Source organism: Halosegnis sp. (assembly GCF_042216475.1).
Taxonomy (GTDB): domain Archaea; phylum Halobacteriota; class Halobacteria; order Halobacteriales; family Haloarculaceae; genus Halosegnis.
In genome coordinates this window covers 52,600-104,457 of the sequence record NZ_JBDGTV010000008.1, presented here as the reverse complement: position 1 = coordinate 104,457, position 51,858 = coordinate 52,600, and the positions used below count along the sequence as shown (strand labels likewise).

The window sequence follows — 51,858 nt, the reverse complement described above, 5'->3', positions numbered from 1 at the left end:
GAGCCGCAGTGGATGAGTACGACCACCTGCTCTTCCGAGAGTCCGTAGGCGTCAGCCGTCGCAGGATCGAACACGTCGGTGACACGCTGAACCTCAAGGAAGTGGTTGCCAGAGCCGAGACTCCCGAGTTGGTTCATGCCACGGTCCTTCGCCTTCTTAGAGACGGCATCGGCATCCGCCTCTGGGCGGCGCCCCTCGTCCTCGCAGTGGGCGAGGTCGGCCTTGACGGCGTAGCCCGCCTCCAGCGCCCAGTCGACGCCCCGCTCCAGCACCGCCTCCACCGTGGCACGGTCGCCGTCGACGACCCCGCCGCCGCCGAGTCCCGTCGGAACTGCCTCGAACAGCGCGTTGACGAGCTCCTCCTCGCGGCCGCGCAGGTCGTCGTAGTCGAGGTTCGTCCGCACCATCCGGACGCCGCAGTTCGAGACGACGAACCCGTCCGCGAGGAAGGTGTGTGCGTCGTGTGTCACCCCGATGTCGTACACCCGCTTTTCGCCGGCCGGGGTGATGTCGACGATTTCGGTCCCGACGGTGAGGTCCTCGCGAACCGTCGTCTCTTCGCGAAACGAATCGTACGACGGAAAGTCGGCAGGCGGACGCGGTCGCCGCTCCCGACCGCTCCAGACGCTCCGTTCGATGAACCGGTCGTTGATATCGTACCGGTCGGTTATCTCCGAGACCGACATCCCGCCGTCGGCCAGCGCGACCGCCTCCGCCGCAATCTGCTCGCGCCGCTCGACCGCCTGCTCCTTCCGCTTGAGATACTCCGACGCGACTGCCGCCTCCCGCTGTTTCGCGTGGTTGTAGCGGTAGCCGACGGTGGTGAAGAAGCGAATCAAGTTCGCCGAGTCGTTCTTGATGCCGACCCGAACCCTGACCGTCCCCTCTCGAGACGCTGCCTCGAACCGTTCGACGGCGTTCGTCTCGACGCCGAGGTCCGCCAGCGCGTCGGCTATCTCGCGCATGAACTGCTCGCCCGCCCCGGCGACGCCCGACCGGCGGTTCTGTGAGACGGTCGGACAGTAGAGGTTCGTGTCGGTCTGTGCTGCCGGTGAGCTCATCTCCGCGCCGAAGAACGCCGACAGATACAGCGCGCGCTGCCAGTCGGCCAGCCGGTCGAAGTACGCCGGCGTGGTGAACGCCGACTCGACCTTGGGGCCGGCGGGCGCGCCGAGCTTCACGAGGAGCTTCTTGAACCCCTTCGCCCCCACCTTGATGCTGTACTCGGTCCGGGTGAACGCGGCGTCGTCGACCTCGTGGTCGCGCTCGCGCTCGTACACGTCCGACGGGGTGAAGCCGAGCGCACCGATGTCCGCCCGAATGCGCTCGAGGTCCTCCGGCTCCGCGTAGAACCACGTCTGTGGCCCGGCGAACGAGCCGTCACCGGTGTGGAAGCCGACGAGCTTCAACAGCCGCGCGAACGCGTCGTCGGTCGATTTCAGCGGGAGGAGGTCGTTCCGTCTCAGGAATGCGACGAGCTGTGGGCTCTCGTCGGCGAAATCCGACTCGTCGAGGACCACGAACTCCTCGGGCTGCTCGTCGGGAAGCCCGGCGAACCCGCTCGTGTACACGGTATCACCTCGACCGAGGTCGCCGAGCTCGACCATCCCCTCGGGGGTCGCGAACGGGTGGTCCTCGGTCGCGTGGACGGTGTTGCCACCGGCCGTCTCGACTTCGTACACCTGTCGCGGCTCCGATTCGGTGAACAGCCGTATCGGTGAGGCGACCCGCTCGTCGCCGGTCGCCACCGTCGCGCGCTCGTCCTCAAACCGGTCGGCGAGCTCGGCGATGGGCCGACGCCTGCCGAACCCGAGCTGTACCTCCGTCTCTCCAGAAAGGCAGTTGATGTCGTAGCCGACCGCACCCGGCGAGATACAGCCTGTCTCCGCGTCGATGCCGGCGACGCCCCCGACCGGGAACCCGTACCCCTGGTGGCCGTCGGGCATGCACAGCGCGTAGTCGGTGACGCCCGGCAGGTGTGTGGTGTTTCTGAGCTGCTCGAGCGTCCGGTCGTCCGCGATCTGCTCGAGCAGCTCGCGGCTCGCGAGGACGCGGCCGGGCACCCGCATGTCACCCTCCTGCGGGAGCTCCCAGACGTATTCCCGGAGCCGGTGGAGGGTGAACTCGCCCGCCTCGAACGTGTCGCTCGTCATGCGCGGAGGTGCGCCGCGGCCGCCGGAATAGCTTTCGCTAGCTCGGCGTCGCCTCGCCCCCGCCGGCCGCCACGGCGGCCTCGAGGACGTTGTCCAGCGAGTAGGGGCCGCTCCCGAGCGTGAACACCGCCGACGAGAGCCCGAACATCGAGACGTGCGCGAGCACGGGGTCGTCCGGGAGGCCGAACAGCGTCGTCGTCAACACGACGAACGCGACGGCGGCGGCCCCACGGGTGTACAGGCCTGCCAGCAGCAGGAGGCCGACGCCGATTTCGGTCAGCCCGGCGCCGACCACCCACATCCCGGGATCGACTGGGAGGAGCGTACTCAGATTGTATTTTTCGACGACAAGTAAGGCACGTGCTGGCGACAGCAGCTTTTGGGTAAGCCCGAGAAAGACGAACGATCCCCCGAGTCCAACTCGGAGCACAGTCGGGACGAACTGCTTGTAAGGGTCGAACCGACGATTGACCCGCGACGGCAGGTCGCCAAGTGGGTTGATGCGTCGGTAAACCGTGCCGGGCGTCTCGGCAACGCGGGCGAACATCTCGTCGGCGCTCGGGCGGCCGCCGCCAACGAGCACGATAGCGGTATAAACAAATGGATACTCGCCGGCCAGAAGCAGTGCCGGCTCAACGGGAGCAACGGTCAGCCACAATAGCAGCCCGAGGACGGCACTTGCGCGGGTAAGAAAGCCTGTCAGCAACGCGAAGCCGACGCCGATGAACGCCAGCCGGATGACCGGCGTAGCGACCAGCACATCAAGCGGTGCGGGGTACAGTGCCGTCAGCAGGCCGCTTACATCCCCGATAGAGACGACCGGAGTGAAGTAGTAGCCCGCAAAGCCGGCTCCGAGCGTCGGCAGACCGACCGACAGCCGAAGCATCCATGGCACCAAATCGCGGTAGCCGGCGAGCGTTTCTGCCAACACCGCCAGGTCGGGGACGTGTCTACGAGCGTACGCCCCAGCAACGAGCGCGCAACCGACTGCGAGGGTCCCGGCCAAGAGCAATGCTGCGTTGACCGGCTCTGAGACGACGCTGATGAAGTACTTGAGGGCTGGTATCGCCCGGTCTGGGACGCCGGTCACGTAATCGACGTGGGCTGGCACGGGGAGAGCGACCGGCAACATATATGGTGGTACGCGCGGAGCGGTAAAAATCGGGGTGCTCACACATCGAGGACAACGTAGGCCCGCCAGCCGCTGGCCGTCTCTGCCACGGACAGTTCTGAGTACGTGACTGCCTTCACATCGCGGGCATTGACACTCCCAAATGGGACTCCCCGTGCGCTTGCGTCGACACTCCAGTCGTGGTCCACCCCCTCATCGGGCGGTCGAACAGTCGTCTCGTGGTCACAAGGAAGCACTTCCCGGACGTCCCGCTGGTAGATCAGTTCAGCGAGATATTCGAAAAGAAGCGACTCAAGGGACTCGGCGGCTGCTGACAGTTGAAAACGCTCCCCGACAGGGGGTACCGACTCGCTCATGGCGGCTGTGAGTCCGTCGCCGGCGGCCGCGAACAGGCCGTCAAGCGTCGGTGCTGTTGCCTCAATGGCGACATCGGCGGTATGCTCGCGGAGACTAACCTCGCGCTCTCCCATCTCAGTCATCCTCGCCTGTTCGCTCGGCGGGGGTGGTGGTTGTATCGTCGCGGTCCTCGGTGTCGCGGCCCGAGGCCTCCGCAGGGGTAGTCTCGGTGGTGTCGCGGTCTTCAGGGCTGCGCCCCGACATTTCGGCGGGCACGGTATCCGTGGTGTCGCGGTCGTCGTCGCGCTGGCGATCAGCTATTTTCTCCGGCGTCGCCGAATGCTCCGGGTCGACGGCGGCGTCGTACTCTGCGATGCGGTCGTCTGCGACATCACTCCGGCGGACAGATGCCGACGGCTTCGACGGCGCCGTCTGCTGATCGACCCGCTCGATGCGGCCGAGCGTCTCCATCTCGTCGGGTGAGAGACCGCGGAGCTCGGGGTCGTCACCGCCGATGGCTACTCCTGAGGTAACGATAGATCGAATTCCCTGCTCAACGGTCAGGTCGACGTCAACGATGCGATCCCGTGAGACGTGGATAACAAACCCGCCCATCACAGGGTTGGGCGCCATCGGCATGAACAGCGTTACCATATCATCACGCTCTGTCGCCTCCCCGATAACTGACGGCGTCGACGCGGTCTTGAACGCCACCGTGTACGACCCCTCGCCGGGGTACTCAACGAGCTTCACCTCCTGGAAGCTATCCGTATCGGAGTCGAGCATTATCTCGGACATCTCGTCGAAAGAGGTGTAGACGGAGCCAATGCCAGGGATTGAGGCCATCAGTTCGTCGAACTGCTTGCCGGCCTTTGTACCTCGCTTGGAGAACTCGGCGACGAAGCCAAGCAGGAACACCAGCGCGAGAAAGACAGTGAGGGTGATGAGCTTCAACACAGGATCGGTGAATCGGTCGGGACCGACAGGGCCCTGCCTGATGACGACGATGATGGGCTGGAGGGCGTTGTTGACGAAGTTGAGCGCAAACGTGATGACGAGCACCGTCACGGCCAGCGGGATAATGACGGCGGTGCCGGTGATGAGCGATCGTCGGACGACCTCACGCAGACTGTCCGGTCGCTCAACCGGGTTGTCCTCGTCGTTGGCCCCCGTCGACATATCGGTACGAACTCATCGGCGGCCCGAAAGCGTTCCGGGCAACAGCGTTGGAGTTATACTCGGCCCGGGAGTACAGTTCGCCAGTGAGTGCCACGGTGGAACTCCGCGTCATCGACCGGGGGAACGATGCCCTCGTCGAGGACGCGTGGGCGCTGAAGGAACGTATCCGCCGCGAGGAGGGCGTGTTGCGCCAACGGCGCGGCTTCTTTACCGACGCATATACCCGCGCAACGACATACGCGCTCGTGGAGCGGGGACTTGAGGAGCAGCTCGTCGGCTTCGCGTCCGTGCGTCGAGACGGCTACATCCTGTTTCTGGCCGTCTCGCCGGATCACCGTGGCGAGGGATACGGCCGCCGGCTCGTCGCCGAGGTTGCAGACGACTACAGCGCTGTCACCTGTCATGCCCGCACTACCAACGAGGACGCTCTTGAGTTCTACCGCGGCATCGGCTTCGAGGTGGTCCGACGTGTCGACAACTATTACGAAGACCGTGGCGACGCCTACTATCTGAAGCTGGGTGAGGGGTCGTTCCGCGAACGACTGTCGCGGTTCATTCGCCGGTAACCCGCGGGCAACATCTGTCCGACCGGGAGTACTTATACCCCCAGAGCACGACCCGCGAATATGAGCCAGCAGGAACCGCCAGAGCACGATGAGCCGGAACCGCCGGAGAAGCCGGAACATCTCCGGTCCCGAGAGGTAACCGAGGGGCCGGAGCGTGCCCCTCACCGCTCGATGTTTCGCGCGATGGGGTTCGACGACGAAGATCTCTCCAGTCCGATGGTTGGCGTGGCCAATCCTGCGGCGGACATCACGCCATGTAACGTTCACCTCGACGACGTAGCCGCCGCCGCTATCGAGGGCGTCGACGGCGCCGGCGGGATGCCGATCGAGTTCGGTACGGTCACCATCTCCGATGCCATCTCGATGGGGACAGAAGGCATGAAGGCGTCGCTCATCTCGCGTGAGGTTATCGCTGACTCCGTGGAACTCGTCTCGTTCGGTGAACGGATGGACGCCCTAGTCACCGTCGCCGGCTGTGACAAGAACCTCCCGGGGATGATGATGGCCGCCATTCGCACGGACCTTCCCTCGGTGTTCCTCTATGGTGGCTCCATTATGCCCGGCGAGCATGAGGGCCGCGAGGTGACCATCCAGAATGTCTTCGAGGGGGTTGGCGCGGTTGCCTCCGGCGAGATGAACGAGGAGGAACTCATCGAACTCGAGCACGACGCCTGCCCGGGTGCCGGTTCGTGTGGCGGGATGTTTACGGCGAATACGATGGCCTCTATCTCGGAGGCGCTTGGGCTGGCGCCGCTCGGCTCCGCCTCGCCGCCGGCCGAGGACGACGCCCGCTACGAGACTGCAGAGCGCGCGGGCGAACTCGTGTTGGAGTGCGTCGATCTGGATCGTCGGCCATCCGATATCCTCACAAAGGAGAGCTTTGAGAACGCTATCGCTGTACAGGTGGCTCTGGGCGGGTCGACGAACGCCGTGCTTCATCTGCTGGCGCTCGCTGCCGAGGCAGACATTGACTTATCAATCGAAGAATTCGATGAGATCAGCCGGCGTACACCCAAAATAGCCAACCTCCAGCCCGGCGGCACTCGCGTGATGAATGACCTCCACGAGGTCGGCGGAGTGCCCGTGGTGGTCCGCCGACTCGTCGAGGGCGGCTATATGCACGGCGACGCTGCGACGGTGACGGGGCGTAGCGTCCGGGAGGAACTCAATGAGCTAGAGCGACAGGGGCAGCTCCCCCCAGAGTCGGCTATCGATGAGGAGTTTCTGCGGCCCGTTGACGACCCGTTCCACGAGGAGGGAGCCATCAAGATTCTCACCGGCAATCTTGCCCCGGACGGCGCCGTCCTGAAGGTGACCGGCGAGGACAAGTGGTACCACGAGGGACCGGTGCGCGTCTTCGAGGATGAGGAGGCGGCAATGGCATACGTTCAAGAGGGTCACGTTGAGTCGGGTGATGTCATTGCCATCCGCAACGAGGGGCCACAGGGCGGTCCAGGGATGCGCGAGATGCTCGGCGTTACTGCGGCCGTTGTCGGCGCGGGCCACGAGGATGACGTGGCGCTGCTTACGGACGGCCGTTTCTCAGGGGCAACCCGCGGGCCTATGATTGGTCACGTTGCACCCGAGGCGTTTGTCGGTGGGCCCATCGCCGCACTCGAGGACGGGGACACCGTCACTATCGACGTTGAGAACCGTCGGATGGCAGTGGACCTCACCGACGAGGAGCTGGCCGACCGGCTCGCCGACTGGGAGCAACCCGAGCCCAACTACGAGACGGGCGTGCTCGCGAAGTACGGCCAGGCGTTCGGTTCGGCAGCCAATGGCGCAGTGACGAACCCTGGAGCGAAGGAGTAGCCAGCGATCGCTGCTGTGAGAAGTGGGACCGCTGAGAGTCGAACTCAGGTCCTACGGACCCCATCCGCAGAGGATACCACTACCCCACGGTCCCTGTAGATAAACCGAGTGGACATTTCCTTTTAACCGTGTCGTTTCGCCGGGCCGCGCCGCGGGAATTATACCGATTCGCCGAGTGGGACGGGGCGATGCAATTGTTGCAGGCGGGACTCGGGGACCGAATCGTCCGGTACGTCAATGACTCGCTCATTCCTCAGGCTATCGATTTTGCTACCGACGCAGTGACATTCTTAATCGTCTTGGTGGTCGTCTACTACGTCGGTAAGGCAGTCGTGCGCCCGACAGTGCAGCGACTACTCGACGCTCGCGGGGTTGAGGAGACCCTTGCGAAGCCGGCCCAGAAGCTTACCCTCGTCGGTGTCGCGTTTGTCGCACTGGCCGTCGCTTTCGCTGTTGCCGGCTTCGGCAACCTGCTCACCTCTATTGCAACCATCGCGGCTGCGCTCACGCTCGCCATCGGCTTCGCCTCGCAGGCACTGCTTGGCAATCTCGTGTCTGGAGCGTTTCTCATCGCTGACCGGGAAATCAAAATCGGTGACTGGGTGGAGTGGAACGGCAACGTTGGGGTTATTGAAGATATCTCCTTCCGAGTCTCTCGTGTTCGCACCTTCGACAACGAACTCATTACCGTCCCGAACAGCGAACTTGCAAACACTGCCATCACCAATCCGGTTGCGAAGGACAAACTCCGAATTCAGTTTCTATTTGGTGTCGGCTACGATGACGACCTCGACCACGCGAAGGAGGTTATCATCGACGAGGCCGGCCGGCACGACGAGATTCTCGACGACCCGCCCGCGACTGTCCGGCTGACGGAACTGGCGGACTCCTATGTCGGGCTGAAATCGAGGGTATGGATTGACGAACCGGATCGCTCTGATTTCGTTCGCGTTCGCTCGGAGTACGTCCAGGCGGTGAAAGAGCGGTGTGACGCCGAGGAAATCGAGATGCCGTACCCGTACCAGCAACTGACGGGCACGGTCACCGTCGCGGACGCCGAGCCGACCGGATAGTCACTGCTCGCGCTGCGCGACGAGGGCGCCTTCGTCGCGCACCGCCATGCTACAGACCGGCTGGTTCTCGTACGCGAGTGCCCCTTCGCGGTGGGCGAGCACGTACCCGTCGCGGTCGCTCGTCACTGTCTCAATCACTTCGCCGTGAGGGCTCGTTACCGCCGCAACGGGCTGGCCTGACTCTACCCGGTCTCCTGGTTCGACACGATGACGGACAACGCCAGCCGCCTTCGCACGCGGTCCCTCGAACCGCCGGACCGGGTAGTCGACAGGCGCATCCACACCGGGGTCTGCTGCCGCAACCCCGTCTGGGACTGCCCGAAGAACGTCGGCGGCGGCCAGTCCGCGGCAGACGGCCGCCAGGCCCGCCGCGCGGTGGTCTGGCCGGATGTGGTCCGCCTCGCCCAACTCGAGCGTGAGTGCTGGTAGGCCCGCGCCGTTCAGCGCCGCGCCAGCCGTCGACCGATGAAGCGTCCTGTCAGTGTACTGGTCGGCAGGGTACTCTGTGACGACCGGCAGATTGACCGCGTCGGCGAGCGCGGCCGTCTCGCCCGCGAGCAAGCGAGCGTCGTCCTCGGTACGCGTCTTGCCGTACAGCACACGGTCGCGGATGGTGAATGGAACGGCGCCCGCACCGGCTGTGTGCAGATCCAGTAAAAGGTCCGCGCGCACCGTTTCGGTGAATGCCTCGTACACCTGTTCGGCGACCCGCTCTTGCGTGGACAGTGGTGCCGTCCGATCGCTGAACGGGTCGGGAAACTTCCGGTTCGGGTCCTCGTCGTCATAATAGGAGACACGCTCGCGGCGGCGCAGTCCCGCGGGGTTGAGTGTTGGGACTACGACGAGTCGTCCTGTCACTGTCTCGGGGTCGAGGCCTGCTAGCTCTTGCGCGACGGCCAGTCCCACAACCTCGTCACCGTGGACAGTTGCAGTCACCCATGCGGTCGGTCCCTCGCCACCATTAAAAAGAATGACTGGGAGCCGCTCCTCGCCGCCGGTTGGAAGGCCAGTTGCGCGGAGCCAGCCGGTCGCCCGGTCGCCGACGGCCGCTGTCGCGGAGCCGAGTTTTAGCGTGTCGCTCACGGACGGGAGTCGGCGCGCGGCCGCAAAATTCCCTTGCTACACGAGCACGCGCTCAAGATTAACGACGGATCCCCTGTCAGCCGCAGGATCGCCGACGAGTGTCCCCAGACACACCGCGGCGCCGTCTGGCGTATAGCAGGCGACGAGTGTGCCCAACTCATCTGTCTCAGCTGCAAGTACGCCTGGTGCGTAGACCGGCGCACCCTCGGCCACCTGATTGGCGGCGCTTTCGGCTATTTGCACCCGGGGAATGTCCGTCAGTGCACGCTCTGCCGGCTGTACCACCGCTCGGAGCGGTGCGTCGTCACCCCGCTCGCGCCACTCAACGACAGCGTCGTGGACATCGTGTATGCTCGCGAGCGTTGTGTCGTTGAATGTCCCCGTCGCGGTACGCCGGAGGTGACCCATATGCGCACCCGTGCCAGCCGCGAGACCGATGTCATGACACAGTTTTCGGACGTACGTGCCCGACTCACAGATAATCCGGAGCAGTGCCTGCCTGTCCTGCACCTCCAACAGCTCGAGACCGTGTATCCTACGGGTGCGGAGTTGGCGGACGACAGCGCTCTTCCGTGGCGGCTTCTGGTGTATATCCCCCTCGAACTCTGCGACGACCGAGTCGAGATCGGCCGGTGGCGGCCCATGGAGTTCGAGAACGGCGACGTACTCTTTGATTGCGTCGTCGAAGACCTGTGCGAGCCGGACGGCGTCCCCCAGCAGGGTCGGCAGACAGCCGGTCACCTTCGGGTCGAGGGTACCGGCGTGGGCCGCCCGATTGACGCCGGCGAGGTCGCGTAGCCAACCAGCGACTTGGTGAGCGGAGGGGCCGGGCGGCTTGTCGAGGTTGACTACCCCAAAGGAAAGCAACTGTTCCGGCGTCCGGTCGTCGGGATCGCCGCGCATCTCAGAACTCGTAGTCTACGGTGACTGGGGTCTTCCCTTCGTCGCCCGCGGGGTTATACGCCCGCACGACTGTCTCGATGGCGTCGACGACGCCGTCGGGGTCGAGCCGCGCCGTGTTCAGGACCAGGTCGTAGATGGAGAGGTCGTCGATATCGATGCCGTAGTAGGATCGGTACCGCTTGGCCTCGCTGTCGGCCCGGGCCTCTGTCTCTGTGCGCGCAAGGTCGGCATCTTTCCCCTCGCGGTCGGCGATGCGGTCGGCCCGGACGCCGAGTGGAGCGTCGAGCCAAACGCGGAAGTCGGCGTGCTCGCCAGCCATCCAGCCGGCTAGCCGCGACTCTAATACGATGTCTTCCTCGGTGCGGGCCACCTCGCGAAGCCGGCGGTCGAGGTCGCGGTCGATTTGGTCGTCCTCCTCGGCCAGCTTGTTTAGCTCAAGGGCAGTGAGATCGCGTTCAGCGGCGAGGTTGCGGAAGATGTCTCCCCCAGAGACGTGGTCATACCCGAGCCGCTCGGCCAACTCGGCGGCGGCGGTCGACTTGCCGCTCCCGGCGGGTCCCGAGATGGTAATCAGCATGTCTACACTCCGGTGGACGGATTCAAAGGGGTTTCCTTCCGGAGGCCGTTAGGTCGGCGTCGTCTGGAGGTTCAGCGACTTGCGGATGAGCTGGCTGAATCCCATTGAGCAGACAAAGTACCAGAGAATCCACGCCTGGAGTGGCCCGAGTACGCCCTGCCGCCAGGATACCTCGCCGATGAGTGGCATCGTCACCGTCTGGGAGCCGACACCCTGCGTGAGAATCATCCAGTACATCCACAGGAATACGGGGATGGTGAGGAGCATGATCCACACCATCGGGCGGAACTGCTCCTTGAACATGCCGAGATTATCGCCCATCGCCTCCATCTGCTCTTCCTGAATCTGGTCGAGCGCCTCGTCGTCGCCTTGCTCTTTGGCCTTCTGACGGCGCTCCTTCATCTCCTTCATCCGCTCCTGATACTGAGCCATCTTGTCGGTATCCATCAGGTTTGCCTGGAGCAGCGAGGTATACAGTCCAGTCAGCACGGCCAGCACTAGGATAACCGCGTAGAAGGGAAGCGCACCGTTGATGGGGCCAAGGAAGAGGTCGATGGTGCTGCCAATGGCATTGCGCACTGACGAGATGGAGTAGCCAGCGAACAGTCCGACCGCGCCGAGGGCCGCCAGCTTGTCGTATTTCGACCACGAGGAGTCGCCATCGATGTCGTCGTGACTATTCTCATCCTCGGCGAGCGCCTCGCGAACCCCCTCCGGGTCGGCGAGTTCGAACCCCTCGCCGGCGTCCGTAAGCACGCCTTTCTCGATAAGCCGGCCCCACTGGCCACTCGTCAGCTCGCCAGAGGCCTCACCCCAGGTGATAGGCCTGTCCTGCTCAAGGAGGAACTCCAGCGCCGACTCCATCGAGGCGTCCTCACGCACGAGTTCCTCTACCTTCCCTTCGGTTCGTACCATTTAGTCTTCGTAACCAGTCAGAGGGCTTCACTCTTGTGTCACTCGATTACGCCGTCCCAGCTGCCCGTTGCCACGAGCGTCGGCGTCTCGTTGTCGATTCGGTGGAACCGGAGGTCCGCCGCAACCTCCGTGCGCCCGTCCTCTCGCTGATCAACCTGCGTAAACTCCGCCACACACCGGATACGTTCCCCTGTGTACACTGGCTGGCGGAAGCTGTATTCCATCGTCCGCGCGAGGACAGTGAATCGGCCGCCGATTTCGGTGGCGAGTGTCGCCGTTAACAGCCCGTGGACGAGGAGTCGCCCCTCCTCGTCCGTCTCGAGGTGGTGGTCGCCGCGGTCGCCGCTCACCTCTGTGAACGTGCGTACATCCTCGGGGGTGAAGGTACGCTCTGCTGTCTCCACATGACCCGCCTCGAGGTCCATGCGCTCGGCTGGAGCGCCCGTCAAAAGAACGTGCCGGGTGTTACAGCTTAGCCTCAATGGCGGCCTCGACTTCTTCGAACACTTCGTCGGGGGGAGATTCACCGTCGACTTCGACATAGGCGTCTGTCCCTTGATAGTGGTCAATGACGGGCTCGGTATTCTCTGCGAACACACGGAGTCGCTCGCGCACAGTCTCCTCGGTGTCGTCCTCGCGCTGTTCGAGGCTTGCGCCACACTCATCACAGACACCTGCCTCCTCTGGCTGATCGAACTCGACGTGGTAGTTTGCGCCGCAGTCGGGGCAAACCCGCCGGCCGGTGAGCCGGTCGATGAGTTCGGCCTCGCTCACGGTTAGCCGCACCACGGCGTTGAGATCAGTGCGGGCGTCGAGAAACTCTGCCTGTTCGATGTTGCGCGGGTAGCCGTCAAGCACGAAGCCGTCTGCCTGTTCGAGAGCCGCGACGACAATTTCGTTGACGACTTCGTCGGGGACGAGTTCGCCGGCGTCCATGAAGCCACCGGGCGTATCGTACTCGAGGTTCAGCCCGGAGATATCCATTTCCTTGTTGTTCCGGAGGGCGTCGCCGGTCGTGATGTGGTCGACGCCGAACCGGTCGGCGATGCGCGCGCTCTGTGTTCCTTTGCCGGCGCCCGGCGCGCCCAACAGCAGCACGTGTGGTGAACTCATGCGCCTCGCTTCTCGGTGTGGGCCTAAAGGTTTGAAGAAACGGGCCGAACTCGCCCAGCGATGGTGAGGCTTACGACCCTCCCGCGCCCATCCGGGGTATGAGCGATGCCGCGGCTGACCCACAGAGCCGACGGACGCTGCTTGTCCGGCGCGTGATGGCCCACCGCGGCCAGCGCGATGAACTTGTCCTCCACGCAGCCAGGGATGCGGCCGGGTGTGAGCGGACGCTCCGCTACAGCGATCGGGTGCTTGAGTTCCATCTAGAAGACGCTGAGCGCGAGCAGCTGGAGGCGCTGCTCGAGGAGTACCCCGTATTCAAGATCCGTCAGCCAGAGACGCGCAAGAGCGACGGGTCTGTGTACGTTGCTGCCGTCGCCGACCCGAAACACCTCGCCGACTTCATTGAGGACTGCTGTCGGCGGGTGTACGATCTCCCGTCGGGCTATCGGCTACGCGTCGAGTGACGCCCGGCACGCATTTCCTCTCGGCTCCCGTCTCTTCGGGTATGACTCAAGGACACGTTACCGTCCGAGGAACCGAGGTACCCGCGCTCGGGCTGGGTACTTGGCGGCTCACCGGCGACGACTGTTACGAAGCCGTGTCGACGGCTCTGGAGTTGGGTTATCAACACATCGACACTGCACAGGCGTACGGAAACGAACGGCGGGTCGGCGATGCCATCCGCGACAGTGACGTCGCCCGCGAGGACATTTTCTTGACAACGAAGCTTAATGTGGGCAACCGGAGCCACGAAACCGTAATCCGGACGACCGAGGAATCGCTGGCGAGACTCGATACATCGTACATCGACCTGCTCCTGATTCACAACCCAGCACAGCGGACGCCACTTGGCGAGACGCTCGACGCGATGAACGAACTCGTCGATCGGGGGAAGGTTCGGCACATCGGTGTCTCAAATTTCGGAATTGACCGGCTCGACCGCGCGCGGTCCCTCTCGGAGGCACCTATCTTCACTGACCAGGTACAGTACAATCCCTACTGGCCGCAGGGAGAACTGCTTGATTATTGTGCTATCCACGACGTACTCCTGACCGCCTACTCGCCGCTTGCCCATGGGGCTGCTCTCGAAGATGACCTCCTAGCGGAGATTGGCGGGCGGTACAACAAGTCGGCGGCACAGGTCGCGCTCCGGTGGCTCGTTCAACAGGGAGTCGCGACCGTGCCGAAGGCGACAACCCGCGAGCACCTCGCGGCGAACCTCGCGGTGTTCGACTTCGAGCTGACCGATGAAGAGATGGACGCCGTCCGGCGGCCATCGAAGACGCGCGCGCTGGGCGGCTTTATACGAGGCCGCCTACCGGTGTGACCCATCTCAGCCGACGGCGCCGCAACGACGCCACGCGGCTCCGTTCCGGAGTTTGGCAGTTGGACTGCGGCGGCGTCAACGCCTATCTGGCCGAGGACCCCGCAGACAGCGGAACGATCACGCTCGTGGATGCGGGCACGCCCTGGAGCGTTGACCGGCTCCGAGATGGAGTGGCTGCGGCTGGCTTCGAACCCGCTGCCGTTGAGCGGGTCTTGATGACTCACTACGACCTCGACCACGTTGGGGGACTGGCTGGCATCGCCGTGGACGGGCCTCACTACATCGGCGCGAGCGACCAGGGATTCCTTATCGGGGACGAGAAGCCGCCGGCGGGCAACCTGAAGGGCGCCCTCCAGCGGCTCGTCGGCCCGCTCGTGGACAGACCAGACGCCGAGGTGGTCGGTTTGGGAGATGGCGACAAAGTTGGTTCCTTCCGCGTCTACCGGACCCCAGGCCACACCCCCGGTCACGTCGCGTACGTCAGCAAGCGGCTGTCGGTCGCGTTCGTCGGCGACTTGGTCGTAGAGTCGGGTGGCCAGCTCCGGCCGTCGCCGTGGTATCTCAGCTACGACGCCGACCGGGTTGTCGACTCGCTGTCGGCGTTTGCCGACAAGGTGGCACCGGTTGAGGCCGTCGGGATGGGTCACGGGACGCCGTTCGTACGCGATGGTGCCGTCCGATTGGCCGAGGCTGCGGCCGCGGCTCAGTCATAGGTGACGTAGACGAGGAAGGCGAGCGCGACCGTCTCTAGCAGCGACAGTATCATCATCGCCTGCATCGCCGGCGCGGGGACGGCGGCAGCCGTCACCACGTAGTAGTAGAGTGCGAGTGCGTTCTCACCGAAGAGAACCACTGAGAACACGAGTGTGCCGAGTGTCTGCTTCGAGCGTATCTGCAGGTAGTTGCGGCCCCACACGAGCGCCAGCGCCAGCAGCAACCCCATGTTTAGGAGCGCCGACGCCCGCGCAACATCGACCTGCAGACTCATCCACTCACCACTCCGGGTGGCCCGGATAAATAGCTGTCCGAACCCCACACAAGGTGGCTCACGACGTCTCCACCCCGTCTAGTTGGGTCACGATTTGCTCGACGGTGTCCAACGTCGCCCGCACGCGCTCCGAGGGAAGGTACACCTCACCGTAATCCTCGCCACTCGAGGTGACGACATCGTTGTCTTTGAGCACGTCCAAGTGGTGACGCACTGTCTTGTAGCTCAAATCGAGATCCTCTGACAACTGGTTCGCGTTGCGAGGCCGCTCTTCGAACGCGCGGAGAATTCGCGCGCGATTGGGGCCGCCTCGCGTCCCCGCGAGCACCTGCCAGAGCACCACTTCCATCGACTGTGGGCACGCCCCGGGGGAAGGTAAGTACGCCGGCCCCGAGCGGAGGACAACAAGCGGGGTAGCGGCTCAGCCTCCTACTCGTCGTTCTCCTCGTCCTCCTCGTCCTCCTCGTCCTCGTTGTCGCCGCGTCCGCCGGCGAACGGAGCCGCCTCCTCATAGGCGAGCACGGGCGCGAACGCGGCATCGTCGCCGTCCCCGTCCTCGGGGCTCAGCTCCCATTCCGCGAGCGCGGACAGGACCTGCCCCTCCTTCACTGTCACATCCACAGGGCCGAAGACGGGGTCGCTGCTGCCAGCAGGATAGACAGCGACCGGGTAGGTACTTGCCCCGACGTCGACGTTCGGCCCGGCCTCGCCAAATTCGATTCCTTCCGCGAGGAAAACAGCCGGCTCGTCATTGTCGTCGGCGACGGCTACGTCGACAGCGGGCGCGTCTGGCGAGAGGTGGTACGCCCGGACGCGGCCCCGCCCATCGTCGATGACACCGAGTTTGTCCTCGAAGAGATCAAGACCGATTGCCGCCTCGTTGCCCTCCGGATTCAGGTTCCCCGTCGCAGCTGCGGTGTAATCCTCGGCGTCCAGTTCGACGGTCGCCGACGCTACGGTGTTATCCGTGCCGGCGGCGTTAATTGCGACATCATACTCGCCAGCGGCGAGCTCGAGGTAGCCGGTGACGTCGCGGAATTCAGCACCCGACACGACGACGCTACCATCTACGAGCACGTCTACCGTCGGAGCATCGGGGACGGCGTGGGCGACACGTAGTTTGGCGTCGCCGCCTGCCTCGTCGCCGTCATCTGCTGTGACCGTACCGATGCCGACGACGCTCGCGATGCCAACGGTTCCGATACCCTGCAACAACGTCCGCCTGTCGTACTCGCGCATGACTCGTCGTGTCCCACGCCGGGGGTCGGAAAAGGCGATTTGGCAACTTCGACCCAAATTCGACCCCCGTCTGGCTCGATTGGGCCGCCAGCGTTCGGGACGCGACTTTTGCTGTTTGCGGCGTAACTAGCTATGTGAGCCGTGCGCGGAGTCACCCGGCGCCGACCGGCTGGCGCGAGGTAGAGCGGCCGCCGGCAATCGTCGTGAAGTATGATCCACGCGAGCCGACGCTATTCGAGCACGATGAAGACCCAGTAGCCGTCCATGTTCTCCCCGAGACGACTGCTGCCGACAGCGACAATCGATGGCGGGTTGGGCTGGTCCGTGGCGGGAAAACAAACTTTGTAGCGAGCGAGCCTATCCGGACTGGACTGTCAGACCGGGCGGCAGCACTGTCGCTGGCCGAGCAGTTTATGACCGGTTACCACGAGGTCAGGGCGGGTGAGCGCTTGCTGTCGGCGCTGCTGGCGGACTGCTGTGAACCGGCGGTCCGACCCCGCTAAGCCGCGCCCGCTACCTCCTCGGCGACGAAGCCAGGATCGAGCAGGCCGGGGTCAAGGATGTGGCCGGCCTGCCCCTTGGCGAACTCCGGCAGCGACTCGTGGGTGTAGACAACTACGCGCACGTCGGGGTTGAGGTCTTTCGCGACCGGAATCGATGTTGCTAACCCTGCCTCCGTAACCACGAGCACGTCTGCCTCGAGAATCCCCGCTTCCTCCAGCGCGGTGCGGTTAGCCGTTCCTCGGGCCCGCACGACGTCGACCCCCTCTGCAGTTAGCGCGTCACCGAGATTCTCGGCGTCGCTCCCCGCGATTACTGCGCGCGTCATACCCGACCGTTCCCGGGGGCGCGTAAAAGCGTTGCTGCGGGCGGCTACTCGTACTCGATGGTAGCGGGTGGCTTGTGAGTCACGTCGTAGACGACACGCGAAACATTGTCGAGTGTGCCGGTGATACGCGACTGAATGCGCTGGAGTGTCTCCCAGTCCAACTGTTGGGCGCGGGCAGTCATCCCGTCGCGACTCTCCACCGACCGGACGGACACGACCCAGCCGTGAACCCGGTTGTCTCCCTTCACTCCCGTTGCCTTCCCAATGACCGCCGCGAACGCCTGCCACGGGTCGTGGTCGGCCGTCTCCTCCTCAACGACGTGGCACGCCTCCCGCGCGACGGCCACCTTCTCGCGGGTCACTTCACCAACGACCCGAACCGCCAGCCCTGGTCCTGGGAATGGCATCCGCTCGGAGACGACAGACTGGAGATCAAGCGCCCGGGCTACCTCGCGCACCTCGTCTTTGTAGAGATCACGCACTGGCTCAACGATACCATCAAAGTCGACTGCGTCGGGGAGGCCCCCAACGTTGTGGTGGGATTTGATATTCCCCTCTGATTCGATACGGTCGGGGTATATGGTTCCTTGGACCAGGTACCGGGCGTTAGCCTCGCGGGCCTCTCGCTCGAATTCTCGGATGAACTGTTCGCCGATAACGTGGCGCTTCTCTTCCGGGTCAGTGACACCCGCGAGTGCATCGAGGAAGCGGTCGCGTGCGTCAACTACCCGGAGACCATCCATGAAGGAGAATGTCTCACGGATAGACTCCGTCTCACCCTTCCGCATCAGGCCGGTGTCCACATACACGGCGGTCAGGTGATCCCCAATGGCCTCGTGGGTGAGTGCCGCGGCCACTGAGGAGTCGACACCACCAGACAGCGCTATAATAGCCTCCTCATCGCCGACGGCCTCGCGTATCTCTGCCTTCGCCTCAGGAATGAACGCTTCCGTGTCAACCATTACGCACTCACCTCCTCTTCTTCCTCTTCGGCTCCGGCGGCCGTCCGATCAAGCACCGCCTCCAGCAGGCCGACGAACGGCGGCGACGCGCGGCCGGGGCGGGAGCGGAATTCGGGGTGGAACTGCGTCCCAATAAAGTACGGGTGGTCGTCCAGTTCAAGTATCTCCATCCGGTTATCTGCACGCCCGGAGAAGGTCATCCCCGCCCGCTCTAGCTGGTCAATGTACTCGGGGTTCACCTCGTAACGGTGGCGGTGTCGTTCCGTGCAGGAGTCGCTCCCATAGAGCTCGTGTGCGAGCGTTCCCTCAAGAATTTGTGTCTCGTGAGCGCCGAGTCGCATCGTTCCGCCCATGTCCTCCACTTCGTACTGTTCAGGGAGGATGGCAATGACTGGGTGAGGGGTCTCTTCTTCGAACTCTGTCGAGTCGGCGTATTCGAGCCCGCAAACGTTGCGCGCAAATTCGATGACGGCCATCTGGAACCCTAGACACAGCCCGAGGAACGGAATGTCCCTCTCGCGGGCGTAGCGAACCGCCTCGATTTTCCCGTCTGTGCCGCGAGCCCCAAAGCCCCCTGGGACGACCAGTCCGTCGGCCCGCTCCAGCCGATTGCGGTGCTCCTCGGTCATCTGCTCGGCGTCGACCCACAGCACATCGACGTCGACGCCCGCCTCAAGGCCGGCGTGTTTCAGCGCTTCGTGAACCGACAGGTATGCGTCCTCGAGGTCGTACTTACCTGCCAGCGCGATAGATACCTCACCGCTCGTCTCTTGGGTGACGAGCTTCCGCCAGCCGTTCTTCCGGTCGGATGAGGGTAGCGCCTCGTCGGCAATCCCCAACTCCTCCATGACGTACTGATCCAGTCCCTCATCTTCGACCATCAGCGGCACATGGTAGATGTCCTCGACATCTGGATTCGAGAAGACGGCGTCAGTCGGGACGTCACAAAACAGCGCGATTTTTTCTTTCGTCTGCGGCTCAAGCTGATCCTCACACCGCCCTACAAGGATGTCAGGCTGGAGGCCAATAGAACGGAGTTCCTTCACAGAGTGTTGGGTCGGCTTCGTCTTTTGTTCGCCGTTTTTCGAGTAGGGGACGAGCGTGACGTGGGTGAACAGGATGTCGTCGTCGGCTTCCTCGTGGGCGAACTGCCGGAGCGCCTCAAGATACGGCATCCCCTCGATGTCGCCGACGGTGCCGCCGACTTCGACGAGACAGACGTCATGGCCCTCCGCAGCCTCGCGGATACGTCGTTTGATGTCGTCGGTGATGTGTGGAATTATCTGGACAGTCTTACCGAGGTAGTCGCCGGCCCGTTCCTTCTCGATGACGTGCTTGTACGTCTTCCCCGTGGTGACGTTATGGTCGAACGTCATGTCGATATCGAGGAAGCGCTCGTAGTTGCCGAGGTCGAGGTCCACCTCGCCACCGTCATTCAGCACATATACCTCGCCATGCTGGTAGGGGTTCATGGTCCCGGCGTCGACGTTGAGGTAGGGATCGATCTTGACGGCGGTGACGTCGAAGCCGGCGTTGGCGAGCAATCGGCCGGTCGAGGCGGCGGTGATGCCCTTCCCTAAACCTGACATCACGCCACCGGTGACGAAGACGAACTTCCGACCCAGCGATGGGTCGTACTCCGTGGCGGGTTCCGTCGGCATACGGGTCGTCTACGCGGGGCGGGCAAAACCGTTGCGAACGGCTGCCAGAGGCTGGTCGTTCGTGAACCGGCTATAGAAGGAGTCGAAGGCGCCGGACTGGCTTACTGGAAGGTTCGGGAGACCTCGGGTTCGTCCGGCTCGTCGGTGCCGAAATCGCCCTCATCGAGGTCTTCGTAGCTGCGGCGCATCTCCTCGTCGACGCTAGCGCCGACTTCCTCAAGCGCCTGCTCGAAGTGGTCCATCGTCACGCGGACATTGCCAACCGAGCGGTCGGCGTCCTCGCGGTCGACACTGTTGATGAATTCGCGGGTCGCAGCCATTGACGCCTCTCGGCAGACGGCCTCGATATCGGCGCCAACGTAGCCGTCGGTCCGGGCCGCAAGGGCCTCGAGATCGACATCGTCGGCCAGCGGCTTGTTCCGCGTGTGGACCCCGAAGATGGCGCGCCGCGCCTCTTCGTCGGGCACCGGGACGTGGACGTGGCGGTCGAGCCGGCCGGGCCGTAGGAGCGCCGAGTCGATGAGGTCCGGGCGATTTGTCGTTGCGACCACGACCACATCCTCGAGTTCTTCGAGGCCGTCCAGCTCGGTCAGCAGTTGGGAGACGACCCGCTCGCCAACTCCCGAATCGCCCATGTTGCGGCCGCGCTGGCCTGCAATGGCGTCGATTTCGTCGAAGAAGATGACGGTCGGAGCGTTCGAGCGGGCCTTCTCGAACACCTCGCGGACGCCCTTCTCGGACTCGCCGACGTACTTGTTGAGCAGCTCGGGACCTTTGATAGAGATGAAATTCGACTCCGCCTCGTTGGCGACGGCTTTTGCCAGCAGCGTCTTGCCCGTCCCCGGCGGACCGTACATGAGTACCCCCTTGGCCGCCTCAAGATCCATCGACTCAAACACTTCAGGGTAGTCAAGTGGCCACTGGATAGTCTCACGGAGCCGCTCTTTGGTCTCTTCAAGACCACCGACGTCAGCCCAGGTCACGTCGGGTACCTCGACGAACACCTCCCGCATTGCGCTGGGGGTGATGCCCTTCATGGCGTCTTTGAAGTCTGCCTCAGTAATCTCGATGGAGTCGAGCACTTCGGCGTCGATTTCGTCGGCCTCAAGGTCGAGTTGCGGGCGGACGCGCCGAAGCGCGTTCATCGCTGCCTCCTTCGTCAGGCTCTCGAGGTCGGCGCCGACGAAGCCATGGGTCGAGTCGGCGTACCGGTCAAGATCGATGCCATCGACCAGCGGCATCCCGCGGGTGTGGACCTGCAGAATCTCTTTGCGGCCCTTCTTGTCTGGAATGCCGATTTCGATTTCACGGTCAAACCGGCCTCCACGACGGAGCGCAGGGTCGATTGCGTCGACGCGGTTCGTTGCTGCGATGACGGTCACCTGGCCGCGCTCGTCGAGCCCGTCCATCATTGACAGCAGTTGCGCGACGACACGCCGCTCAACATCACCACTGGTCTCGCCTCGCTTGGGGGCAATTGAGTCGATCTCGTCGATGAAGACGATGGCCGGCTCGTTCTCCTCGGCTTCCTCGAACACCTCGCGGAGTTGCTCTTCGCTCTCGCCGTAGTACTTCGACATGATCTCCGGCCCGGAGATGTCGGTGAAGTATGCGTCTATCTCGTTGGCGACGGCCTTGGCGATGAGCGTCTTGCCCGTGCCCGGCGGTCCGTGCAAGAGGACGCCCTTCGGCGGCTCGATGCCGAGCTGCTTGAACAGCTCCGGGTGTCGCATCGGCAGCTCTATCATTTCACGGACCTGCTCGAGTTCTTCATCGAGCCCACCGATGTCCTCGTAGGTAACCGACGGCGTAGTGGGCTCGCTCGCGCTGGGGCCAGACTCACCGCCGACGATCTGTTCGGCCGGCTGTTCAGAGACGCTTACCTCCGTCGAGTCGGTGACGACGACCGTCCCGGAAGGGTCGGTCTCCGCAATCTTCATGGGGATCTTTTGGCCGCCGCGCGAGGAGAACGCGCCAAAGCCGAAGGAGAAGGGCACCTGCTGGCCGCGGGTGACCGCCTGACCGGAGAGCTTGTCGCGAATGGGACCACCGATGTTCCCGCGAATGCGAAGGTTGGCGGGCAGGGCGACGGTGATTGACTTGGCGGGCTTCACGTCCGCCTTCTCGACGCTCACGCGGTCGTCGATGCCGACGCCAGCCTCCGACCGAAGCTGGCCGTCAATACGAACGACGCCCTGGCCAGTGTCCTCGGGGTAGCCGGGCCAGACGCGAGCCACCGCCCGCCCGTCGCCGCCGTCGATGAGAACGTAGTCGCCGTTCTCGAGGCTGAGCTCCTCCATGGCCTCCCGGTCGACAGCCGCGAGGCCACGGCCGGCCTCGCTCTGCTTCATTGGCTTGACGACAAGCTTCATGCGTGCACCTCCACGGTCACGATACCGTTGTTCGCGCGTGCGTTGGTGTCCCCTGCAGGGAGATCGAACTCGAACTGCTCGTCACCAACGACGACAATGGCAGTGCCGTCGACCACGTCGACGGCTGCGTCCCCATCGAAGTCGGCGACAAAAGTCACCGTATCCCCGTCGTCGTATCGGGTCGCGACGACATCTTCACGGCGGCCAAACTGCTCTTGGAATCCGTTCATGCTAACTCTAAGTTAGTCGTAGTAGTATATAAACCTTTGCCGCAAATGCGGGGCAAATATAAAAGAAGACAACTACTGTTTGTTTGTGGTTCGTGGCCAAGAGGCCGTCGGCGGCTTCAAGAGTCGCCGGTGGCGAACACCAGTGTGACGACACATACGCTCAGGCACGCGGGACGGACCGTCTGCTATCGGCACTTTGGCGGTGACGGCCAGCCGGTGATGTACGTCCACGGTGCCGGTGGCGACAGCCGCCTGTGGACTGAGCAGGCGCCGATTGGTCCGGGCGTCGCTGTCGACCTGACTGGCCACGGCGGGAGCGACGACGCGGCCCTCTCGCCTGGTCCTGAGACGCTTGACGCCTATGCAGCTGACCTTTGTGCCCTCGCCGACAAAACGGACGCGCGAGCGGTGGTCGGCAACTCGATGGGCGGGGCTGTCGCGCTGTGGGCTGTCCTTGAGGACGATCTCACACCCGGGCGGCTGGTACTGTGCGGGACAGGGGCGAAACTTGGCGTCGGTGAGGACCTGCTCGCGTTGCTTGAGAGAGACTTCGAAGCGGCCATCGGGTCGCTCGCTGAACCGGGGCTGCTCTTTTCAGATCCAGAGTGTGCGCCAACGGACCGCGCGCTGGCGGCGCTCTGCGAGACGGGCTCCTCGGTGACGTGGCGTGACTTCGCCACCTGCGACAGCTTCGACGTGCGTGACCGACTCGACGCCGTGGACGTACCAACGCTCGCACTCACCGGCGAGGACGATGGGATGACACCGCCCGCATTCACGACATATCTTGGAGATGCGCTTCCGGACTGCGAGACGGCGCTACTCGCCGACTGCGGGCACTTGTCAATGCTCGAGCAGCCGAGGGCATTCAACGAGCGGGTCGCCACCTTTCTCGGTTGTCAGTAGACATCTTCCACCCCAGATTCATGATGGGTGTGCTCTTCTGCGGGGAATTCGCCTGATTCGACATCCTCCTTGTAGCCGGCGACAGCCCGCTCCATCTCGCCTCGCACATCGCCCCAAGACCGCGAGAATGGCGCTGTGTCCGTTGATCGGCCAATCACCTCGTCGACGACGAGTACCTGGCCGTCGCAGTCTGGGCCTGCACCGATACCGATAGTAGGAATCGAAAGCCGTTTGCTGACCGCTGCCGCAAGGTTTGTCGGAACATGTTCAAGCACTAGGGAAAAAGCGCCTGCTGCCTCGTGAGCCTCCGCGAGTTCGAGGATTTCCTCTGCGCCTTCCATGTCGGTCCCCTGTCTGAACAGGCCTGTCTCGTTTTCATGCTGTGGCGTCAGCCCAAGGTGGGCCTGAACAGGAATTCCTAACGCGACCAACCGCTCGGTCAGCTCGACAGTGTGTGGTCCCGATTCGAGCTTCACGCCGTCGGCGTTGGCCTCCTTCAGCATTCGGCCGCAGTTCTCGATGGCCTCCCCACGGTCGGCACCGTACGAGAGGAACGGCATATCCGCTAGGACGAGCGCGTTCTCAGTCGCCCGGGCGACGGCGGCCGTATGGCTTGCCATTTCGTCGACCGTCACTGGGAGCGTCGAATCGTAGCCCAGTTGCGTGTTCCCCAGCGAGTCGCCCACCAGAATGATATCGATGCCCGCCTCGTCGACAACCTTCGCCGTCGGCGCGTCGTACGCGGTCAGCATCGTTATTGATTCTCCATCCGCCTTGTCGCGGATGTCCTTCGCTCGCATGGCCGGCCGTCCGGTTGCGGAGGCGATAAACCCCGTGCCGTGGCCGCGGCCGTGACGACTATAATGTAGGTCCCGTAGAACTGGTGTGTACCGCGCGAGCGACGAGGTGGAGAACGAGGAGTGGTTGGCCACGCTTGAGGGTGGTGCAGACCGGCTCAATCTGCCCAGCGAGACGCGCACACGGGCAGCCGACCTGTTCCTCTCGACGGTGCCAGAGGCCGACCGTTCTAAGCAGCCGGCACTCGCGGCGGCCGTCTACGTCGCTTCACTTGCCACCGGCGAGGCCCGCTCGCAGCAGGACGTGGCCGACGCCTTCGACGTATCTCGACTATCCGTCCAGGGACGCTGGAAGGCGCTGATGCGCGAGGCGGGCCTCGAGCCGCCCTCTTGGTGACCTCACTCGGAGATTTCCCCACGTTCGGGGGCCCGTCCGTCGCGGTCGGGGGTACGGTTGCCGTGGACGTCTATCTCGCCGTTAACAATACGCGTCGAGGAGATGATGCCGCCGTCTTCGGCGCGAACATGCTCGACTACCTCAATGTCGAGCGGGTCGAGCCCCCGCTCCTCACGGATGTCGTTGATACGGTGCCCCCCTTCCACCGTTTCGGGTGAAACAACAAGCGCGTCGAACCCTGGTTCCGTCGCAATTCCCGTCGGCTCCTCGAGCCTGCGGACTTCGAACTCGCGGCCGTGGTCATTGGCAAACTCGGTAAGGACGCCCTCAAGATCGCGTTTCCGCTCGGCAAACGGGCGGACGTACCGGTCTTCCGAGCGAGTCTTCGGCGCGAGTTCGTCACTCGTGAGGCCGACAGTCACGTCGCCCAGCTCGAAGGCACGGGCGAACAGCGCCCGGTGGCCGTCGTGGACCGGGTCAAACGTCCCGCCGAGCGCGACCTGCATATCCGCCGTCAGGACGCCGCCCGGTAAAGTGGTTCCGCTCGCGGGAGCGGCTACTCCGCCTCTGTCCCCAGCCCCGAGTCGGCGGTGTCATCGGAGACTGAGACGGACACGGGTCCTTCTTCTGGCTCCGATTCGGTCCGGCGGCGCCGGGCTGACCGACTGACGCCGAGCACGTCATCGAGATTAAACACGGTGTTAAGCTCGGCCTGTACCTCTTCAACCACCTCTCCAACGAGGTCTGACGGCGGGATAGCCTCATACTCGTACGGGTTGTTGCCTGCCCCGTCGGCGGCCCGCTTCTCGCGACCGACAATACCCTCGTCGGTGAGCGCCGCCAGCGCCTCGCGGACAGTGCTCGGGTACAGGCCCGTCCCTTCGGCGACCTCCTCGCTCGTTGCTGGCGCATTCGTACGAAGATAGACGTAGATGCGCGCGCGTGTTTCCGTATCAAGCACCCATGCGAGTAAATCAACGATACGCTGATCTATCCCCTCATCTGTTCCGTCGGGTCCCCCTCGTGACCCGTCACCGTCGTCCGCTGACATGTGTCCTCTCGGCGAGGACGTAACGGAGTAATTGGCAAAAATCCAACGCTCGCGGCGGTTACAGCAGCAGTGATTCGCAGAGCGCATCGACGCCCTCCGTCTCGCGGAGTCGCCGCTGGCGCTGTGCGCCCGATTCGGAGTCGTACAACTCACGGATACCAGTAACGCCGAGCCGGTCTGTCTCCCGATCGACGAGTTCGCCCAGCGACACCGTCTCATTGAACTCGCGGCCGAGCAGTTCCGCGTTCTGTCCGTGCCGTATCGCGCGCCACTTGTTCTCGTCGAGCAGTTCGCGACGGTGCCGATAGCCCGCCTCACCGTCCTCGTAACGGGCCGCGAGGTCCTCTACGAGCGCGTGGACGTATTCGGCAAAGGCGAGTACCCGCTGTGGATCGGACTGGCCGTCAGGCGTCCGCACCTCAACGGTCCCGTGACCGGAGTGGGGACGAACGTCGTACCAGAGTTCGCCGCGGTCGTTGATACTGTCCGTCTCCACCATCGTCTGCTCAAGCCGTGCGAACGTCTCGAAGTCGTCGAATGCCGTCGGGATGCCCGTGTTCGGGAGGTTCTCGAATATTTTGGCGCGAGCGGATGCCAGCCCAGTGTCGAAGCCGTTCCAGTACGGCGAGTTTGCCGACAGGGCGAGCATGATGGGGAGATACCACCGGAGTTCGTTGGCCACCCACGTCGCCTTGTCTGCGTCGTCCACGCCGACGTGAACGTGGAGTCCTGCGGTGGTATTGCGGTGCTGCGGGTACTGGATACGGTCGAGTTGTGCGCGGTAACGGGGTTTCTCAGCGTGATCAAGTTCGCGCCACTTCGCCAGCGGGTGGAGTCCCGCCGCCGCGATGCCAAAGCCGTGGGCCTCCGCATAATCGACGAGCGCCTCGCGGACGGCGTTGAGCCGATCTTCTGCCTCGGCGAGTGATTCACAAATTGGTGTCTGCGTTTCGATGACGCACTTGAATAATTCGTGGTCAAGCCGGCCCTCCAACAGTTCTGGCGGCTCGGACTCGTAGACGAGTTCGTCCGTGCCGGCGGTCGGCCGGCCATCTGCGTCGACAACATAGAACTCCTCCTCAATGCCGAGGGTGCCCATCCGATCGAAGGCGTCGGCCGACCCCAGTTCCATCGGCGGGGAGTGTGCCCGCCGCGGGTAAAGCCGTTCCGCTACTCGTTGCCCCGGCGGCGTGCGACGACGCCAAGATGGTCCTCGTGGAACGGATTGAGTTTCCCCGTCTCAACCAGTTCGTATTCCTTGCGGAGCGTGTCGAGCGACTGCTCAAACACTGTGTCCGGAGCCGCGGTGACATCCTCCGAGCGAGCCTTGATAACCGCAACCAGTAGGCCACCCTCTGGGAGGAATCGAGCGTTAGCCGTTGCCACCTGTGCTTGCCCGCGCGTTGCCACGTCCTGTACCACGACGTCCACCGGCTCCACGACATGAGCGTACGTTTCGGGTTTGCGGGCGTCTTTCAAAAGAGGGAACAACCGGTCACGCGACTCAGCAACCTTGAGGAGGTCCCGGGCGGGGCGGGGTGCGAACTCGACGGCGTACGTCGGTCCTGCAAAGTCGGCGACGTGCGAAACAGTAGTCCCCGAAGCAGCGCCAAGATACAGCGTTGTCTCACCCCCTGATAGCGGCACATTGAAGTCGTGCTCGAACATCGCCCCCAGTTTCGAGCGGCGGGCATCCCACGCGCGCCAGCCGTCAGTGGTCGGCTCACCGTAGACGGGCTCACCGCGGGTCGCTAACCGCTCCTCGCCGTCGAACGTGCGCCGGTCAACGCCAACTGGCAGGTTACTCACCGCGCTCACCCTCTTCAGCACGGGCGTGGATGGTCGCCATCCGTTCCTCGAGTTGGCGCTCTATCTCGGGGTTGAACTCACCGCGGTAGTAGTCGCCCCGTGCCGCGATGGCAAGTTTGCCAGCCAGCGCGCGGGCAGCGCTCCCGCGGTCCTCCGGGCGCGTGCCGCGGACGTACTCGTGGACGTAGATGACGCCGTGTTTCGGCGAGGGGGCGTGCCCGCGCAGGTGGGCGAACAGTGCGTCCTCGGCGCCGAGCACCTGCACCGTCCCCGCGGGCTTCTTCGCTAGCGACTCCAGTCCGCCCGCCAGCGCGATGAGCCGCGCGGCCAGCACCGGTCCGGCGAGGTGCGCGAGGTTGGGCGCCACCTCCGGGGCGGCCCGCTCGACGTACGCCCGGAGGTCGGCCGCCTCCTCGTCGAGCGCCACGGCCCGCTCGGCCAGCGAGACGGCCCGCGCCTCGGCGGGGCCAGACGGCTCGCGGTCGGCCACCGCACGGGCGCCGTCGACGCCGGCCTCGACGCCCTCGAAGAGACTTCCCGCCCACTCGTGGAGCCGCTCGGCGAGTTCGTTCGCCGTCCGCTCGCAATCGTCCATCGCCCGGACCGCGTGGACCAGCTGGCGGTCGTCCGCGCGCTCAGCCTCGCGGACGGCCGCCCGGGTCGCCGCGATCGTCGCCGCCCGGAGCCGCTCGTAGTAGTCGTCGGCGTCCTCGGCGAAGCCCGCCTCGACGGCCCGTTCCGGCCAGTCGTCTGGGGTCTCCGCGCACCCGTCGCGTACCGCCGCGGCCGCGCTCCCCGAGTCCTCGGGATCGGCGTCGGCGAACCAGCCGCCGGTGTCCTCGCTCATGCCCGGGGCTACTCCCCCGACCCGTAAAAGGCGTTCTCGCCTACCCGTCCTCGGCAACCTGCTTGTGGTACTCGCCGGCCGTCAGCACCAGAGCGTCGGCGCCGTCGGCCTCGAAGCCGAAGACGCCCGCGTAGAAGCCGAGCTCAGCCGTCAGCGCCCGCCGGCGGGCCGAGGCCGTCCGGAAGCCGTGGCGCTCGTCGGGGAACTTGAGGTAGGCGTACTCCGTGCCGGAGTCGACGAGCGCCTCGACCAGCTGCTCGGCCTGTTCGGGCGGGACGACGCGGTCCTCGCCGCCTTGGAGGACCAGCAGCGGCGCGTCGATGCCGTCGGCATGCTCGGCGGGCGACCGGGCGTCGTAGGTCGCCGCAGCCGCCGGGAGCGGACCGACCAGCCCGTCGAGGTAGCGGGACTCGAACTTGTGGGTGTGCTCCGCGAGCGCACGCAGGTCGGCGACGCCGTAGTAGCTGGCGCCCGCGTCGAACGTCTCGTGGAAGGCGAGCGCGGCCAGCGTCGCGAAGCCGCCCGCGCTCCCGCCGCGTATCGCCAGCCGGTCCGGGTCGGCGTCCCCCCGGTCGGCGAGGTGGCGGGCGGCGGCCACGCAGTCAGCGACGTCGACGACGCCCCACTCGCCGTCGAGCGCCTCGCGGTACGCGCGTCCGTAGCCGGTCGAACCGCGGTAGTTCACGTCGACCACCCCGACCCCGCGGGTCGTGAAGAACTGCACCTCCGGGTCGAGGACGGGCCGCGCCTGGCTCGTCGGCCCGCCGTGGACGCGCGCAACGAGCGGCGGTCGTTCGCCGTCGGGCGCCCGCACGTCGGGGTTAGTCGGCGGGTAGTAGAGCGCGTGTGCCGCCGCGTCTCCCGACGGGAACGTGACGTGTTCGGGCACGGAGACGTACTCGTCTGCGACCGGCAGGTCGAACGACCGCCGGAGCCGCGTCACCGACCCACCGGGACGCCACCGGATTACCGTCCGCGGCGTCCGCGGCCCGCCGGCGACGGCCGCCACCGTCTCGCCGTCCGTCGCCACGCGGGGGTGGGGGTAGGCCGCGAACGGGAGATTTGCCGGCTCGAACGCGCCCGTCCCGGGGTCCAGCAGCCCGAGGTCGTCGGTGCCCTCGCGGTTGCGGACGGCGACCAGCCGGCCGTCCGAGAGCGGCGCGAGCGTCGCCAGCCCGAAGATCCACTGTGGCGTCCCATACTCAGCGGCCTCCTCGCGCACCGGCCGGACCCCCTCGTCCGTGAGCGCGTACACATTCCACCAGCCCGTCCGGTCGGAGACGAAGTAGAGCCTCCCGTCCGGCCCCCACGCCGGACAGAAGACGGACTCATCGGGGCCGCCGGCGACCGTCCGCTTGTCGATCGGTCCGTCGTCTCCGAGCGCGGCGACGGTGAGCCGCGTCCCATCCCACGGCATCTGCGGGTGGTCCCATACGGTCCACGCCAGCCGGTCGCCCGACGGCGACGGCCGGGGGAACGAGTAGAAGTCGTGGCCAGCGGCGATGACGCTCGGCTCGCCGCCGTCGAGCGGGACGGCGACCAGTTCGTTGACCGGTTCGCCGTCTGTGTCGTGGCGCTCGCGGACGGCGTAGAGCCGGTCGCGGACCGGGTCGGGCTGGACATCGGCGTAGCGGTGTGCCCGCGGCTCCGGCGGGGCAGGCGTCACCGGCGTCGGCCCGTCCGGACCGGTCCGGTAGAGCCGGCCGTCCTCAAAGCGGCTGTAGACGACCGTCCCGTCGACGACGGCGAAGTCGCCGCCGCCGTACTCGTGGACGGTCGTGCGGACGTCGTGGTCGTCGGGGGTAACGGGCGTCCCTTCCCGGAGGACGACCCCTCGCCCCCCCTCGCTCGGTCGCCGCTCCAGCCAGTAGACGCCGCCGTCGGCGACGGCCACGGTCCCGAAGTCGACGTGCTCTGCGGTGACCGTCTCGGCGTCCAGCGGCGACGGCCACGCGCCGTACGGCGTCTCGTCCATGCCCGCCGTTCGGCTACCCGTCACCTTGTAGTTGGGGTGGCTCGCGGGCGCGCACCTCGTAGTGGGTCGCCGTCTCCTCCCAGCGGACGAGCAGCGCGCGGGCCGGCTCGGGGACGTGGGCCCGCTCGGGGTCGGCGCCGGCGAACGCCTCGACGGCCGCACGCGAGTCGAAGTAGATGGTCGTCGCGAACGCCACCTCTTCGCCGGCCGCGCGCCGGCCGAGTTCGTAGCCGCGCAGTCCGTCGCCGGCCTCGCGGGCGAACCGGGGGAGCAGGTCGTCGGTCAGCAGGCGCTCGTAGGCGTCGGCGTCCTCGGGCGCGGTCCAGCCGCGCCAGTGGCGGGCGAGCACGCCCGTACTTCCGGCGCGACGGGCAAAACGCTAGCCGTCACCGCCCGGCGAGGTGGCGGGCGACGGCGGCGTCAACGCGGCCGGTCGTCACCATCGCGTCGTGGCCCCACCCGTCTAGCCGCTCGTGGCACGCGTCCAGTCCGCGGGCGGCGGCGGCGAAAGCCCCGTCGGTAAAGAACGGGTCGCGGGTGCCGCCGACGACAAGCGCCGGCACGTCAAGCTTCCCGAGCCACGGCGTCGCGTCGAACGCCAGCGTCGCGGCGATCGTCCGGCGGAAGTCCCGGTCCGGCGGGATGCGGACGCGGTCGAACACGCGGGCGAACAGCCCGCCGGCCGTCCGTGCGGGACCGGTCGCGACCGCGCGGACGCCCGCCCTGTAGACGCGGCGCCACTCGCCCTCGCGGGCCCACCGGTCCCACGTCGCCAGCGACTCGCGGCCGTGTCGCGATAGCCAGGCGGCCGACAGGCCGAGCGCGACCGACCGGACCCGCTCGTCCCGGCGGGCCAGCGCCAGCGCCGCGAATCCGCCCATCGAGACGCCCAGCACGTCACACGGACCGAACGCGTCGAGCGCGTCGCGGTAGCCGTCGGCCATCGCGCCGATGCCCTCTGGGACGCCGGGCGGCCGCGACAGGTAGTAGACCGTCCGCGGCGCCCCGGCCGCAGCGCAGGCGCGCGCCTGCCGGCGACAGTAGGCGACGAGGAGCGCGTCGAACCACGCCTGCTCGCGGGCGCGCAAGAGAGGGTCGTTGACGCCCGGCAGGACGACGAGCGGCGGCCCCTCGCCGTAGCCGACGTACGGGTGTGCGGCGGCGTGGCCAGCCCGTAGCCACTCGGCCCGGCGCCCGAAGTGCCCCGACATCGCCCGCCGGTTCGGCGCCGGTGGGGAAAGCGGCGGCGGTTTCGCCCCGCAGCCCGCCGACACAACCCTTATTCGCGGGCCTCGGCTACCCGCTCGCATGGATACAGACGCCGTCCGCGACCTGCTCCGGCAGGTCGAGGACCCCGACTTGGGTGACGACATCGTCTCGCTGGGGCTGGTGAACGCCATCGACATCGACGGCGACGTGGTCTCGGTCGACCTGGCCTTAGGGGCGCCCTACTCGCCGACCGAGACGGCGCTGGCCGACGAGGTGCGCGAACTGCTCACCGCCGAGGGACTGGAGGCGGACCTGACGGCCAACGTCGACCGCGGACTCGACCCCGACGAGCAGGTGTTGCCGGGCGTAAAGAACGTCATCGCCGTCTCCTCGGGGAAGGGCGGCGTCGGCAAGTCGACGGTCGCGGTGAACCTCGCGGCCGGCCTCGCGGATATGGGCGCCAGCGTCGGCGTGTTCGACGCCGACGTGTACGGCCCGAACGTCCCCCGGATGGTCGAGGCCGACCAGCAGCCGCAGGCGACGGCCGACGAGACCATCGTTCCGCCCGAGCGGTTCGGGATGAAGCTGATGAGTATGGCCTTCCTCGTCGGCGAGGACGACCCCGTCATCTGGCGGGGGCCGATGATCCACAAGCTCATCACCCAACTCGTCGAAGATGTCGAGTGGGGCACCCTCGACTACATGGTGGTGGACCTGCCGCCGGGCACCGGCGATACGCAGCTGACGCTGCTGCAGTCGGTCCCCATCTCAGGGTCGGTCATCGTGACGACGCCACAGGAGGTGGCGCTGGACGACGCCCGCAAGGGGCTGCGGATGTTCGGCAAACACGACACGCCGGTGCTCGGAATCGTTGAGAACATGGCGAGCTTCACCTGCCCGGACTGCGGCGGCGTCCACGATATCTTCGGGTCGGGCGGCGGCCAGCGGTTCGCCGAGGAGAACGAACTGCCGTTCCTCGGCTCCATCCCGCTGGACCCGGACGTCCGTGAGGGCGGCGACACGGGCCGGCCGGTCGTGCTCGACCCTGACAGCTCCACCGGCGAGGCGTTCCGCGAGTTCGCCCGCTCAACGGCGAACATGCAGGGTATCATCCACCGCCGCCGTACCGCCGGAAGATGACGAACCCGGTCGACCCGGATCCCGAACGGGCGCGGCTCCTCCGTGCGGTCGCCGAGGAGGTGCGGGGGGACAGCTCCGAGTCCGAGCAGGTGGCCGCGATGGTGTACCGCGTCTCGGACCTGTACGACCCCGACGAGGACACCACCCCCAGTGACGTGTACCGGAACATGCGGACCATCCTGCGGGTGACCGAGCGGGGAACGCTCGCCCGCGACCGGTCGCCCGACGCCCGCGAGTCGGACGCCGGGGGCGCTGGCGCCGAGGATGACCGAGCCTAACGTCGTCGCGCGGGCGGCCGTCGAGCGCGGGGTGGTAGAGTGTCCGCTCTGCGGCCGCCAGTTGGTCGACGTGGCCGCGGCTCTAGTGACGTTCGGCCCCAGCGAGGCGACGCCGTCGACGGCCGACGCCGTCGAGTGCCCCGTCTGTGAGGGCGTCTGCTTCATCGACGACTAAGCTGCGAGCCCTCGCCGTGTCACGGTGAGACAGGCAGCACGCCGGTTCGTGACCCTTAAGTGTCGGTGTCGAGTGCGTTCGTATGCAATCGATGCAGGGGACTAGGTCCCCGAGTCCGACGCGTCCCGACTGGGACCAACTGGGCGAGGATACACGACCGCGTGTTGCGGTAGCCAAGTGGCCCAAGGCGCTGGGTTGCTAACTCAGTGGCGTCATGCCTCCGGGGTTCGAATCCCCGCCGCAACGCTCGCAGAGACAGATACACATGAGCGCGGAAGAACCAGACACCGAGGCCGAGGGCGAAGACGAGGAGGACATCCGCTACTTCGTCCGCATTGGCCAGACCGACCTTGACGGCACGAAGTCCGTTGAGCGGTCGCTAATGGAGATGAATGGTATCGGCCAGCGAACGGCCCGCATCATCGCGAGAAAAGCAGATATCGACCGCCGGGCAGTCATCGGTAAGCTTGAAGACGAGGAAATCGACGGTATCGTCGAACTTGTCGAGGAGTACGCCGACGAGGTGCCCGAGTGGATGGTAAACCACCAAGACGGCTACTTCGACGGTGAGTCAACCCACGAGACCGGCAACGACCTGGAGATGGCGCGCCGGCGCGACATCAACCGGATGAAGATGATTGACTCATATAAAGGAGTCCGCCACAAGCGCGGGCAGAAAGTGCGCGGCCAGCGCACCAAGTCAACCGGCCGGACGGAGGGAACCATCGGGGTCAACGTCGAGGCCATCAAGGAACAGCAAGCCGAAGACGCCGAAGAGGGTGGTGAAGAGTAATGCCCCTCGGGAGCAACACCAAGGCCTACGAAACGCCGAACCACCCGTATCAGGGCGAGCGGATTGACGACGAGGCACGCCTGCTCGACACCTACGGGCTAAAGAACAAGGAGGAGCTATGGCGCGCCCAATCGGAACTGCGCGGTTACCGGCGTGAGGCCCGGAAGCTGCTGGGCCGCACGCAAGGTGATGCCGAGGCGGCAGCCCGCGAAGGTGAGGAGTTCCTCGCGCGGCTGAAGCGAATTGGCGTGCTTTCCGACGAGGAGAGTCTCGACGACATCCTGTCACTGGACGTGACGGACGTGCTCGAGCGGCGGCTTCAGACGGTTGTCTACCGGCAGGGGCTGGCTAACACGCCCGAACAGGCTCGACAGTTCATTGTCCATGGGCACATCCGCATGGAGGGCGCCCGCGTCGGTTCTCCGTCAATGAAAGTGGACGTGGCCAGCGAAGATACGATCGAGTACGAGGAGCGGAGTCCGCTCGCGGACGAACTCCACCCAGAGCGTGCCGGAGGTGATCAAGAATGAGTTCCGACGAGACGTGGGGCGTCGCGCACGTGTACGCCTCATTCAATAACACGATTATCACGGTAACGGATCTGACCGGCGCGGAGACCATCGTGAAATCCTCCGGCGGCACGGTCGTGAAGCAGAACCGCGACGAGGCATCGCCGTATGCTGCGATGCAGATGGCGGAGGCGGTTGCCGAGGAAATCAAAGCCGCTGGCATCACTGGGCTTCATGTCCGTGTGCGCGGGCCAGGCGGCAACCTGAACAAGTCACCCGGACCGGGTGCGCAGGCGACTATCCGTGCGCTCGCCCGTGCTGGATTAGAAATCGGCCGTATCGAAGACGTGACTCCCATCCCGCACGACGGCACGCGGGCACCCAAGAACAGCGGGTTCTGAGATGAGCGAGCAATATGAGGTTGAGTTCATCGAACGGGACGACCGTGCGGCGACATTCCTCGTCCGCGGTGTCTCCCCCGCCTTCGCCAACGGCGTCCGCCGGGCGATGCTCGCCGACGTACCCACACTGTCAATCGACGAGGTGCGAGTGGTGGAAAACTCGTCGGTGATGTTTGACGAGCAGATTGGGCTCCGACTTGGGCTGGTGCCGTTAACGACCCCGCCCGGCGAATTTGAAGAGGGCGACACAGTCACGCTCGCACTCGACGTTGAAGGGCCGGAGACAGCCTACTCGGGCGACATTGTCTCCTCGGACGACCAAGTCAAGCCGGCAGAGCAGAACGTCCCCATTATCGATCTAAAAGAGGGTCAGCGGCTTGAGATTGAGGCCGACGCCGTGATGGACACCGGGAAGAGCCACGCCAAACACCAAGGCGGCGTTGCAGTCGGCTACCGCCACCTTCAGCGGGTTGAGGTCGTCGGCGACAACGAAGCGTTCGAGCAAGCAGAGCCACATATGGTGCGGGGAGTTATCGAGGACGACGGCGAACTCGTCCCGGCAGAGTCGTTTGGCAACGACCTCACTAACCGTTACGAGGGGAAAGAAATCGAGGTGACGGACGTGCCCAATGCGTTCGTCTTCGACGTTGAGACAGACGGCTCGATGAGCGTCGAACAGCTCGTACTGGCTGCGGTCGATTCCATCCATGACCGCGCCGAAGAGCTTGAACAAGCCGTCCAATTATAGCAACATGACCGCGCGCACCCACCCACACGCATCCGTGTCCGCTCCGGCAACGCGCCGACGGGCCAGCGGCCTCGCGCCGTGCCGGCCGTCGGGCGTCGCGAGCGCCGGCTCCGCCGGCGGCGTCGGACACATCGAAAGCGTTAGGGCGGGCGCCGCGGTACCGAAGTACGCGCGCAGGGATAGCCAAGTCAGGTCAACGGCGCAGCGTTCAGGGCGCTGTCGTGTAGACGTCCGCAGGTTCGAATCCTGCTCCCTGCACTCGTTTCTGATGGAGAGTGATACCGAATGAGTAAGACAAATCCGAGACTCAATAGTCTCATCGCCGACCTCAAGGCGGCCGCCCGCGACGGCGGCGGCGACGTGTGGGCAGACCTCGCCGAGCGGCTCGAGAAGCCGCGGCGCACCCACGCGGAGGTCAACCTCGGTCGTATCGAGCGGTACGCCCGCGAGGACGAGACGGTGGTCGTGCCGGGCAAGGTGCTCGGCTCCGGCGCGCTCCGCAAGGACGTGACGGTGGCCGCTGTCGACTTCTCCGGCTCCGCTGAAACGAAAATCGAGGCCGTCGGTGAGGCCATCCGACTGGAGGAAGCACTAGAGAACAACCCCGACGGTTCCGACGTACGGGTGATCCGATGAGCACCGCCGAGTTCGACGCTGACATCGTCGTCGACGCGCGTGACTGTATCCTCGGTCGCGTCGCCTCGAACGTCGCCCAGCGCGCGCTGGACGGCGAGCGGGTCGCGGTTATCAACGCCGAGCGGGCCGTCATTACTGGTAACGAAGACGCCACGATGGACGTGTTCCGCAAACGCCGCGAGGTCGGCTCCGACCGCGGGCCCTACTATCCAAAGCGGCCCGACCGTATTTTCAAGCGGTCCATCCGCGGCATGCTGCCGCACAAGACGACGGACGGCCGCGAGGCGCTCGAGAACGTCCGTGTCTATGTCGGCGACCCCATCGAGGGTAACGCCGAGGTGCTGGAGGGGACGTCGCTGGACCGCCTGTCGAAGATCAAGTTCACCACGCTCGGGGAGATCTCCGAGCAGCTGGGTGCTAACGTCACATGGTAACGAACACCTCAGGAAAGAAGAAGACGGCCGTCGCCCGCGCAACTGTGCGGGACGGCTCAGGCAAGATCCGCATCAACAGCCAGCCTGTCGAGCTCGTTGAGCCCGAGAGCGCCCGGCTGAAGATGCTGGAACCGTTCCGTGTCGTTGAGGACGACCTCCGCGAGGATGTCGACATCGACGTCCAGATTAACGGCGGTGGCTTTGCCGGCCGGGCTGACGCGGCCCGGACGGCTATCGCCCGTGGGCTGGTCCAGCACAACAACGACGCTGAACTGCGGGACGCGTTCATGGCATTCGACCGCTCGCTGCTGGTCAATGACGTGCGCCAGTCCGAACCAAAGAAGTGGGGCGGCCCCGGCGCGCGGGCCCGCTACCAGAAGTCCTACCGCTAGGTGATTCACACATGATGGTCCCGGTCCGGTGTTTCACGTGCGGTAACGTCGTCGGCGAACACTGGGAAGAGTTCAAGAAGCGCACACGCGAGGGCGACGAGAATCCGAAGCAGGTTCTCGACGAACTTGGCGTCGAGCGTGCCTGCTGTCGTCGGATGCTCGTCTCGCACAAGGACCTCGTCGACATCGTGGCACCATACCAATGAAGACGGACAACCGCTACGAGAAGGCGCGCATCCTCGGGGCACGGGCCTTGCAGGTGAGCTACGGCGCGCCCGTGCTAGTGGACACCGACCAGACTGAGCCAATCCTCATCGCCGCCGAGGAGTACGATGCGGACGTGCTTCCGTTCACAGTGCGGCGGGGTGACGGCGAGTGACGCTCGTCACCGAGGTGCGGCTGCGGCGCGTACTCGACTCGCGGGGAGACCCGACCGTTGAGGCCGAAGTGCGCACGGAGTCGGGCGGCTTCGGCCGCGCGGCAGCGCCCTCTGGCGCCTCAACCGGCGAGTACGAGGCTGTCGAGCTTCCCGCCGAGGAGGCGATTGCGAAGGCCCGAGAACTCGCCGTCCCGCGGATCGAGGGACAGGTGTATGCGGGCGACCAACGGTCGATCGACCGCGCGTTGCGCGGCGCCGATGGTACCGACGACTTTTCGGCTATCGGCGCGAACGCAGCTGTCGCCGTCTCGATGGCGGCGGCGAAGGCGGGCGCAGACATGCTCGGCGCGCCGCTGTACCAGCATCTCGGTGGCGCTTTCCGCGGCGAGTCGTTCCCGACGCCGCTGGGTAACGTCGTCGGCGGCGGCGAACACGCCGCGGACGCGACGGACATCCAGGAGTTCCTCGCCGCGCCGGTCGGCGCACCCAGCGTCGCGGACGCAGTGTTTGCCAACGCGGCTGTCCACGAGACGGTCGGCGATCTACTCGCCGAGCGGTCGATTCCGGCCGCGAAGGGCGACGAAGGGGCGTGGGCACCAGCCATCGACGACGAGGAGGCGCTGGCCATTGTCTCGACGGCTGTCGATCAAGTAGCAGACGAGGTCGGCTTCGAGATACAGATGGGTCTTGACGTCGCCGGCGCGGAGCTGTTCGACGGCGAGGCGTACGTCTACTCCGACACGACCCGCACGCCGGCCGAGCAGGTCGACTACATGGCCGAACTCGCGACCGACTACGGGCTGGCATACGTTGAGGATCCCCTCGACGAGGACGACTACGAAGGGTTCGCGGAGCTCACCGACCGGGTCGGCGACCGGACGCTCGTCTGCGGTGACGACCTGTTTGTGACCAACACCGACCGGCTGCGGGAGGGTATCGCGCAGGGGTCGGCCAATGCAGTTCTCGTGAAGCCAAACCAAATTGGGACGCTGACGGACGCGTTCGATGCAATCGAACTGGCGCGCAAACACGGCTACGACCCGGTCGTCTCACACCGCAGCGGCGAGACGGAGGATACGACCATCGCACACCTCGCCGTCGCCACCGACGCCCCGTTCATCAAGACGGGCGCGGTCGGCGGCGAGCGCACCGCGAAGCTGAACGAACTCATCAGAATCGAGGCAAACGCATGAGCGACAACGACGAAGGGCTGGAGACCGCCGACGAACTTGACGAGGAGCCGACGGAGGAGGCGCCCGTCGACGAGGGGGTCGTGGAGCCCGACGAGACGGACGAATCGGACGCGGCGGCCGCGGGCGACGGGGCCGACGACGAACCAGCAGTGCTTGACGAGGATGTCATGCCAGACGACGAGGCGGACCTCCTCATCCCAGTAGAGGACTACCTCGCTGCCGGGGCCCACATTGGGACTCAGCAGAAGACGAAGTCGATGGAGCGGTTCATCCACCGGGTCCGGACGGACGGGCTCTACGTACTGGACATCTCCCAGACCGATGACCGCATCCGGACGGCGGCATCGTTCCTCACGAACTACGACCCCGAGCAGATACTCGTGGCGTCCTCACGGCAGTACGGGCGGTTCCCAGCCGAGAAGTTCGCCGATGCTGTCGGCGCGCGCGCCCGGACCGGCCGGTTCATCCCCGGCACGCTGACGAACCCAGACTACGAGGGGTACATCGAGCCAGACGTGGTCGTCGTCACCGACCCCATCGGCGACTCTCAGGCGGTGAAGGAGGCTATCACGGTTGGCATTCCTGTCATCGCGATGTGCGACTCCAACAACACCACCTCAAACGTTGACCTTGTCATCCCGACAAACAACAAGGGGCGCAAGGCGCTGTCAGTCGTCTACTGGCTGCTGGCCAACGAGACGCTCGACCGGCGGGGTGCCGAGCCAGGCTACGCGCTTGAGGACTTCGAGACCGAGCTGTAACCGCGCGTCACTCTCCTCACCGTAGTTCCCGCAGGTATTCGTAGAGCAGCCGCTCCGGAAGCCGGTCGTGCCACTCTGCCGGTGATTCGACTGATTCGTTCGCCCGTGCGTCGAAGACGACGAGCGGCTGTGGCAGGGGCGGCCGGTCGGTCCCGTCGACAACATGACGGATGTGGACGTGCGAGAGGCCGGTCAGCGCGGGCGTCACCCCGTGCCGTCTCACCGCCGCCTCAGCACACTCGACATACTCTTGACCGGGCTGGAGCGACGTGCCCGGCTCGGCCCATCCCTCTTCTGTCTCGACAAGCAGGATACGGCCATCGGGGTCGCGCACCCACGCGGCGGCTCCGCCCGGCGAGTTGAGTGCCTCCGTCCGCTCGCGGAGTCGCTCGTAGTCGGCCATCGACACCTCATGGCGCTCGCGGACCACCTCTACGCGGCCATATTCGGCCGCCAGCGCAGAGAGGGTGCGGTCAAGGTGGCGGCGGGCGGCCGTAATTGACACGTTGACCTGTAGGGACGGCACCGGCTTAGTCCTCCCGCCCGCTGGACAGGACAGGCTTAAGCGGCGAGCGGGTTCACGGCCCGGTATGGAAACCTCGAGCGCCCCGGGTAAGGTGTATCTCTTCGGGGAGCACGCTGTCGTCTACGGGGAGCCGGCGGTGCCGTGTGCAATACAGCGGCGCGCGACGGTCAGCGTCGAGGAGCGAGCAGACGAGCGCATCCGCGTTGAGGCCGACGACCTCTCGCTGGATGGATTCACCGTCACCTACGGCGAAGATCCCGACGAAGCGGACGTCGACGTGCCGGGCGCACTGGTTGAAGCCGCTACCGGCTATGTCGACGGTGCCGTCGAGCAGGCGCGCGAGGCCGGCGGCGCACCAGACGCCGGCTTCAATGTCGAAATCAGCTCCGAGATACCGCTGGGAGCCGGGCTCGGTTCCTCGGCAGCGGTCGTGGTGGCGGGCATCGATGCGGCCACCCGCGAGCTTGGCGTCGAACTTTCGGCCGAGGAGCTGGCGGAGCGGGCATACCGAGTCGAACACGATGTCCAGGAGGGTCAGGCATCGCGGGCGGACACATTCTGCTCGGCCGTCGGTGGAGCCGTCCGCGTCGAGGGTGACGACTGCCGGCGGGTCCGGGACGTTCCCGAACTCCCGTTTGTGGTCGGCTACGACGGCGGCGCCGGCGACACGGGCGAACTCGTCGCAGGCGTCCGGGCACGGCGCGACCGCTACGGATTCGCTGCTGATACGGTCTCGGCCATCGGCGACCTCGTCAGACAGGGTACTCGTGCGCTCCGGGATGAAGATATCGCACAAGTGGGAGAGCTGATGGACTTCAACCATGGGCTGCTATCGGCGCTAGGAGTCTCCTCGCGCTCGCTGGAGGCGATGGTGTGGGCTGCACGAGACGCGGGTGCCACGGGCGCGAAGCTGACAGGTGCAGGCGGCGGTGGCTGTATCGTCGCGCTTGACGAGACGACGAGTACTCGCCACGCATTGGAGTACACGCCCGGCTGCGAGGCGGCATTCCGCGCAGAGCTTGATCCGGAGGGCGTCCGGCGTGTCTGAGCCGGTCGTGCTCAAACTGGGGGGGAGCGTGGTCACGGAGAAATCTACCCCCGAGACTATCGCCCACGACCAGCTTGAGACGTTGGCGGCCGATGTCGCGGCCTTCGACGGCTCGCTCGTTGTCATCCACGGTGGCGGCAGCTTCGGTCACCACCACGCCAGCGCCCACGGCGTCTCCCGTACCGAGGGGACCCGCGACGCTGCGGCCGTCCGGGCTGTCACGGGTGCGATGCGTGAACTAAACGATGCTGTCGTGGGGGCGCTCGCGGCCGCAGGGACGCCGGCCGTGCCAGTCCACCCGTTCTCGGTAGCGAGCCGTGACGACGAGGGGACGCTCTCGCTGCCAACGGGCGCAGTCGCCGGGATGCTCACAGCCGGATTCGTCCCTGTCCTCCACGGTGATCTTGTCGTCCATGCAGGCGAGGGGGCGACGGTGCTCTCGGGGGACGAACTCGTCACTGAATTGGCCAGGCGGCTGGATGCTGCTCGGGTCGGCGTCTGCTCGGGTGTTCCGGGCGTGCTTGACGAGGCGGGCGACGTCGTCGAGCGAATTGATTCTTACGAGGAAGTGGCGGCTGCACTGGGCGGAAGCGACGCCACGGACGTGACGGGCGGGATGGCGTCGAAAGTGCGGGAACTGTTGGCGCTGTCGGCGCCAGCGTACGTCTTCGACGCGGATGGTGTGGGGCCGTTCCTCGCAGGGGAGTCACCGGGGACGCGCATCAACTGAGGCGCTCGACCCACGACGTTTTTAAGTCTGGCCGCGAAAGCGACAGCCAACCGAGACGCGGTCGCCCCGCCGGGGCGGCCGGCAATGCGGCCGCGCGTGCTGGGTGGCTATCTGGCCTGCCGGGCGACGACGGCCGCGCCGCGACTGTCGCGACGGGCGGCAGTCGCCGGTATTCGCCGGTCTCTCGCGTGGGTGACCTCTCCTCGGAGCACAACCATGGAAATTGACATCGCAACTATCGGCGGTTACGAGGAGGTCGGCCGGCAGATGACTGCCGTCCGCGCCGGCGACGACGTCGTCATCTTCGACATGGGTCTGAACCTGTCGAAGGTCCTCATCCACGACAATGTGGAAACGGAACGGATGCATAGCCTGGATCTCATCGATATGGGGGCCATCCCGGACGACCGGGTTATGAGCGACATCGAGGGAGACGTGCAAGCAATCGTGCCGACTCACGGCCACCTCGACCATATCGGTGCCATCTCGAAGCTCGCACACCGGTACGACGCGCCAGTTGTTGCCACCCCATATACCATCGAACTGGTGAAACAACAGATCGAGGGCGAACAGAAGTTCGGCGTCGAGAATGACCTGGTGAAGATGGAGGCAGGCGCACAGATGCAGATTGGTGACTCCGGCCAGGTGCAACTGGAGTTCGTTAACGTCACTCACTCCATCATCGACGCTATCAACCCAGTCATCCACACCCCGGAGGGCGCCATCGTATACGGGCTCGACAAGCGGATGGACCACACGCCAGTTATCGGCGACCCAATCGACATGAAGCGATTCCGCGAGATTGGCCGCGAGGGCGCGGGTGTGCTCGCGTACATCGAGGACTGTACGAATGCCGGCCGGAAGGGTCGGACGCCCTCTGAGTCGGTGGCGCGGCGCCACCTGAAGGACGTGATGACGTCCATGGAGGACTACGACGGCGGCATTGTCGCGACGACGTTCTCGAGTCACATTGCGCGGGTCACTTCACTGGTTGAGTTCGCCCGTGATATCGGCCGCCAGCCCGTCTTGCTCGGCCGGTCGATGGAGAAGTACTCGGGGACGGCAGAGCGGCTTGGATTCGTCGACTTCCCGGGCGACGTGGGCATGTATGGACACCGCAAGTCTGTTGATCGGACGTTCAAGCGGATTATGAACGAGGGGAAAGAGAACTATCTGCCCATCGTCACCGGCCACCAGGGAGAGCCACGCGCGATGCTCACCCGAATGGGCCGCGGCGAGACTCCATACGAACTTTCGGAAGGTGACAAAGTCATCTTCTCGGCACGAGTCATCCCGGAGCCGACCAACGAGGGCCAACGCTACCAGTCAGAGAAGCTGCTCGGCATGCAGGGCGCCCGCATCTACGACGACATCCACGTCTCGGGCCACCTCCGCGAGGAGGGTCACTACCAGATGCTGGATGCCCTTGAGCCGCAGAACGTCATCCCGGCCCACCAAGACATGAAAGGGTTTGCGCCGTACGTCGACCTCGCAGCGGACAAGGGGTACCAGCTCGGCCGTGACCTCCACGTCACCCGCAACGGTAACGTCATCAACCTCGTCGAATGAGCACGGAGGAGCGCGTCCGCGCCGCACTTGAGGAACGCCGGGCGGTGGTCAACGAGGCCATCCGCGATCAGCTCCCGGTCAAGCGGCCAGAGCGGCTCTACGAGGCTTCCCGCTACCTGCTGGACGCGGGCGGCAAGCGGCTCCGGCCGACCCTCTTGTTACTCGTTGCGGAGGCGCTCACCGATACCCACCCGCGTGACGAGTCATACCGCTCGTTCCCCGACCTCGGCGAGGAGCCGGTCGATGTGATGAGTGCAGCCGTCTCCATCGAGGTCATCCAGTCGTTCACGCTCATCCATGACGATATCATGGACGACGACGATCTCCGGCGAGGCGTCCCCGCGGTCCACCGCGAGTACGACGTCGAGACGGCTATTCTCGCGGGGGACACGCTCTACTCAAAGGCCTTCGAGTGTATGCTCGCGACGGACGCCCCGCCCGAGCGGGAGGTCCGCGCGCTTGAAGAACTCGCCACCACTTGCACAGAGATCTGCGAGGGCCAAGCCTTCGACGTCGACTTCGAGCGGCGACGAGACGTGACGACCGACGAGTACCTAGAGATGGTGGAGCTGAAGACCGCGGTACTGTATGCCGCGGCCGCCGCCATCCCCGCCATCCTGCTGGGGGCCGACGAGGCGACCGTCGACGCGCTCCACGGCTACGGCATCGATATTGGCCGCGCCTTCCAGATTCAAGACGACGTGCTCGACCTGACGACCCCGTCCGAGACGCTTGGCAAGCAGCGCGGCTCAGACCTCATTGAAGGGAAACAGACTGTCGTGACGCTTCACGCTCGCGACCACGGCGTCGATGTCGATGGGCTTGTTGCCACGGACGATCCCGGGGCCGTAACGGAGGCGACCATCGAGGACGCGGTCGCCAAACTTGAGGCGGCTGGCTCAATCGACTACGCCCGCGACTTGGCTGACGAGCTGGTCGCCTCGGGGAAGGCCCGGCTCGAACGGCTCCCCGACAACGAGGCACGCGCGCTGTTGTGTGACATCGCCGACTACCTCGTTGAGCGGGAGTATTAGTCATTCCATCGCAAGCTGGGTGAACTCAATGTCGTTGGCTTGCATGTACTCGCGGAACTCCGCGACCATCGGCGGGAGCGCGCCGAGCACGCCTCGGTCGAAGGAGACGACGACGACTTCGTCCTCGATAAACCCGGTGAAAAGTATCATCTCGCCGGCCACTTTAATGAGCTGGGTCACCTTGCCGGCGTTGAGGGCGGCCTCGTATCCCTCCTTTGCAACCAACTCTAACAGCTCTTTGTCGACGGCGTCAGCCTTCTCGTCGCTCCACTCGAGATCGTCGCGGGCGTAGAGGATGGACTGCTCGCGGCTGTCAGGGTCCGCGCGGATGAAGAACCGCAGCTTTTCGCCCGCGTGCTTTGAGACGATGTCGGACATGTTGTCTGCATAGCCCATGTCGGGTCACCCGTCAGGACAAACAAAATGCTGGTGGGCCTGGCGGCTTCGGGGCCCCGGCTGAATCAGGAGCCTTTTCGCCGCGCCGCGCCCACTCCCCAGTAATGGACGACGACCTCCGCGAGCGGGTCGAACGCGAGGCCGAGCGGGCCGCGCTGTTCAACGCGCTCAAGCACGATAGCGACGCGCAGGTAGGCGCCATCATAGGGCCGCTGATGGGCGACAACCCTGACTTCCGGCCCTATGGAGATGAGATACCGGGTGTTGTCGCGCCGGTGATTGAGCGAGTGAACGAGCTCTCGACGGACGCGAAACGCGAGCGGCTGGCCGAACTCGACCCCGACGCTCTGGCGGAGCTCGATGCCGACGACGAGACGGACGGCCACGACCTGCCGGAACTGCCGAACGTTGAGGACGGCGTAGTGATGCGAGCGGCTCCTAACCCCAACGGGCCGTGGCATATCGGCCACGCGCGGATGCCCGCGGTCATCGGCACCTACGCGGAGCGGTACGATGGCTCCTTCATTGTCCGGTTCGACGACACGGATCCGGAGACCAAGCGGCCCGACCTCGACGCCTACGACGCCATCCTCGAGGACGTCGCCTACCTCGGCTTCGAGCCGGACGAGGTCATCCGGGCTAGTGACCGGGTTGAGACGTATTACGAGTACGCCCGCGAACTTATTGATCGCGGGGGCGCATACACCTGTACCTGTCCGGCCGAGGAGTTCTCGGAGCTGAAGAACGCCGGTGAGGCATGCCCACATCGAGAGAAGGAGACCGACGTCGTCGCAGAGGAATTTGAGGCGATGGTAGACGGCGAGTACGACGCCGGCGATATCGTCCTCAGGGTGCGGACGAATATCGATCATAAGAACCCCGCCCTCCGTGATTTCGTGGCGTTCCGGATGGTTGACACGCCACACCCCCGCGAGGTCGCGGCTGACTACCGCTGCTGGCCGATGTTGGACTTCCAGTCGGGCGTCGACGACCACCTCACCGGCGTCACCCACATTATCCGTGGTATCGATTTGCAGGACTCCGCGAAAAAACAGCGGTTCGTCTACGACTACTTCGGCTGGGAGTACCCCGAGGTGATTCACTGGGGCCACGTCAACGTCGACGCCTACGACGTAGCGCTGTCAACCTCTACGCTGAAGCAGAAGGTCGCAGCCGGTGAGTACGACGGCTGGGACGACCCGCGCGCCCCCACCCTGAAGTCGCTACGCCGCCGTGGCATCCGAGGCGAGGCCGTCGTGAACGCGATGGTTGAGCTCGGTACCTCCACCTCCGACGTCGACCTGCCGATGTCGAACATCTATGCGCACAATCGTGAGCTTGTCGACGACGAGACAGACCGCGCGTTCGCCGTTCGCGAGGGCGTCCGGTTCGAGCGGACCGGCGGCCCCGACGTGGCGCATCCTCCCCTTCACCCCGACTACCCTGATCGTGGCGAGCGAGAGATTCCTGTCGGCGAGGCCGTCTTCCTTGAGCCTGCGGATGTCCCGGACCCCGGCGAGCGGGTGTGGCTCAAGGGATACGGCCCATTTGGTCGCGAAGGCGACCGACTCGTTTATACCGACGAGTCGATTGAGGTGGTCCGCGAGAAGGGCGTTCCAGTCGTCCACTGGGCGCCCGTTGAGGCCAGCGTCTCTCTCCGACTCCGGACGATGGACGGCGACGTGGCCTGTTTCGCAGAGCCGGGCGTCCACGAGTATGAGCCCGACGCGCTGCTTCAGTTCGAGCGGGTCGGTTTTGCCCGCGTTGACGAGCACGCCGACCGCGAGACGGTGTGTTACTTCGCACACCCCTGACGAGGCGACGACGGACGTTGCCGGTGTTGCCTCGGCTGAGTAGCGCGAGTGTCCTCGCGTTCGGAACCATATTTACGTTCTCGGGCCGGACTAGCTGGCATGGCAATCGACCCGCAGTTCGAGGAATCGCGCGAGGTGGTCGAGGAGCACGACGGCCACCGGGTGTGGGGGCCGGTCAACGAACCGGAGGAGCTCGGGATCCACGGCACTCACGTGGCTGTCGACTTCGATATCTGTCTTGAGGATGGCGCCTGTTTGGAGGACTGTCCTGTCGACGTGTTTGAGTGGGTCGACACGCCGGGACACCCGGAGTCGGAGCGGAAGGCAGACCCCGCCAACGAGTCGCAGTGCATCGACTGCATGCTCTGTGTCGATGTCTGTCCGGTCGACGCAATCGATGTCGACCCAGCTCGGGAGAACCGCCTTTAGTCGAACCGATCGGCCTCTATCCGCGCGACTGACGTCCCATACTCCTCGACGAGTGTCCGCATGGCGTCCGTGAAGGCGAGCGCACACTCTCGCTTGGAAACGAAGCCGAACTCGTCGGCGACGACGGACCACGGCTGCGCTTGGAGCGCCTTCCGGACGAGCAGGTGTGCGTCCCGTCCTTCGAGTGTTCCGTCAACAATTCCCCGGAGCGCGAGCCGCCTGAACGGTCGCGGAGAGAAGTCGTAATGACCTGGCCCGTAAGCAGCCGCCGCGACAACCCGCCACTCTCTGTCGGTCAGGTCTAGGTCGACAGTGCCCGACGTGGCCCGCAGCGCCGCTGCAACGACGCCTGGGTCGCAGTCGTTTAGCCCGTCGGTGAGCACGGCGCCAATACGCCGGCGGAACCAGTCGCCGTTTCGGTCAAGCAGCGCCTGTCCCTCATCGGTGAATGGGCGCACCAGCAGCGCGGAGTACTCGCCGGAGCTATCGTTGCGAGTCGTAGAGAGATGGACTGTCTGATAGCCGGCTTGGGTCCAGAACGACAGTAGGGGTGGCGTTGCGCCGAAGCCAACTCCGAGATAGTCGAACGGGCCATCTGCCCGGCGGTGACGGCGCTCCAATGGGTCTGGATGGGCGTCGTCGCCAACCGCCAGTGGTCGGTCGTCCTTGGGGCCGAATTCGCTGGCGACGGCCGACAGCAGTTGGGTGCCGAGCCCCCGCGACCGGACCGCCTCGTGGACCGCAATCCGGACGACCCGGAGTCCGCGGGGAGCAGCCGCTTCCAAATCCCGGAGCTGTGATGTGAGCACGTCCGGCAGCATGTTGCCGCGGACGTATTCGCCTTCATACATGCGCTCGCGTCGCTCGGCCGACAAGTCGCCCTCCCACGCGAGCAGCGCGACGCCGACGACGTGGCCCTCGTGGCAGAGCCCGCGCACGGTGACGTTCGGCGCATCTAGCAATCGTGCGAGGTCGTCAGGTTCCGTCCGGTAATGTGCGGTTACAAGCAGGCCGAACGCCTCCCGAAGCAGGTGCTCGTCCGTTAGGAGTCGGTCTGGTGGGAACCTGACGTACCGGGCCGTCTCTGCCGTTGCATCCGCCACGAGCTGTTCGGTCGGCGGGCTGGCGTCGAACAAAAGCGTGCGAAACGCCCACACCTCAACGGGATCACCGCCGGCGTATCGGATTGGCTCATCCAGCTGGACCTCCGTCACGGTTCGGTCGCTTGCTTCCAGGCGGTCACGGAAGCGCACGTCGAAGCCGCGGCCGGCTCCTTCATAGCCGTGGGCTGTCGTCGCGAACGCCACGGGCGTCTCTCCACCAGCAAACGCCTCTAGCAGCCGGACGGGAATGCCTGCAGCCTCGTCGACGATGATGACGTCCGCCGCCAGCTCAACGGCAGCCGGCGGCTTTGCGAACCGGATACGGCCGCCGTCCGCCGCGGTAACTGGGTGATTGCTAGGCCGCTGGGAGAACGCCCCGAGTGTACGCAGCGTCGCGGCTCCGCGGTCGAACACCTCCGTGGCATTGCGGTAAGTGGGTGCTGTAACGAGCACGTCCCGCCCCTCGGCGGCGAGCGCACCGGCTGCCAGCCCTGCCGCGGCCGACTTCCCACGCCCCCGATCAGCCTCTACGACGACAGCCGCGCCCGACTCGGTGAGCCTCTCCAGCGCGTGGACTGCCTCCATCTGGTCGCGGGTGCGGCAGGCCTCGTAGACGGCTGCTGGGAACGCGCCGTCGGGTACTGCCGGGGCGGGGGTCGGTCGGCGTGGAGCCGGGTCTGTCAGGCCGTCCGACTCCCACGTCTTGGCGTCGGCGTCGCGGACGGCGACACCGCGGTGGGCCTGGACCAGCCGGATGAGTCGTCGGCGAAATCGCCCCGTCACATCCTCGATGCCGAAGGGCGGAACCGCCAGCCGCTCGTCGAAGGCGTCACGACGGTCCGGCCACTCCTTGAGCGGTGGCGCCAGCATGAGCAGGAGGCCGCCGCCATCCACGGCGCCGACGGCTCGCCCCAGCGCGTTTGGACGGCACTCATCGTGGCAGTCAACGACCACGGCGTCGCGGGTACGTCCGAGCAGTTCACCTGAACGAGATAGGGGCAGGTGCTCGCCGGGACCGATGTCTGCCTCCGTGAGGTAGGTAGTCTCGCTGCCGTCGATATTGGCGGTCGCCAGCGCTCGGCGCGCGACCCGATAGCAGCGCTCGCGGGCGCCGTGGACCACAAGTGCGCGCCGCTCGTTGGTCGTGCGCGCCTCAGCAGCGAGCGCGCGCGCCGTCTCCTCCATGTCAGAGCGAAACCCCGGGCGAGAAAGCCCCTTTCGGTCGTCAAAACCGCCAAGTGGCCCCCCTTGGAACGGGGGGTATGGAAACACGACAGTGGGTCCTTGACTCGCGACCAACCGGCGAACCGACGGCCGACAACTTCCGGCTTGAGACGACCGAACTCGGGGACCCGGACCGGGGTGAGGTGCTCATCCGCACACTCTACCAGTCTGTAGACCCGTACATGCGCGGGCGGATGCGCGACGCTGAGAGTTATGCCGACCCTTGGCAGGTGGGCGATCCGATGCGGGCCGGCGTTGTTGCCGAGGTTGTTGAGTCGCGCCACCCCGAGTTTGAGCAGGGCGACGTGGTCCAAGGCGAGAGTCTCTATTGGGCGGAACATGCCGTTGTTGACGGCGACGACCTACGGGGTGTGAACCCTGACCTCGCGCCGGTGTCAACGGCGCTCGGCGTGCTTGGGATGCCTGGCGTTACCGGCTATTGGGGGCTGCTCGATGTCGGCAATCCCAGCCCCGGCGACACAGTGGTGGTGAGTGCGGCTGCCGGCGCGGTCGGCAGCGTTGTCGGCCAGGTGGCCCGCATTGGTGGCTGTGAAGTAGTTGGTATCGCCGGTGCCGATGAAAAGACGGCATGGCTCACAGAGGAGCTAGGGTTCGACGCCGCCATCAACTACAAAACGGAAGACGTAGCCGCACGGCTCGGTGAATTGACCGACGGGATTGATGTCTACTATGACAATGTCGGCGGCCCGGTGACGGACGCTGTGTGGGACCATCTGAACGTGCGCTGTCGCGTCGTTGTCTGCGGCCAGATTGCTCAGTACAACGCGACAGAGGTGCCCACGGGGCCTCGAAAGCTGGCGAAACTCATCGAGACGCGTGGACGCGTTGAGGGCGTGCTCGTGCGTGACTACGGCCCTGAGCAGTGGGGGGAGGCGCTCCGACAACTCGGCGCATGGATACATGAGGGGAAACTTGACTATCGCGAGAATGTCGTCGACGGGTTCGAGAACGCCCCAGACGCGTTCCTTGGGCTGTTTGAGGGCGTCAACGTGGGCAAGCAGCTCGTGAAGGTGGCCGACCCCGAGTACGCGGCGCTGTGAGCGTGCCAGCCGGCCGCACGGCCGGCCGCGTTCAAACACGCTTTTATACGGTCGTTTAGTAGAACTGGTACAGCCGGCGCGCGGTTGTGACACCCCTAGCCAAGGATTAACGCGGTACGGGCAACTGTGCTGCAGACCCACTCGGGTCGGAGGCGGGGGGGAGCGAGCCAGCGCGCCGGAGGTGACCACACACATGCCAGTTTACGTAGACTACGATGTGCCCGCAGATCTCGAAGACGATGCCATCGAGGCGCTCGAGGTTGCCCGGGACACCGGTTCGGTAAAGAAGGGAACGAACGAGACGACCAAGGCCGTCGAGCGTGGTAACGCGCTGCTCGTCTTCGTCGCCGAGGATGTTGAGCCCGAAGAGGTCGTGATGCACCTCCCAGAGCTCGCGGACGAGAAGGATGTCCCGTACATTTTCGTCGAGACACAGGATGAGATCGGCCGCGCGGCCGGCCTATCGGTCGGCTCCGCCGCCGCCGCCATCACGGACGCCGGCGAGGCCGTCACTGACGTCGAGGATATCACCTCGAAGATCGAGGAGCTCCGATAGACCGATGTCCGCCGAAGAGGAAGCGAACGACGCCACGCCCGCTGAGGTCATCGAGGTCGTCGGTAAGACTGGGATGCACGGCGAGGCGATGCAGGTGAAGTGCCGCATCAAAGAGGGCGAGAACCAGGGGCGCATCATCACGCGGAACTGTCTCGGCCCCGTCCGGGTCGGTGACATCATCCAACTGCGCGAGACCGCCCGCGAGGCGGACGCTATCGGTGGTCAGTAATGCCTCGAACACGTGAATGTGACTTCTGTGGCACGGACATCGAGCCCGGAACGGGCACGATGCTCGTGTTGAACGACGGCACGACACACCACTTCTGCTCCGCGAAGTGCGAGAAGAACACGGATCTCGGCCGCGAGCCCCGCGACGTCGAGTGGACCGAGGCCGGCCAGCGGGCCGGCGACCGCCGGGCGGCCGCACAGGCCGAGGCGGACGCCGAGCGCGCCGAAGCGGAGGCTGAAGAAGCCGAGGCAGAGGCTGAAGAAGCCGAGGCAGAGGCTGAAGCCAACGTGGAAGCCGAAGCGGAAGCCGACGAGACCGAAGCGGAAGCCGAAACGGAGGCAACCGACGCTGATGCCGAGGAGTCGGACGAGGATGAGGACGAGGTTGAGCAATGAGCCACGATGAGCGCACGTTCGTGATGGTGAAGCCGGACGGCGTCCAGCGCGGGCTCATCGGCGAGATTGTCTCCCGGTTCGAGCAGCGCGGGCTCAAGCTGGTTGGCGCGAAGTTCATGCAAATCGACGAGGAACTGGCCCACGAGCACTACGGCGAGCACGAGGGGAAGCCGTTCTTCGAAGGGCTCGTCGAATTCATTACCTCCGGGCCCGTCTTCGCGATGGTCTGGGAGGGCGCCGACGCCACCCGGCAGGTACGCAAGATGATGGGCGAGACCGACCCCGCCGAGTCACCCCCCGGCACAATCCGGGGTGACCTTGGGCTGGACCTTGGCCACAACGTGATCCACGGCTCCGACCACGAGGACCCCGGCGCCAACGAGCGGGAGATCGAGCTGTTCTTCGACGACGAGGAGCTGGTCGACTGGGAGCTCGACGCCGCAGATTGGGTCTACGAGTAG

64 protein-coding genes, 3 tRNA genes and 1 pseudogene (1 of these 68 only partly in view) are annotated in these 51,858 nt (G+C 65.4%); 36 read left to right on the top strand and 32 right to left on the bottom strand.

What is annotated here, in order from left to right:
- The 5 genes and pseudogenes from ABEJ63_RS04785 to ABEJ63_RS04765 form a co-directional block, all read right to left on the bottom strand.
- Positions 1-686, bottom strand: the beginning of a protein-coding gene (locus ABEJ63_RS04785; RefSeq protein ID WP_375795380.1) for an RtcB family protein. It extends 733 nt beyond the left edge of the window; 686 of the gene's 1,419 nt are visible here — the first part of the coding sequence; its start codon is at positions 684-686; the stop codon falls past the left edge of the window.
- A gap of 942 nt (positions 687-1,628) precedes the next feature.
- A pseudogene (locus ABEJ63_RS04780) lies at positions 1,629-2,153 on the bottom strand (RtcB family protein); the annotation flags it as partial.
- Between the two features lie 37 nt (positions 2,154-2,190).
- Positions 2,191-3,285, bottom strand: a complete 1,095-nt coding sequence (locus ABEJ63_RS04775) for a DoxX family protein (protein ID WP_375795210.1) — start codon at positions 3,283-3,285, stop codon at positions 2,191-2,193.
- A gap of 38 nt (positions 3,286-3,323) precedes the next feature.
- On the bottom strand, positions 3,324-3,764 hold the full coding sequence (locus ABEJ63_RS04770) for an archease (RefSeq protein ID WP_375795209.1): 441 nt from the start codon (positions 3,762-3,764) through the stop codon (positions 3,324-3,326).
- The gene (locus tag ABEJ63_RS04765; protein WP_375795208.1) at positions 3,757-4,800 is read right to left on the bottom strand and encodes a DUF502 domain-containing protein; all 1,044 of its coding nucleotides are present in this window, start codon (positions 4,798-4,800) and stop codon (positions 3,757-3,759) included. The genes ABEJ63_RS04770 and ABEJ63_RS04765 overlap by 8 nt, the downstream gene beginning before the upstream one ends.
- 83 nt (positions 4,801-4,883) lie before the next feature.
- Between ABEJ63_RS04765 and ABEJ63_RS04760 the strand changes: the two genes are divergently transcribed.
- Positions 4,884-5,366, top strand: coding sequence for a GNAT family N-acetyltransferase (locus ABEJ63_RS04760; RefSeq protein ID WP_375795207.1), 483 nt, complete (start codon positions 4,884-4,886; stop codon positions 5,364-5,366).
- Between the two features lie 60 nt (positions 5,367-5,426).
- Positions 5,427-7,181 carry a dihydroxy-acid dehydratase gene (ilvD, locus tag ABEJ63_RS04755; protein WP_375795206.1) on the top strand — a complete coding sequence of 585 codons (1,755 nt, stop codon included), beginning with the start codon at positions 5,427-5,429 and terminating at the stop codon, positions 7,179-7,181.
- Between the two features lie 23 nt (positions 7,182-7,204).
- On the opposite strand, the gene ABEJ63_RS04750 is transcribed toward ilvD, so the two are convergent.
- A tRNA-Pro gene (locus ABEJ63_RS04750) sits at positions 7,205-7,275 on the bottom strand.
- A gap of 94 nt (positions 7,276-7,369) precedes the next feature.
- Here ABEJ63_RS04750 and ABEJ63_RS04745 point away from each other — a divergent pair.
- Complete coding sequence (locus ABEJ63_RS04745) at positions 7,370-8,254, top strand: mechanosensitive ion channel family protein (RefSeq protein WP_375795205.1); 885 nt, start codon at positions 7,370-7,372, stop codon at positions 8,252-8,254.
- On the opposite strand, the gene ABEJ63_RS04740 is transcribed toward ABEJ63_RS04745, so the two are convergent.
- From ABEJ63_RS04740 to ABEJ63_RS04715, 6 genes are read right to left on the bottom strand one after another with little or no spacing between them, the layout of a single operon-like run.
- A complete protein-coding gene (locus tag ABEJ63_RS04740; protein ID WP_375795204.1) occupies positions 8,255-9,337 on the bottom strand; it encodes a succinylglutamate desuccinylase/aspartoacylase family protein in 1,083 nt (360 codons plus the stop codon).
- A 36-nt stretch (positions 9,338-9,373) separates the two neighbouring features.
- Positions 9,374-10,240, bottom strand: a complete 867-nt coding sequence (locus ABEJ63_RS04735) for an RNA-guided pseudouridylation complex pseudouridine synthase subunit Cbf5 (RefSeq protein WP_375795203.1) — start codon at positions 10,238-10,240, stop codon at positions 9,374-9,376.
- A 1-nt stretch (position 10,241) separates the two neighbouring features.
- The gene (gene cmk, locus ABEJ63_RS04730; RefSeq protein ID WP_375795202.1) at positions 10,242-10,817 is read right to left on the bottom strand and encodes a (d)CMP kinase; all 576 of its coding nucleotides are present in this window, start codon (positions 10,815-10,817) and stop codon (positions 10,242-10,244) included.
- A gap of 48 nt (positions 10,818-10,865) precedes the next feature.
- Positions 10,866-11,732, bottom strand: coding sequence for a DUF106 domain-containing protein (locus tag ABEJ63_RS04725; protein ID WP_375795201.1), 867 nt, complete (start codon positions 11,730-11,732; stop codon positions 10,866-10,868).
- Positions 11,733-11,770: 38 nt separating this feature from the next.
- Positions 11,771-12,157: a dehydratase gene (locus ABEJ63_RS04720; RefSeq protein ID WP_375795200.1), complete on the bottom strand. Its 387-nt coding sequence runs from the start codon at positions 12,155-12,157 to the stop codon at positions 11,771-11,773.
- A 40-nt stretch (positions 12,158-12,197) separates the two neighbouring features.
- On the bottom strand, positions 12,198-12,845 hold the full coding sequence (locus tag ABEJ63_RS04715; RefSeq protein WP_375795199.1) for an adenylate kinase: 648 nt from the start codon (positions 12,843-12,845) through the stop codon (positions 12,198-12,200).
- 98 nt (positions 12,846-12,943) lie between these two features.
- On the opposite strand from ABEJ63_RS04715, the gene ABEJ63_RS04710 reads away from it, so the two are divergent.
- Genes ABEJ63_RS04710 through ABEJ63_RS04700 form a run of 3 tightly spaced genes read left to right on the top strand, consistent with a single transcriptional unit; the run spans position 12,944 to position 14,885 of the window.
- Positions 12,944-13,309 carry a hypothetical protein gene (locus tag ABEJ63_RS04710; RefSeq protein WP_375795198.1) on the top strand — a complete coding sequence of 122 codons (366 nt, stop codon included), beginning with the start codon at positions 12,944-12,946 and terminating at the stop codon, positions 13,307-13,309.
- Positions 13,310-13,350: 41 nt separating this feature from the next.
- The gene (locus tag ABEJ63_RS04705) at positions 13,351-14,172 is read left to right on the top strand and encodes an aldo/keto reductase (protein WP_375795197.1); all 822 of its coding nucleotides are present in this window, start codon (positions 13,351-13,353) and stop codon (positions 14,170-14,172) included.
- A complete protein-coding gene (locus ABEJ63_RS04700) occupies positions 14,169-14,885 on the top strand; it encodes an MBL fold metallo-hydrolase (protein WP_375795196.1) in 717 nt (238 codons plus the stop codon). The genes ABEJ63_RS04705 and ABEJ63_RS04700 overlap by 4 nt, the downstream gene beginning before the upstream one ends.
- Here ABEJ63_RS04700 and ABEJ63_RS04695 read toward each other — a convergent pair.
- The 3 genes from ABEJ63_RS04695 to ABEJ63_RS04685 all read right to left on the bottom strand — a co-directional run bounded on the left by ABEJ63_RS04695 (position 14,876) and on the right by ABEJ63_RS04685 (position 16,399).
- Positions 14,876-15,160 (bottom strand): hypothetical protein, encoded by a 285-nt coding sequence (locus ABEJ63_RS04695; protein WP_375795195.1) that lies wholly within the window; start codon positions 15,158-15,160, stop codon positions 14,876-14,878. The two genes, ABEJ63_RS04700 and ABEJ63_RS04695, sit on opposite strands and share 10 nt — an antisense overlap.
- A 58-nt stretch (positions 15,161-15,218) precedes the next feature.
- Complete coding sequence (locus ABEJ63_RS04690) at positions 15,219-15,509, bottom strand: ArsR/SmtB family transcription factor (RefSeq protein WP_375795194.1); 291 nt, start codon at positions 15,507-15,509, stop codon at positions 15,219-15,221.
- An 80-nt stretch (positions 15,510-15,589) separates the two neighbouring features.
- On the bottom strand, positions 15,590-16,399 hold the full coding sequence (locus ABEJ63_RS04685) for a DUF4397 domain-containing protein (RefSeq protein WP_375795193.1): 810 nt from the start codon (positions 16,397-16,399) through the stop codon (positions 15,590-15,592).
- Between the two features lie 134 nt (positions 16,400-16,533).
- On the opposite strand from ABEJ63_RS04685, the gene ABEJ63_RS04680 reads away from it, so the two are divergent.
- Positions 16,534-16,902 (top strand): hypothetical protein, encoded by a 369-nt coding sequence (locus tag ABEJ63_RS04680; protein WP_375795192.1) that lies wholly within the window; start codon positions 16,534-16,536, stop codon positions 16,900-16,902.
- Here ABEJ63_RS04680 and ABEJ63_RS04675 read toward each other — a convergent pair.
- The 5 genes from ABEJ63_RS04675 to ABEJ63_RS04655 all read right to left on the bottom strand — a co-directional run bounded on the left by ABEJ63_RS04675 (position 16,899) and on the right by ABEJ63_RS04655 (position 22,453).
- Positions 16,899-17,228, bottom strand: a complete 330-nt coding sequence (locus ABEJ63_RS04675) for a CTP synthetase (protein ID WP_375795191.1) — start codon at positions 17,226-17,228, stop codon at positions 16,899-16,901. The genes ABEJ63_RS04680 and ABEJ63_RS04675 overlap by 4 nt on opposite strands.
- A 44-nt stretch (positions 17,229-17,272) precedes the next feature.
- Entirely contained in the window at positions 17,273-18,190 is a 918-nt protein-coding gene (guaA, locus tag ABEJ63_RS04670; protein ID WP_375795190.1) for a glutamine-hydrolyzing GMP synthase, read from the bottom strand.
- The gene (gene pyrG / locus ABEJ63_RS04665; protein ID WP_375795189.1) at positions 18,190-19,851 is read right to left on the bottom strand and encodes a glutamine hydrolyzing CTP synthase; all 1,662 of its coding nucleotides are present in this window, start codon (positions 19,849-19,851) and stop codon (positions 18,190-18,192) included. Before pyrG ends, guaA begins: the two co-directional genes overlap by 1 nt.
- 101 nt (positions 19,852-19,952) lie before the next feature.
- Complete coding sequence (locus tag ABEJ63_RS04660; protein WP_375795188.1) at positions 19,953-22,223, bottom strand: CDC48 family AAA ATPase; 2,271 nt, start codon at positions 22,221-22,223, stop codon at positions 19,953-19,955.
- Positions 22,220-22,453: a hypothetical protein gene (locus ABEJ63_RS04655; RefSeq protein WP_375795187.1), complete on the bottom strand. Its 234-nt coding sequence runs from the start codon at positions 22,451-22,453 to the stop codon at positions 22,220-22,222. The genes ABEJ63_RS04660 and ABEJ63_RS04655 overlap by 4 nt, the downstream gene beginning before the upstream one ends.
- 144 nt (positions 22,454-22,597) lie before the next feature.
- Between ABEJ63_RS04655 and ABEJ63_RS04650 the strand changes: the two genes are divergently transcribed.
- Complete coding sequence (locus tag ABEJ63_RS04650) at positions 22,598-23,359, top strand: alpha/beta fold hydrolase (RefSeq protein ID WP_375795186.1); 762 nt, start codon at positions 22,598-22,600, stop codon at positions 23,357-23,359.
- On the opposite strand, the gene panB is transcribed toward ABEJ63_RS04650, so the two are convergent.
- A complete protein-coding gene (gene panB / locus ABEJ63_RS04645; RefSeq protein ID WP_375795185.1) occupies positions 23,353-24,159 on the bottom strand; it encodes a 3-methyl-2-oxobutanoate hydroxymethyltransferase in 807 nt (268 codons plus the stop codon). The two genes, ABEJ63_RS04650 and panB, sit on opposite strands and share 7 nt — an antisense overlap.
- A gap of 85 nt (positions 24,160-24,244) precedes the next feature.
- Here panB and ABEJ63_RS04640 point away from each other — a divergent pair, with 85 nt between their 5' ends.
- A complete protein-coding gene (locus ABEJ63_RS04640; protein WP_375795184.1) occupies positions 24,245-24,553 on the top strand; it encodes a transcription initiation factor IIB family protein in 309 nt (102 codons plus the stop codon).
- A 2-nt stretch (positions 24,554-24,555) separates the two neighbouring features.
- Here ABEJ63_RS04640 and ABEJ63_RS04635 read toward each other — a convergent pair whose 3' ends face one another.
- From ABEJ63_RS04635 to ABEJ63_RS04600, 8 genes are read right to left on the bottom strand one after another with little or no spacing between them, the layout of a single operon-like run.
- Positions 24,556-25,059: a phosphopantetheine adenylyltransferase gene (locus tag ABEJ63_RS04635; protein ID WP_375795183.1), complete on the bottom strand. Its 504-nt coding sequence runs from the start codon at positions 25,057-25,059 to the stop codon at positions 24,556-24,558.
- 50 nt (positions 25,060-25,109) lie between these two features.
- Complete coding sequence (locus ABEJ63_RS04630; RefSeq protein WP_375795182.1) at positions 25,110-25,604, bottom strand: helix-turn-helix domain-containing protein; 495 nt, start codon at positions 25,602-25,604, stop codon at positions 25,110-25,112.
- Positions 25,605-25,662: 58 nt separating this feature from the next.
- On the bottom strand, positions 25,663-26,736 hold the full coding sequence (locus tag ABEJ63_RS04625; protein WP_375795181.1) for a glutamate--cysteine ligase: 1,074 nt from the start codon (positions 26,734-26,736) through the stop codon (positions 25,663-25,665).
- Between the two features lie 38 nt (positions 26,737-26,774).
- A complete protein-coding gene (locus ABEJ63_RS04620; protein WP_375795180.1) occupies positions 26,775-27,413 on the bottom strand; it encodes a fibrillarin-like rRNA/tRNA 2'-O-methyltransferase in 639 nt (212 codons plus the stop codon).
- A complete protein-coding gene (locus ABEJ63_RS04615) occupies positions 27,406-28,260 on the bottom strand; it encodes an NOP5/NOP56 family protein (protein ID WP_375795179.1) in 855 nt (284 codons plus the stop codon). Before ABEJ63_RS04615 ends, ABEJ63_RS04620 begins: the two co-directional genes overlap by 8 nt.
- A gap of 40 nt (positions 28,261-28,300) precedes the next feature.
- Positions 28,301-30,235, bottom strand: coding sequence for a prolyl oligopeptidase family serine peptidase (locus ABEJ63_RS04610; RefSeq protein WP_375795178.1), 1,935 nt, complete (start codon positions 30,233-30,235; stop codon positions 28,301-28,303).
- A gap of 13 nt (positions 30,236-30,248) precedes the next feature.
- Positions 30,249-30,584, bottom strand: a complete 336-nt coding sequence (locus tag ABEJ63_RS04605; protein WP_375795177.1) for an antibiotic biosynthesis monooxygenase family protein — start codon at positions 30,582-30,584, stop codon at positions 30,249-30,251.
- Positions 30,585-30,621: 37 nt separating this feature from the next.
- Positions 30,622-31,446 (bottom strand): alpha/beta fold hydrolase, encoded by an 825-nt coding sequence (locus ABEJ63_RS04600; RefSeq protein ID WP_375795176.1) that lies wholly within the window; start codon positions 31,444-31,446, stop codon positions 30,622-30,624.
- 97 nt (positions 31,447-31,543) lie between these two features.
- Here ABEJ63_RS04600 and ABEJ63_RS04595 point away from each other — a divergent pair, with 97 nt between their 5' ends.
- The 16 genes from ABEJ63_RS04595 (at position 31,544) to rpsB (ending at position 39,283) form a co-directional block, all read left to right on the top strand.
- The gene (locus ABEJ63_RS04595; protein WP_375795175.1) at positions 31,544-32,584 is read left to right on the top strand and encodes an Mrp/NBP35 family ATP-binding protein; all 1,041 of its coding nucleotides are present in this window, start codon (positions 31,544-31,546) and stop codon (positions 32,582-32,584) included.
- A complete protein-coding gene (locus ABEJ63_RS04590; protein ID WP_375795174.1) occupies positions 32,581-32,862 on the top strand; it encodes a hypothetical protein in 282 nt (93 codons plus the stop codon). Before ABEJ63_RS04595 ends, ABEJ63_RS04590 begins: the two co-directional genes overlap by 4 nt.
- Positions 32,849-33,037 (top strand): hypothetical protein, encoded by a 189-nt coding sequence (locus ABEJ63_RS04585; protein WP_375795173.1) that lies wholly within the window; start codon positions 32,849-32,851, stop codon positions 33,035-33,037. The genes ABEJ63_RS04590 and ABEJ63_RS04585 overlap by 14 nt, the downstream gene beginning before the upstream one ends.
- A 163-nt stretch (positions 33,038-33,200) precedes the next feature.
- Positions 33,201-33,283: transfer RNA gene (locus ABEJ63_RS04580), tRNA-Ser, on the top strand.
- Between the two features lie 19 nt (positions 33,284-33,302).
- Positions 33,303-33,830, top strand: coding sequence for a 30S ribosomal protein S13 (locus ABEJ63_RS04575; RefSeq protein WP_375795172.1), 528 nt, complete (start codon positions 33,303-33,305; stop codon positions 33,828-33,830).
- Positions 33,830-34,360 carry a 30S ribosomal protein S4 gene (locus ABEJ63_RS04570; RefSeq protein ID WP_375795171.1) on the top strand — a complete coding sequence of 177 codons (531 nt, stop codon included), beginning with the start codon at positions 33,830-33,832 and terminating at the stop codon, positions 34,358-34,360. The genes ABEJ63_RS04575 and ABEJ63_RS04570 overlap by 1 nt, the downstream gene beginning before the upstream one ends.
- On the top strand, positions 34,357-34,740 hold the full coding sequence (locus ABEJ63_RS04565; protein WP_375795170.1) for a 30S ribosomal protein S11: 384 nt from the start codon (positions 34,357-34,359) through the stop codon (positions 34,738-34,740). Before ABEJ63_RS04570 ends, ABEJ63_RS04565 begins: the two co-directional genes overlap by 4 nt.
- Position 34,741: 1 nt before the next feature.
- Complete coding sequence (locus ABEJ63_RS04560; RefSeq protein WP_375795169.1) at positions 34,742-35,488, top strand: DNA-directed RNA polymerase subunit D; 747 nt, start codon at positions 34,742-34,744, stop codon at positions 35,486-35,488.
- 173 nt (positions 35,489-35,661) lie between these two features.
- Positions 35,662-35,746, top strand: a tRNA-Leu gene (locus tag ABEJ63_RS04555).
- A gap of 27 nt (positions 35,747-35,773) precedes the next feature.
- On the top strand, positions 35,774-36,124 hold the full coding sequence (locus ABEJ63_RS04550) for a 50S ribosomal protein L18e (protein ID WP_375795168.1): 351 nt from the start codon (positions 35,774-35,776) through the stop codon (positions 36,122-36,124).
- Positions 36,121-36,558, top strand: coding sequence for a 50S ribosomal protein L13 (locus ABEJ63_RS04545; protein ID WP_375795167.1), 438 nt, complete (start codon positions 36,121-36,123; stop codon positions 36,556-36,558). The genes ABEJ63_RS04550 and ABEJ63_RS04545 overlap by 4 nt, the downstream gene beginning before the upstream one ends.
- Positions 36,552-36,950, top strand: a complete 399-nt coding sequence (locus tag ABEJ63_RS04540; protein WP_375795166.1) for a 30S ribosomal protein S9 — start codon at positions 36,552-36,554, stop codon at positions 36,948-36,950. The genes ABEJ63_RS04545 and ABEJ63_RS04540 overlap by 7 nt, the downstream gene beginning before the upstream one ends.
- A gap of 11 nt (positions 36,951-36,961) precedes the next feature.
- Positions 36,962-37,156 carry a DNA-directed RNA polymerase subunit N gene (locus ABEJ63_RS04535; protein WP_375795165.1) on the top strand — a complete coding sequence of 65 codons (195 nt, stop codon included), beginning with the start codon at positions 36,962-36,964 and terminating at the stop codon, positions 37,154-37,156.
- A complete protein-coding gene (locus tag ABEJ63_RS04530) occupies positions 37,153-37,329 on the top strand; it encodes a DNA-directed RNA polymerase subunit K (protein ID WP_375795164.1) in 177 nt (58 codons plus the stop codon). Before ABEJ63_RS04535 ends, ABEJ63_RS04530 begins: the two co-directional genes overlap by 4 nt.
- Complete coding sequence (gene eno, locus ABEJ63_RS04525) at positions 37,326-38,522, top strand: phosphopyruvate hydratase (protein ID WP_375795163.1); 1,197 nt, start codon at positions 37,326-37,328, stop codon at positions 38,520-38,522. Before ABEJ63_RS04530 ends, eno begins: the two co-directional genes overlap by 4 nt.
- Complete coding sequence (gene rpsB / locus ABEJ63_RS04520) at positions 38,519-39,283, top strand: 30S ribosomal protein S2 (RefSeq protein ID WP_375795162.1); 765 nt, start codon at positions 38,519-38,521, stop codon at positions 39,281-39,283. The genes eno and rpsB overlap by 4 nt, the downstream gene beginning before the upstream one ends.
- Positions 39,284-39,299: 16 nt before the next feature.
- Here rpsB and ABEJ63_RS04515 read toward each other — a convergent pair whose 3' ends face one another.
- On the bottom strand, positions 39,300-39,788 hold the full coding sequence (locus tag ABEJ63_RS04515; RefSeq protein ID WP_375795161.1) for a hypothetical protein: 489 nt from the start codon (positions 39,786-39,788) through the stop codon (positions 39,300-39,302).
- A gap of 85 nt (positions 39,789-39,873) precedes the next feature.
- On the opposite strand from ABEJ63_RS04515, the gene mvk reads away from it, so the two are divergent.
- The 4 genes from mvk (at position 39,874) to idsA3 (ending at position 44,190) form a co-directional block, all read left to right on the top strand.
- Positions 39,874-40,857, top strand: a complete 984-nt coding sequence (gene mvk, locus ABEJ63_RS04510) for a mevalonate kinase (RefSeq protein WP_375795160.1) — start codon at positions 39,874-39,876, stop codon at positions 40,855-40,857.
- On the top strand, positions 40,850-41,587 hold the full coding sequence (locus ABEJ63_RS04505) for an isopentenyl phosphate kinase (RefSeq protein WP_375795159.1): 738 nt from the start codon (positions 40,850-40,852) through the stop codon (positions 41,585-41,587). Before mvk ends, ABEJ63_RS04505 begins: the two co-directional genes overlap by 8 nt.
- Positions 41,588-41,803: 216 nt before the next feature.
- On the top strand, positions 41,804-43,156 hold the full coding sequence (locus ABEJ63_RS04500) for an RNase J family beta-CASP ribonuclease (RefSeq protein ID WP_375795158.1): 1,353 nt from the start codon (positions 41,804-41,806) through the stop codon (positions 43,154-43,156).
- Positions 43,153-44,190 (top strand): geranylfarnesyl diphosphate synthase, encoded by a 1,038-nt coding sequence (gene idsA3, locus ABEJ63_RS04495; protein ID WP_375795157.1) that lies wholly within the window; start codon positions 43,153-43,155, stop codon positions 44,188-44,190. The genes ABEJ63_RS04500 and idsA3 overlap by 4 nt, the downstream gene beginning before the upstream one ends.
- On the opposite strand, the gene ABEJ63_RS04490 is transcribed toward idsA3, so the two are convergent.
- Entirely contained in the window at positions 44,191-44,586 is a 396-nt protein-coding gene (locus ABEJ63_RS04490; RefSeq protein WP_375795156.1) for a hypothetical protein, read from the bottom strand. It abuts the gene before it with no gap.
- 104 nt (positions 44,587-44,690) lie between these two features.
- On the opposite strand from ABEJ63_RS04490, the gene ABEJ63_RS04485 reads away from it, so the two are divergent.
- Complete coding sequence (locus ABEJ63_RS04485; protein ID WP_375795155.1) at positions 44,691-46,400, top strand: glutamate--tRNA ligase; 1,710 nt, start codon at positions 44,691-44,693, stop codon at positions 46,398-46,400.
- 99 nt (positions 46,401-46,499) lie between these two features.
- Entirely contained in the window at positions 46,500-46,829 is a 330-nt protein-coding gene (locus ABEJ63_RS04480; protein WP_375795154.1) for a ferredoxin family protein, read from the top strand.
- Here ABEJ63_RS04480 and tmcA read toward each other — a convergent pair.
- Positions 46,826-49,117 carry a tRNA(Met) cytidine acetyltransferase TmcA gene (gene tmcA, locus ABEJ63_RS04475; RefSeq protein WP_375795153.1) on the bottom strand — a complete coding sequence of 764 codons (2,292 nt, stop codon included), beginning with the start codon at positions 49,115-49,117 and terminating at the stop codon, positions 46,826-46,828. The two genes, ABEJ63_RS04480 and tmcA, sit on opposite strands and share 4 nt — an antisense overlap.
- A 77-nt stretch (positions 49,118-49,194) precedes the next feature.
- Between tmcA and ABEJ63_RS04470 the strand changes: the two genes are divergently transcribed.
- The 5 genes from ABEJ63_RS04470 to ndk all read left to right on the top strand — a co-directional run bounded on the left by ABEJ63_RS04470 (position 49,195) and on the right by ndk (position 51,858).
- Positions 49,195-50,217: an NADP-dependent oxidoreductase gene (locus ABEJ63_RS04470; RefSeq protein WP_375795152.1), complete on the top strand. Its 1,023-nt coding sequence runs from the start codon at positions 49,195-49,197 to the stop codon at positions 50,215-50,217.
- 193 nt (positions 50,218-50,410) lie between these two features.
- The gene (gene rpl7ae, locus ABEJ63_RS04465; RefSeq protein ID WP_375795151.1) at positions 50,411-50,773 is read left to right on the top strand and encodes a 50S ribosomal protein L7Ae; all 363 of its coding nucleotides are present in this window, start codon (positions 50,411-50,413) and stop codon (positions 50,771-50,773) included.
- Positions 50,774-50,777: 4 nt separating this feature from the next.
- Positions 50,778-51,002 (top strand): 30S ribosomal protein S28e, encoded by a 225-nt coding sequence (locus ABEJ63_RS04460; RefSeq protein WP_375795150.1) that lies wholly within the window; start codon positions 50,778-50,780, stop codon positions 51,000-51,002.
- Entirely contained in the window at positions 51,002-51,397 is a 396-nt protein-coding gene (locus tag ABEJ63_RS04455; RefSeq protein ID WP_375795149.1) for a 50S ribosomal protein L24e, read from the top strand. The genes ABEJ63_RS04460 and ABEJ63_RS04455 overlap by 1 nt, the downstream gene beginning before the upstream one ends.
- A complete protein-coding gene (ndk, locus tag ABEJ63_RS04450) occupies positions 51,394-51,858 on the top strand; it encodes a nucleoside-diphosphate kinase (RefSeq protein WP_375795148.1) in 465 nt (154 codons plus the stop codon). Before ABEJ63_RS04455 ends, ndk begins: the two co-directional genes overlap by 4 nt.

What these genes read in the sequence shown, in the direction of transcription:
- ABEJ63_RS04775 (WP_375795210.1), bottom strand. Translation starts at nt 3,285, where the DNA reads ATGTTGCCGGTCGCTCTCCCCGTGCCAGCCCACGTCGATTACGTGACC.
- ABEJ63_RS04770 (WP_375795209.1), bottom strand. Translation starts at nt 3,764, where the DNA reads ATGACTGAGATGGGAGAGCGCGAGGTTAGTCTCCGCGAGCATACCGCC.
- ABEJ63_RS04765 (WP_375795208.1), bottom strand. Translation starts at nt 4,800, where the DNA reads ATGTCGACGGGGGCCAACGACGAGGACAACCCGGTTGAGCGACCGGAC.
- ilvD (WP_375795206.1), top strand. Translation starts at nt 5,427, where the DNA reads ATGAGCCAGCAGGAACCGCCAGAGCACGATGAGCCGGAACCGCCGGAG.
- ABEJ63_RS04745 (WP_375795205.1), top strand. Translation starts at nt 7,370, where the DNA reads ATGCAATTGTTGCAGGCGGGACTCGGGGACCGAATCGTCCGGTACGTC.
- ABEJ63_RS04735 (WP_375795203.1), bottom strand. Translation starts at nt 10,240, where the DNA reads ATGCGCGGCGATCCCGACGACCGGACGCCGGAACAGTTGCTTTCCTTT.
- cmk (WP_375795202.1), bottom strand. Translation starts at nt 10,817, where the DNA reads ATGCTGATTACCATCTCGGGACCCGCCGGGAGCGGCAAGTCGACCGCC.
- ABEJ63_RS04725 (WP_375795201.1), bottom strand. Translation starts at nt 11,732, where the DNA reads ATGGTACGAACCGAAGGGAAGGTAGAGGAACTCGTGCGTGAGGACGCC.
- ABEJ63_RS04720 (WP_375795200.1), bottom strand. Translation starts at nt 12,157, where the DNA reads ATGGACCTCGAGGCGGGTCATGTGGAGACAGCAGAGCGTACCTTCACC.
- ABEJ63_RS04715 (WP_375795199.1), bottom strand. Translation starts at nt 12,845, where the DNA reads ATGAGTTCACCACACGTGCTGCTGTTGGGCGCGCCGGGCGCCGGCAAA.
- ABEJ63_RS04710 (WP_375795198.1), top strand. Translation starts at nt 12,944, where the DNA reads ATGAGCGATGCCGCGGCTGACCCACAGAGCCGACGGACGCTGCTTGTC.
- ABEJ63_RS04705 (WP_375795197.1), top strand. Translation starts at nt 13,351, where the DNA reads ATGACTCAAGGACACGTTACCGTCCGAGGAACCGAGGTACCCGCGCTC.
- ABEJ63_RS04695 (WP_375795195.1), bottom strand. Translation starts at nt 15,160, where the DNA reads ATGAGTCTGCAGGTCGATGTTGCGCGGGCGTCGGCGCTCCTAAACATG.
- ABEJ63_RS04690 (WP_375795194.1), bottom strand. Translation starts at nt 15,509, where the DNA reads ATGGAAGTGGTGCTCTGGCAGGTGCTCGCGGGGACGCGAGGCGGCCCC.
- ABEJ63_RS04685 (WP_375795193.1), bottom strand. Translation starts at nt 16,399, where the DNA reads ATGCGCGAGTACGACAGGCGGACGTTGTTGCAGGGTATCGGAACCGTT.
- ABEJ63_RS04675 (WP_375795191.1), bottom strand. Translation starts at nt 17,228, where the DNA reads ATGACGCGCGCAGTAATCGCGGGGAGCGACGCCGAGAATCTCGGTGAC.
- guaA (WP_375795190.1), bottom strand. Translation starts at nt 18,190, where the DNA reads ATGGTTGACACGGAAGCGTTCATTCCTGAGGCGAAGGCAGAGATACGC.
- pyrG (WP_375795189.1), bottom strand. Translation starts at nt 19,851, where the DNA reads ATGCCGACGGAACCCGCCACGGAGTACGACCCATCGCTGGGTCGGAAG.
- ABEJ63_RS04660 (WP_375795188.1), bottom strand. Translation starts at nt 22,223, where the DNA reads ATGAAGCTTGTCGTCAAGCCAATGAAGCAGAGCGAGGCCGGCCGTGGC.
- ABEJ63_RS04655 (WP_375795187.1), bottom strand. Translation starts at nt 22,453, where the DNA reads ATGAACGGATTCCAAGAGCAGTTTGGCCGCCGTGAAGATGTCGTCGCG.
- panB (WP_375795185.1), bottom strand. Translation starts at nt 24,159, where the DNA reads ATGCGAGCGAAGGACATCCGCGACAAGGCGGATGGAGAATCAATAACG.
- ABEJ63_RS04635 (WP_375795183.1), bottom strand. Translation starts at nt 25,059, where the DNA reads ATGCAGGTCGCGCTCGGCGGGACGTTTGACCCGGTCCACGACGGCCAC.
- ABEJ63_RS04630 (WP_375795182.1), bottom strand. Translation starts at nt 25,604, where the DNA reads ATGTCAGCGGACGACGGTGACGGGTCACGAGGGGGACCCGACGGAACA.
- ABEJ63_RS04625 (WP_375795181.1), bottom strand. Translation starts at nt 26,736, where the DNA reads ATGGAACTGGGGTCGGCCGACGCCTTCGATCGGATGGGCACCCTCGGC.
- ABEJ63_RS04615 (WP_375795179.1), bottom strand. Translation starts at nt 28,260, where the DNA reads ATGAGCGAGGACACCGGCGGCTGGTTCGCCGACGCCGATCCCGAGGAC.
- ABEJ63_RS04610 (WP_375795178.1), bottom strand. Translation starts at nt 30,235, where the DNA reads ATGGACGAGACGCCGTACGGCGCGTGGCCGTCGCCGCTGGACGCCGAG.
- ABEJ63_RS04600 (WP_375795176.1), bottom strand. Translation starts at nt 31,446, where the DNA reads ATGTCGGGGCACTTCGGGCGCCGGGCCGAGTGGCTACGGGCTGGCCAC.
- ABEJ63_RS04595 (WP_375795175.1), top strand. Translation starts at nt 31,544, where the DNA reads ATGGATACAGACGCCGTCCGCGACCTGCTCCGGCAGGTCGAGGACCCC.
- ABEJ63_RS04590 (WP_375795174.1), top strand. Translation starts at nt 32,581, where the DNA reads ATGACGAACCCGGTCGACCCGGATCCCGAACGGGCGCGGCTCCTCCGT.
- ABEJ63_RS04585 (WP_375795173.1), top strand. Translation starts at nt 32,849, where the DNA reads ATGACCGAGCCTAACGTCGTCGCGCGGGCGGCCGTCGAGCGCGGGGTG.
- ABEJ63_RS04575 (WP_375795172.1), top strand. Translation starts at nt 33,303, where the DNA reads ATGAGCGCGGAAGAACCAGACACCGAGGCCGAGGGCGAAGACGAGGAG.
- ABEJ63_RS04570 (WP_375795171.1), top strand. Translation starts at nt 33,830, where the DNA reads ATGCCCCTCGGGAGCAACACCAAGGCCTACGAAACGCCGAACCACCCG.
- ABEJ63_RS04565 (WP_375795170.1), top strand. Translation starts at nt 34,357, where the DNA reads ATGAGTTCCGACGAGACGTGGGGCGTCGCGCACGTGTACGCCTCATTC.
- ABEJ63_RS04560 (WP_375795169.1), top strand. Translation starts at nt 34,742, where the DNA reads ATGAGCGAGCAATATGAGGTTGAGTTCATCGAACGGGACGACCGTGCG.
- ABEJ63_RS04550 (WP_375795168.1), top strand. Translation starts at nt 35,774, where the DNA reads ATGAGTAAGACAAATCCGAGACTCAATAGTCTCATCGCCGACCTCAAG.
- ABEJ63_RS04545 (WP_375795167.1), top strand. Translation starts at nt 36,121, where the DNA reads ATGAGCACCGCCGAGTTCGACGCTGACATCGTCGTCGACGCGCGTGAC.
- ABEJ63_RS04540 (WP_375795166.1), top strand. Translation starts at nt 36,552, where the DNA reads ATGGTAACGAACACCTCAGGAAAGAAGAAGACGGCCGTCGCCCGCGCA.
- ABEJ63_RS04535 (WP_375795165.1), top strand. Translation starts at nt 36,962, where the DNA reads ATGATGGTCCCGGTCCGGTGTTTCACGTGCGGTAACGTCGTCGGCGAA.
- ABEJ63_RS04530 (WP_375795164.1), top strand. Translation starts at nt 37,153, where the DNA reads ATGAAGACGGACAACCGCTACGAGAAGGCGCGCATCCTCGGGGCACGG.
- rpsB (WP_375795162.1), top strand. Translation starts at nt 38,519, where the DNA reads ATGAGCGACAACGACGAAGGGCTGGAGACCGCCGACGAACTTGACGAG.
- mvk (WP_375795160.1), top strand. Translation starts at nt 39,874, where the DNA reads ATGGAAACCTCGAGCGCCCCGGGTAAGGTGTATCTCTTCGGGGAGCAC.
- ABEJ63_RS04500 (WP_375795158.1), top strand. Translation starts at nt 41,804, where the DNA reads ATGGAAATTGACATCGCAACTATCGGCGGTTACGAGGAGGTCGGCCGG.
- idsA3 (WP_375795157.1), top strand. Translation starts at nt 43,153, where the DNA reads ATGAGCACGGAGGAGCGCGTCCGCGCCGCACTTGAGGAACGCCGGGCG.
- ABEJ63_RS04490 (WP_375795156.1), bottom strand. Translation starts at nt 44,586, where the DNA reads ATGGGCTATGCAGACAACATGTCCGACATCGTCTCAAAGCACGCGGGC.
- ABEJ63_RS04485 (WP_375795155.1), top strand. Translation starts at nt 44,691, where the DNA reads ATGGACGACGACCTCCGCGAGCGGGTCGAACGCGAGGCCGAGCGGGCC.
- ABEJ63_RS04480 (WP_375795154.1), top strand. Translation starts at nt 46,500, where the DNA reads ATGGCAATCGACCCGCAGTTCGAGGAATCGCGCGAGGTGGTCGAGGAG.
- tmcA (WP_375795153.1), bottom strand. Translation starts at nt 49,117, where the DNA reads ATGGAGGAGACGGCGCGCGCGCTCGCTGCTGAGGCGCGCACGACCAAC.
- ABEJ63_RS04470 (WP_375795152.1), top strand. Translation starts at nt 49,195, where the DNA reads ATGGAAACACGACAGTGGGTCCTTGACTCGCGACCAACCGGCGAACCG.
- rpl7ae (WP_375795151.1), top strand. Translation starts at nt 50,411, where the DNA reads ATGCCAGTTTACGTAGACTACGATGTGCCCGCAGATCTCGAAGACGAT.
- ABEJ63_RS04460 (WP_375795150.1), top strand. Translation starts at nt 50,778, where the DNA reads ATGTCCGCCGAAGAGGAAGCGAACGACGCCACGCCCGCTGAGGTCATC.
- ABEJ63_RS04455 (WP_375795149.1), top strand. Translation starts at nt 51,002, where the DNA reads ATGCCTCGAACACGTGAATGTGACTTCTGTGGCACGGACATCGAGCCC.
- ndk (WP_375795148.1), top strand. Translation starts at nt 51,394, where the DNA reads ATGAGCCACGATGAGCGCACGTTCGTGATGGTGAAGCCGGACGGCGTC.